Origin of the sequence: Natronomonas gomsonensis (genome assembly GCF_013391635.1) — an archaeon.
In the GTDB taxonomy this organism is placed as follows: Archaea; Halobacteriota; Halobacteria; order Halobacteriales; family Haloarculaceae; genus Natronomonas; species Natronomonas gomsonensis_A.
In genome coordinates, this window is the sequence record NZ_JACAWU010000002.1 from 219,941 (window position 1) to 274,288 (window position 54,348).

At 65.4% G+C, this 54,348-nt stretch carries 61 protein-coding genes and 1 tRNA gene (2 of these 62 only partly in view); 37 read left to right on the forward strand and 25 right to left on the reverse strand.

All coding sequences use genetic code 11. The features are described 5' to 3' along the window. The 3 genes from artA (HWX69_RS09370) to artA (HWX69_RS09380) form a co-directional block, all read left to right on the forward strand. Positions 1-646, forward strand: partial view of an archaeosortase A gene (artA, locus tag HWX69_RS09370; protein WP_218644773.1) — the 3' portion only. Its footprint begins 308 nt before the window's first position; only the last 646 of its 954 coding nucleotides appear in the window; its start codon lies off the left edge, out of view; it ends in the stop codon at positions 644-646. Next, positions 643-1,656, forward strand: a complete 1,014-nt coding sequence (locus HWX69_RS09375) for a hypothetical protein (RefSeq protein ID WP_178916857.1) — start codon at positions 643-645, stop codon at positions 1,654-1,656. Before artA (HWX69_RS09370) ends, HWX69_RS09375 begins: the two co-directional genes overlap by 4 nt. Before the next feature lie 71 nt (positions 1,657-1,727). Further along, positions 1,728-2,696, forward strand: coding sequence for an archaeosortase A (gene artA / locus HWX69_RS09380; protein ID WP_178916858.1), 969 nt, complete (start codon positions 1,728-1,730; stop codon positions 2,694-2,696). Positions 2,697-2,706: 10 nt separating this feature from the next. On the opposite strand, the gene dph5 is transcribed toward artA (HWX69_RS09380), so the two are convergent. Further along, positions 2,707-3,507 (reverse strand): diphthine synthase, encoded by an 801-nt coding sequence (gene dph5 / locus HWX69_RS09385; protein WP_178916859.1) that lies wholly within the window; start codon positions 3,505-3,507, stop codon positions 2,707-2,709. Positions 3,508-3,597: 90 nt separating this feature from the next. On the opposite strand from dph5, the gene HWX69_RS09390 reads away from it, so the two are divergent. From HWX69_RS09390 to HWX69_RS09400, 3 genes are all read left to right on the forward strand, one after another. Beyond that, positions 3,598-4,584, forward strand: coding sequence for a class I SAM-dependent methyltransferase (locus tag HWX69_RS09390; RefSeq protein ID WP_178916860.1), 987 nt, complete (start codon positions 3,598-3,600; stop codon positions 4,582-4,584). A gap of 90 nt (positions 4,585-4,674) precedes the next feature. Continuing rightward, positions 4,675-7,299, forward strand: coding sequence for a PGF-pre-PGF domain-containing protein (locus HWX69_RS09395; protein ID WP_178916861.1), 2,625 nt, complete (start codon positions 4,675-4,677; stop codon positions 7,297-7,299). Positions 7,300-7,362: 63 nt separating this feature from the next. Next, a tRNA-Thr gene (locus HWX69_RS09400) sits at positions 7,363-7,435 on the forward strand. A gap of 131 nt (positions 7,436-7,566) precedes the next feature. Here HWX69_RS09400 and HWX69_RS09405 read toward each other — a convergent pair. Beyond that, positions 7,567-8,238: a helix-turn-helix domain-containing protein gene (locus tag HWX69_RS09405; protein WP_178916862.1), complete on the reverse strand. Its 672-nt coding sequence runs from the start codon at positions 8,236-8,238 to the stop codon at positions 7,567-7,569. 118 nt (positions 8,239-8,356) lie between these two features. Between HWX69_RS09405 and HWX69_RS09410 the strand changes: the two genes are divergently transcribed. Then, complete coding sequence (locus HWX69_RS09410) at positions 8,357-8,860, forward strand: cupin domain-containing protein (protein ID WP_178916863.1); 504 nt, start codon at positions 8,357-8,359, stop codon at positions 8,858-8,860. A gap of 78 nt (positions 8,861-8,938) precedes the next feature. Next, positions 8,939-9,097, forward strand: coding sequence for a DUF7563 family protein (locus HWX69_RS18480; RefSeq protein ID WP_463605612.1), 159 nt, complete (start codon positions 8,939-8,941; stop codon positions 9,095-9,097). A 22-nt stretch (positions 9,098-9,119) separates the two neighbouring features. Here HWX69_RS18480 and HWX69_RS09415 read toward each other — a convergent pair whose 3' ends face one another. Continuing rightward, positions 9,120-9,377, reverse strand: a complete 258-nt coding sequence (locus HWX69_RS09415; RefSeq protein WP_178916864.1) for a helix-turn-helix domain-containing protein — start codon at positions 9,375-9,377, stop codon at positions 9,120-9,122. Positions 9,378-9,494: 117 nt separating this feature from the next. Here HWX69_RS09415 and HWX69_RS09420 point away from each other — a divergent pair, with 117 nt between their 5' ends. Continuing rightward, positions 9,495-9,752 carry a hypothetical protein gene (locus HWX69_RS09420; protein WP_178916865.1) on the forward strand — a complete coding sequence of 86 codons (258 nt, stop codon included), beginning with the start codon at positions 9,495-9,497 and terminating at the stop codon, positions 9,750-9,752. Here the strand turns inward: HWX69_RS09420 and HWX69_RS09425 are convergent. After that, entirely contained in the window at positions 9,728-10,912 is a 1,185-nt protein-coding gene (locus HWX69_RS09425; protein WP_178916866.1) for a heme ABC transporter ATP-binding protein, read from the reverse strand. The two genes, HWX69_RS09420 and HWX69_RS09425, sit on opposite strands and share 25 nt — an antisense overlap. After that, complete coding sequence (gene btuC / locus HWX69_RS09430) at positions 10,909-11,994, reverse strand: vitamin B12 ABC transporter permease BtuC (protein WP_178916867.1); 1,086 nt, start codon at positions 11,992-11,994, stop codon at positions 10,909-10,911. The genes HWX69_RS09425 and btuC overlap by 4 nt, the downstream gene beginning before the upstream one ends. A gap of 59 nt (positions 11,995-12,053) precedes the next feature. Between btuC and HWX69_RS09435 the strand changes: the two genes are divergently transcribed. Genes HWX69_RS09435 through HWX69_RS09455 form a run of 5 tightly spaced genes read left to right on the forward strand, consistent with a single transcriptional unit; the run spans position 12,054 to position 15,646 of the window. Beyond that, positions 12,054-13,130, forward strand: coding sequence for a PGF-CTERM-anchored ABC transporter substrate-binding protein (locus HWX69_RS09435; protein ID WP_178916868.1), 1,077 nt, complete (start codon positions 12,054-12,056; stop codon positions 13,128-13,130). A 37-nt stretch (positions 13,131-13,167) separates the two neighbouring features. Then, the gene (gene srp19 / locus HWX69_RS09440) at positions 13,168-13,446 is read left to right on the forward strand and encodes a signal recognition particle subunit SRP19 (protein ID WP_178916869.1); all 279 of its coding nucleotides are present in this window, start codon (positions 13,168-13,170) and stop codon (positions 13,444-13,446) included. Further along, a complete protein-coding gene (locus HWX69_RS09445; RefSeq protein WP_178916870.1) occupies positions 13,443-13,670 on the forward strand; it encodes an H/ACA ribonucleoprotein complex subunit GAR1 in 228 nt (75 codons plus the stop codon). The genes srp19 and HWX69_RS09445 overlap by 4 nt, the downstream gene beginning before the upstream one ends. 53 nt (positions 13,671-13,723) lie before the next feature. Further along, on the forward strand, positions 13,724-14,740 hold the full coding sequence (locus HWX69_RS09450; RefSeq protein ID WP_178916871.1) for a presenilin family intramembrane aspartyl protease PSH: 1,017 nt from the start codon (positions 13,724-13,726) through the stop codon (positions 14,738-14,740). Between the two features lie 51 nt (positions 14,741-14,791). Next, positions 14,792-15,646 (forward strand): winged helix-turn-helix domain-containing protein, encoded by an 855-nt coding sequence (locus tag HWX69_RS09455; protein WP_178916872.1) that lies wholly within the window; start codon positions 14,792-14,794, stop codon positions 15,644-15,646. Here the strand turns inward: HWX69_RS09455 and HWX69_RS09460 are convergent, their stop codons facing one another. Both HWX69_RS09460 and HWX69_RS09465 read right to left on the reverse strand, forming a co-directional pair. Further along, the gene (locus tag HWX69_RS09460; protein ID WP_178916873.1) at positions 15,647-16,645 is read right to left on the reverse strand and encodes an ornithine cyclodeaminase family protein; all 999 of its coding nucleotides are present in this window, start codon (positions 16,643-16,645) and stop codon (positions 15,647-15,649) included. A gap of 37 nt (positions 16,646-16,682) precedes the next feature. Then, a complete protein-coding gene (locus tag HWX69_RS09465) occupies positions 16,683-16,919 on the reverse strand; it encodes a hypothetical protein (RefSeq protein ID WP_178916874.1) in 237 nt (78 codons plus the stop codon). Between the two features lie 231 nt (positions 16,920-17,150). On the opposite strand from HWX69_RS09465, the gene HWX69_RS09470 reads away from it, so the two are divergent. Together HWX69_RS09470 and HWX69_RS09475 are read left to right on the forward strand one after the other, a co-directional pair. Continuing rightward, positions 17,151-18,458, forward strand: a complete 1,308-nt coding sequence (locus HWX69_RS09470) for an MFS transporter (protein WP_178916875.1) — start codon at positions 17,151-17,153, stop codon at positions 18,456-18,458. 50 nt (positions 18,459-18,508) lie between these two features. Beyond that, on the forward strand, positions 18,509-18,922 hold the full coding sequence (locus HWX69_RS09475) for a DUF3054 domain-containing protein (RefSeq protein ID WP_178916876.1): 414 nt from the start codon (positions 18,509-18,511) through the stop codon (positions 18,920-18,922). 16 nt (positions 18,923-18,938) lie between these two features. On the opposite strand, the gene HWX69_RS09480 is transcribed toward HWX69_RS09475, so the two are convergent. Next, positions 18,939-19,496 (reverse strand): class I SAM-dependent methyltransferase, encoded by a 558-nt coding sequence (locus tag HWX69_RS09480; RefSeq protein ID WP_178916877.1) that lies wholly within the window; start codon positions 19,494-19,496, stop codon positions 18,939-18,941. Positions 19,497-19,547: 51 nt separating this feature from the next. On the opposite strand from HWX69_RS09480, the gene HWX69_RS09485 reads away from it, so the two are divergent. Then, complete coding sequence (locus HWX69_RS09485) at positions 19,548-20,117, forward strand: GNAT family N-acetyltransferase (RefSeq protein WP_178916878.1); 570 nt, start codon at positions 19,548-19,550, stop codon at positions 20,115-20,117. A 3-nt stretch (positions 20,118-20,120) separates the two neighbouring features. Here the strand turns inward: HWX69_RS09485 and HWX69_RS09490 are convergent, their stop codons facing one another. After that, the gene (locus HWX69_RS09490) at positions 20,121-20,375 is read right to left on the reverse strand and encodes a hypothetical protein (protein ID WP_178916879.1); all 255 of its coding nucleotides are present in this window, start codon (positions 20,373-20,375) and stop codon (positions 20,121-20,123) included. A gap of 87 nt (positions 20,376-20,462) precedes the next feature. On the opposite strand from HWX69_RS09490, the gene fen reads away from it, so the two are divergent. The 6 genes from fen (at position 20,463) to gatE (ending at position 26,329) form a co-directional block, all read left to right on the forward strand. Then, a complete protein-coding gene (fen, locus tag HWX69_RS09495; RefSeq protein ID WP_178916880.1) occupies positions 20,463-21,449 on the forward strand; it encodes a flap endonuclease-1 in 987 nt (328 codons plus the stop codon). 25 nt (positions 21,450-21,474) lie between these two features. Beyond that, positions 21,475-21,711 carry a BolA/IbaG family iron-sulfur metabolism protein gene (locus tag HWX69_RS09500; protein ID WP_178916881.1) on the forward strand — a complete coding sequence of 79 codons (237 nt, stop codon included), beginning with the start codon at positions 21,475-21,477 and terminating at the stop codon, positions 21,709-21,711. 73 nt (positions 21,712-21,784) lie between these two features. Next, positions 21,785-23,197: a class II fumarate hydratase gene (locus tag HWX69_RS09505; protein WP_178916882.1), complete on the forward strand. Its 1,413-nt coding sequence runs from the start codon at positions 21,785-21,787 to the stop codon at positions 23,195-23,197. 93 nt (positions 23,198-23,290) lie between these two features. Further along, on the forward strand, positions 23,291-23,779 hold the full coding sequence (locus HWX69_RS09510; RefSeq protein WP_178916883.1) for a DUF4395 domain-containing protein: 489 nt from the start codon (positions 23,291-23,293) through the stop codon (positions 23,777-23,779). 138 nt (positions 23,780-23,917) lie between these two features. Beyond that, complete coding sequence (locus HWX69_RS09515) at positions 23,918-24,397, forward strand: helix-turn-helix domain-containing protein (RefSeq protein ID WP_178916884.1); 480 nt, start codon at positions 23,918-23,920, stop codon at positions 24,395-24,397. Between the two features lie 78 nt (positions 24,398-24,475). Continuing rightward, on the forward strand, positions 24,476-26,329 hold the full coding sequence (gatE, locus tag HWX69_RS09520) for a Glu-tRNA(Gln) amidotransferase subunit GatE (protein WP_178916885.1): 1,854 nt from the start codon (positions 24,476-24,478) through the stop codon (positions 26,327-26,329). An 8-nt stretch (positions 26,330-26,337) separates the two neighbouring features. On the opposite strand, the gene HWX69_RS09525 is transcribed toward gatE, so the two are convergent. From HWX69_RS09525 to HWX69_RS09535, 3 genes are read right to left on the reverse strand one after another with little or no spacing between them, the layout of a single operon-like run. Then, complete coding sequence (locus tag HWX69_RS09525) at positions 26,338-27,300, reverse strand: M48 family metallopeptidase (RefSeq protein ID WP_178916886.1); 963 nt, start codon at positions 27,298-27,300, stop codon at positions 26,338-26,340. Between the two features lie 42 nt (positions 27,301-27,342). Beyond that, positions 27,343-28,095, reverse strand: coding sequence for an RNA methyltransferase (locus HWX69_RS09530; RefSeq protein ID WP_178916887.1), 753 nt, complete (start codon positions 28,093-28,095; stop codon positions 27,343-27,345). Next, positions 28,096-28,611, reverse strand: coding sequence for a hypothetical protein (locus HWX69_RS09535; RefSeq protein ID WP_178916888.1), 516 nt, complete (start codon positions 28,609-28,611; stop codon positions 28,096-28,098). Between the two features lie 103 nt (positions 28,612-28,714). On the opposite strand from HWX69_RS09535, the gene HWX69_RS09540 reads away from it, so the two are divergent. The 4 genes from HWX69_RS09540 to HWX69_RS09555 all read left to right on the forward strand — a co-directional run bounded on the left by HWX69_RS09540 (position 28,715) and on the right by HWX69_RS09555 (position 32,045). Beyond that, on the forward strand, positions 28,715-29,842 hold the full coding sequence (locus HWX69_RS09540; protein WP_178916889.1) for a dihydropteroate synthase: 1,128 nt from the start codon (positions 28,715-28,717) through the stop codon (positions 29,840-29,842). Between the two features lie 145 nt (positions 29,843-29,987). Beyond that, positions 29,988-30,683 (forward strand): 6-hydroxymethylpterin diphosphokinase MptE-like protein, encoded by a 696-nt coding sequence (locus HWX69_RS09545; RefSeq protein WP_178916890.1) that lies wholly within the window; start codon positions 29,988-29,990, stop codon positions 30,681-30,683. Positions 30,684-30,741: 58 nt separating this feature from the next. Continuing rightward, complete coding sequence (locus tag HWX69_RS09550; protein ID WP_178916891.1) at positions 30,742-31,698, forward strand: MBL fold metallo-hydrolase; 957 nt, start codon at positions 30,742-30,744, stop codon at positions 31,696-31,698. A gap of 110 nt (positions 31,699-31,808) precedes the next feature. Further along, a complete protein-coding gene (locus tag HWX69_RS09555; RefSeq protein WP_178916892.1) occupies positions 31,809-32,045 on the forward strand; it encodes a DUF7542 family protein in 237 nt (78 codons plus the stop codon). A 29-nt stretch (positions 32,046-32,074) separates the two neighbouring features. On the opposite strand, the gene HWX69_RS09560 is transcribed toward HWX69_RS09555, so the two are convergent. The 3 genes from HWX69_RS09560 to HWX69_RS09570 form a co-directional block, all read right to left on the reverse strand. After that, positions 32,075-33,085 (reverse strand): LamG-like jellyroll fold domain-containing protein, encoded by a 1,011-nt coding sequence (locus tag HWX69_RS09560; RefSeq protein WP_178916893.1) that lies wholly within the window; start codon positions 33,083-33,085, stop codon positions 32,075-32,077. Positions 33,086-33,148: 63 nt separating this feature from the next. Next, positions 33,149-34,120, reverse strand: coding sequence for a quinone oxidoreductase family protein (locus HWX69_RS09565; protein ID WP_178916894.1), 972 nt, complete (start codon positions 34,118-34,120; stop codon positions 33,149-33,151). Positions 34,121-34,238: 118 nt separating this feature from the next. After that, positions 34,239-35,111, reverse strand: coding sequence for an NAD+ synthase (locus HWX69_RS09570; protein ID WP_178916895.1), 873 nt, complete (start codon positions 35,109-35,111; stop codon positions 34,239-34,241). 280 nt (positions 35,112-35,391) lie between these two features. Between HWX69_RS09570 and HWX69_RS09575 the strand changes: the two genes are divergently transcribed. Beyond that, complete coding sequence (locus tag HWX69_RS09575; RefSeq protein ID WP_178916896.1) at positions 35,392-36,804, forward strand: FAD-binding oxidoreductase; 1,413 nt, start codon at positions 35,392-35,394, stop codon at positions 36,802-36,804. Between the two features lie 28 nt (positions 36,805-36,832). Here HWX69_RS09575 and HWX69_RS09580 read toward each other — a convergent pair whose 3' ends face one another. Next, positions 36,833-37,918: a PGF-CTERM sorting domain-containing protein gene (locus HWX69_RS09580; protein ID WP_178916897.1), complete on the reverse strand. Its 1,086-nt coding sequence runs from the start codon at positions 37,916-37,918 to the stop codon at positions 36,833-36,835. 184 nt (positions 37,919-38,102) lie between these two features. Between HWX69_RS09580 and HWX69_RS09585 the strand changes: the two genes are divergently transcribed. From HWX69_RS09585 to HWX69_RS09595, 3 genes are read left to right on the forward strand one after another with little or no spacing between them, the layout of a single operon-like run. Beyond that, entirely contained in the window at positions 38,103-39,290 is a 1,188-nt protein-coding gene (locus HWX69_RS09585) for an acyl-CoA dehydrogenase family protein (protein WP_178916898.1), read from the forward strand. Positions 39,291-39,331: 41 nt separating this feature from the next. Continuing rightward, positions 39,332-40,090 carry an SIR2 family NAD-dependent protein deacylase gene (locus HWX69_RS09590; protein WP_178916899.1) on the forward strand — a complete coding sequence of 253 codons (759 nt, stop codon included), beginning with the start codon at positions 39,332-39,334 and terminating at the stop codon, positions 40,088-40,090. A 48-nt stretch (positions 40,091-40,138) separates the two neighbouring features. Further along, positions 40,139-40,540: a cupin domain-containing protein gene (locus HWX69_RS09595; RefSeq protein WP_178916900.1), complete on the forward strand. Its 402-nt coding sequence runs from the start codon at positions 40,139-40,141 to the stop codon at positions 40,538-40,540. Here the strand turns inward: HWX69_RS09595 and HWX69_RS09600 are convergent, their stop codons facing one another. Together HWX69_RS09600 and HWX69_RS09605 are read right to left on the reverse strand one after the other, a co-directional pair. Further along, the gene (locus tag HWX69_RS09600) at positions 40,541-40,900 is read right to left on the reverse strand and encodes a hypothetical protein (RefSeq protein ID WP_178916901.1); all 360 of its coding nucleotides are present in this window, start codon (positions 40,898-40,900) and stop codon (positions 40,541-40,543) included. It abuts the gene before it with no gap. A 2-nt stretch (positions 40,901-40,902) separates the two neighbouring features. Continuing rightward, positions 40,903-41,178, reverse strand: a complete 276-nt coding sequence (locus HWX69_RS09605) for a glutaredoxin family protein (RefSeq protein ID WP_178916902.1) — start codon at positions 41,176-41,178, stop codon at positions 40,903-40,905. A gap of 97 nt (positions 41,179-41,275) precedes the next feature. On the opposite strand from HWX69_RS09605, the gene HWX69_RS09610 reads away from it, so the two are divergent. Next, positions 41,276-41,749 (forward strand): redoxin domain-containing protein, encoded by a 474-nt coding sequence (locus tag HWX69_RS09610; protein ID WP_178916903.1) that lies wholly within the window; start codon positions 41,276-41,278, stop codon positions 41,747-41,749. 201 nt (positions 41,750-41,950) lie between these two features. Here the strand turns inward: HWX69_RS09610 and HWX69_RS09615 are convergent, their stop codons facing one another. Next, positions 41,951-43,174, reverse strand: a complete 1,224-nt coding sequence (locus HWX69_RS09615) for an acyl-CoA dehydrogenase family protein (protein WP_178916904.1) — start codon at positions 43,172-43,174, stop codon at positions 41,951-41,953. Positions 43,175-43,299: 125 nt separating this feature from the next. Between HWX69_RS09615 and HWX69_RS09620 the strand changes: the two genes are divergently transcribed. The 3 genes from HWX69_RS09620 to HWX69_RS09630 are packed head-to-tail and all read left to right on the forward strand — an operon-like array spanning position 43,300 to position 44,914. Further along, a complete protein-coding gene (locus HWX69_RS09620; protein WP_178916905.1) occupies positions 43,300-44,469 on the forward strand; it encodes a CaiB/BaiF CoA transferase family protein in 1,170 nt (389 codons plus the stop codon). Between the two features lie 51 nt (positions 44,470-44,520). After that, a complete protein-coding gene (locus HWX69_RS09625) occupies positions 44,521-44,709 on the forward strand; it encodes a hypothetical protein (RefSeq protein ID WP_178916906.1) in 189 nt (62 codons plus the stop codon). A 1-nt stretch (position 44,710) separates the two neighbouring features. After that, positions 44,711-44,914 carry a hypothetical protein gene (locus HWX69_RS09630; RefSeq protein WP_178916907.1) on the forward strand — a complete coding sequence of 68 codons (204 nt, stop codon included), beginning with the start codon at positions 44,711-44,713 and terminating at the stop codon, positions 44,912-44,914. 15 nt (positions 44,915-44,929) lie between these two features. On the opposite strand, the gene HWX69_RS09635 is transcribed toward HWX69_RS09630, so the two are convergent. From HWX69_RS09635 to HWX69_RS09660, 6 genes are all read right to left on the reverse strand, one after another. Beyond that, entirely contained in the window at positions 44,930-45,832 is a 903-nt protein-coding gene (locus tag HWX69_RS09635; RefSeq protein WP_178916908.1) for an EamA family transporter, read from the reverse strand. A gap of 73 nt (positions 45,833-45,905) precedes the next feature. Next, positions 45,906-47,600, reverse strand: coding sequence for a thiamine pyrophosphate-binding protein (locus HWX69_RS09640; protein ID WP_178916909.1), 1,695 nt, complete (start codon positions 47,598-47,600; stop codon positions 45,906-45,908). Positions 47,601-47,682: 82 nt separating this feature from the next. After that, complete coding sequence (locus tag HWX69_RS09645; protein ID WP_178916910.1) at positions 47,683-49,716, reverse strand: TRAP transporter permease; 2,034 nt, start codon at positions 49,714-49,716, stop codon at positions 47,683-47,685. Positions 49,717-49,719: 3 nt separating this feature from the next. Next, entirely contained in the window at positions 49,720-50,820 is a 1,101-nt protein-coding gene (locus tag HWX69_RS09650; RefSeq protein WP_178916911.1) for a TAXI family TRAP transporter solute-binding subunit, read from the reverse strand. Between the two features lie 161 nt (positions 50,821-50,981). Beyond that, positions 50,982-51,983, reverse strand: coding sequence for a TIGR04024 family LLM class F420-dependent oxidoreductase (locus tag HWX69_RS09655; protein ID WP_178916912.1), 1,002 nt, complete (start codon positions 51,981-51,983; stop codon positions 50,982-50,984). A gap of 7 nt (positions 51,984-51,990) precedes the next feature. Beyond that, positions 51,991-52,767 (reverse strand): SDR family NAD(P)-dependent oxidoreductase, encoded by a 777-nt coding sequence (locus tag HWX69_RS09660; RefSeq protein ID WP_178916913.1) that lies wholly within the window; start codon positions 52,765-52,767, stop codon positions 51,991-51,993. 175 nt (positions 52,768-52,942) lie between these two features. Here HWX69_RS09660 and HWX69_RS09665 point away from each other — a divergent pair, with 175 nt between their 5' ends. After that, on the forward strand, positions 52,943-53,905 hold the full coding sequence (locus HWX69_RS09665; protein ID WP_178916914.1) for an MBL fold metallo-hydrolase: 963 nt from the start codon (positions 52,943-52,945) through the stop codon (positions 53,903-53,905). Continuing rightward, positions 53,902-54,348 carry the 5' portion of an HAD-IA family hydrolase gene (locus HWX69_RS09670; protein WP_178916915.1) on the forward strand. Its footprint extends 243 nt past the window's final position, so only the first 447 of its 690 coding nucleotides appear in the window; the start codon lies at positions 53,902-53,904; its stop codon lies beyond the right edge, outside the window. The genes HWX69_RS09665 and HWX69_RS09670 overlap by 4 nt, the downstream gene beginning before the upstream one ends.

A 54,348-nucleotide genomic window follows, 5' to 3' on the forward strand; every position in this document is an offset into this window, starting at 1 on the left:
CAGAGCCGTCGCGTTCATGGGGCTGCTGTACTTGCCCTTCGAGACCTCGCCCGTCGCCCGGCAGTTCCTCATCGAGACGGTCGCCACGCAGACGGCGTGGCTCATCGAGGCACTCGGCTACGGCGGGGGAATGGAACTCGTCGAGGACCCCTTCGACGAATCGGGGTACGTGAACACGTTCTTCTTCCCGGCGACGGGTCGGTCCTCCCAAATCGTCTTCGCCTGCACCGGGTTGGCGAGCATGGCGATTTTCGGCGGCCTCTCGGCTGCCGTCGACGCGCCGCTCCGCCGGAAAGTGACCGCAGCCGTCGCGTCGGTGTCCATCATCTGGGTGCTCAACCTCGGCCGAAACGCCTTCATCGCCCTGGCGAACGGCCACCAGTGGTTCGATTACGCGTGGCTCGAAGGGCCGGTGATGTTCGTCTTCGGGCTGTCGGACCCCGGGCGGGTGTCGTTTTTCGTCGCCGACCGAATCCTCTCACAGGGGCTCGCGGTGTTCGCGCTCATCGGCGTCGCTTGGCTCGTCTCGCGGTGGCTGCCCGAACTGTTGGACATCGCCGAGGAACTGCTGTCGCTGCTGACGGGTAGTGAGGTGACCCTCCGCTCGCCACAGACGGCCACTGACGGAGGTGACCCCGAGCCGTGACCGAGGACTCACGGCTGGAGGGTCTCCGTGAGGTATCGAGGCGGCGCTTTCTCGCAGGTGCAGGCGCGACGCTCGGCGGAGTCGGTGCGGCGAAGGCGATTCACAACACGACGCTCGGGTACGGCCAACTCGGCATGGGGACGAACCTCCACGAGCAGGACCTCGCTCCGGTCGTCACCGAGCGCTTGACGCCGAGTTACGACGAGACGGTCGACGGCACGCGGCTTCGCCTCGTCGAGAACGGCGTCACGGCGTGGAACGACGACGCGACGCACCGACTCGAGTTCAGGGAGGACTCTATCGACGATGCCCGCGAGGTCGATTCGGAACTCGGTCTCGGTGGGCGCCTCGCCGCGCTGTTCGCCGACGGCGAAGCGCTGTTGGCTGGCGACTACACCTTCGAGTTCAGCCAACCGGAGGCGTTCTTCGAGCGCGTCACGCAATCCGACGCTCGCCCCGACGCCGTCGCGGCTGTTCGGGGCCGTCGTGACCGAACCGTCGACCCGGCCATCGTCGAGCGGTTCGCCGATGTCGCCCCAGCGAAAATCGAAGCCCTCGTCGACGGTCTCGTTGCGGGGTTCCGCGAGCACGCGGGGTACGACATCCCTCGGTATCTCGCCGGCTCCGTCGAAGACAACGTCGCCTTCGGCACCGTCGACCTCCGGAAGCACTTCGAGGGGGAGGTCACCTTCGAGGCGATTTTAGAAAACGACGGGACGGGGCTGTTCTGCTGGGAGTTGGTCCATCGCTCGATAGACGCGCTTCAAGCGGTCGGCCCGTGGCAACAGAGCGTTCCGGTCGCGGCCTGTTACATCAGCGACCGGCGGCACAAACACGCCTTCACGGGCGTTACGAGCGTCATCCGCGAAGACGGCGGCCTCGTGTTCCCGATGACGTTCCTCGATTACACCCACTCGACGCTGTACGACGACCTCCACATCACGGGCGTGACGGGTGAGGGATTGGCGGCGTACACCGACGGCCACCGCGCCGACGAAGTGTTCTGGTGACGGTTCCGCGTGGACTGGACACGGGCCAACAAGGATTTTACCGCACCGACCCTTCCTGTCGGTACGCATAGATGCTCCCCTTCGACGTACTGGCGGTGACGGACCCGCTGGCGTGGGTTCTCATCGCGCTGTTCGGCGGCGGCGTCCTCGCCGAGCGATGGCGTCCGGACCTCGCACGCTACGTCGTCGGCGCTGCGTGGGGGCTGTTCGCCGTCTTCTGGCTGCTGCTCGCGCCGTTTTTCTTCTTCGAGCAGAACAGTTTCGTCGAGGCGTTGCTCGCTCTCGTCGGGGTGCCGGCGTGTCTGTACGCTGGCTACCTGCTCGTCGACGGGCGAGACTCGCTGTTCGTCCTCTCGCGGGCCGTGGCGGTGATGGGGGTCATCTACCTCCCGGCGGAGACGATACCGCTGGTCCGACAGCTGTTGGTCGAACACGTCGCCAGCCAGACGGCGTCGCTGATGTCGTTACTCGGCTACGACCCGACGCTGCAACCCATCGGGCCGGAGCGGCCGGCCTACGAGGGGTTCCACGCCGCGTTCTTCTTCGAGACGGCCGACCCGAACCACGCCGGCATCGTCTACAACATCATCATGGCGTGTACGGCGCTGGGGAGTATGGCTATCTTCGCCGGCTGTATCGCCGCGGTCCGGGCGCCGTTGCGACGCAAGCTCCGGGCGCTGGCCGTCTCTATCTCCATCATCTACGTCCTCAACATCATCCGGACGACGTTCATCGGGCTCGCCTTCGGCCACCAGTGGTTCGACGGGCCCTATACGCCCTATCTACTGACGCTGTTCGGCGAATCCGACCCCTACATGGTGTCCCACATCGTCGCAGAGGGCGTCATCAGCCAGCTGCTGTCGGTCGTCGCGCTGGTGGCGATCGCGTGGTTCGTCATCCGCGAACTCCCCGAGTTGCTCGTCATCATCGACGACGTGGCGTACATGGCGACCGGCGAGGACCGCGACACGGCGTCGGAACTCGGACTGCTACCTGATGCCAAGGATGCGGTGACCGAACGGCCGACCAGCGACGACTGACTCGCCTTCTCTACACCGGGTCGGGAAGCGACTCCTCGGGTGCGCCTGCCAACGTCGACAGCGCGTCGTGTTCGATGACGTGGAGGTCGCCCGGAATCACGAGCAGGTGCAGTGGGTCGCCAAAGCTTCGGTCGGCGAGGGAATCGAGTCGGTCGGCGGCGACCACCGGGTCAGGGCTTCCCGCGCGGGCGACGACACAGCCGACACAATCGAGTTCCTCGGAGAGCAGCTCGGCGGCGTAGTCGGCTGTCATGTACTCCTCGTGGTCGGGGTCGATTCCCGACGGTCCGGTACCGACCTTGATGTCGAGGTAGACGAGGGTGTGGAGTCCGCGCTCGCGGTTGTCGGCGATGGTGTCGTGGACGCTGCCCGGAACGCCGTCGGCGCCGTGGGCATAGGGGAAGGGGAGCGTCGTCGCCTTTCCGAAGCGGTAGTTCTGGAGGCCGGTCAGGGAGGCAGCGGCCGCCTCGGCGGTCGTCCCGTGGACGACGTGGGTCTCGATGCCGCGCTCGGCGGCCCGGAGTCGCAGGTCGACGTGGGTGGTGGAAATCATCGTGTCGCCGGCGGTGAGGAAGACGCACTCACCGTCCTCGGCAGCGTCGAGTATCGGGCCGGGGTCGGATTCGACGCCGGGGCGGTCCCGGACCTCGATGTCGGTGTCGTGGTAGGATTCGAGGGATTGGACGCTCGCTCCGGCGAGTTTGCTGGTGTAAAATTCCGCGAAGACGCGGTCGGCCGACCGAATCGCCTCCCGCCCCTCGACGGTTATCGAGCGTTCGTCGTAGAGGCCGAGACCAACGAAGGTGAGCATACCTCCGTTCGGGGGCCCGCGGTCAAAAGCGCCGCGCTCGCCGGCCGCGGAAGCGTCAGGCTTACCGCCCACGCCCGCCGACCGCCCGTAATGACCGTTCCCTGCGTCCGCGTCCCCCGCGAGCGCGGCGAGGAGACCAGACAGCGACTCGCCGAAGCGGACGCTATCGCCGACGGCTACGAAATCGAGGTTGTCGACGGCGACATTTACATCCCCGTCGAGGAGTCACTCGACCCGACCGCGGTCGACGGCGACTTAGTCTACCGGGACGCACCCGTTCGAGAGGGGCAGATGCTTCCGAAAGACCTGCTCGGCTTCGACCCCTCCTACGAGCGACTCGGCAAGATAGCCATCATCGACGAGGACGACGACGAACGCGCCAACGAAATTGCCGACGCGCTCATGGATTCGGACCTCCCCATCGAGACGGTCGTCAACCGCGCCTCGCCAATCGAAGGTGAACTCCGGGTTCGAAACTGGGACGTACTCGCCGGTGAGACGACCGAAACCGTCCACCGCGAGTACGGCTGTGCGTTCGAACTCGACATCGCCCACGTGTTCTTCTCGCCGCGACTGGCGACCGAGCGCCACCGAGTCACCGAACAGGTCGAGTCGGGCGAGCGTTTCTTCGATATGTTCGCCGGCGTCGGGCCGTTCGTCATCCCTGCCGCGAAGCGAGGCGCCGACGCAGTCGGTGTCGACCTCAACGAAGCCGCCATCGAGTACCTCCGTCGAAACGCCGAGCGGAACGGCGTCGAAGACCGCGTGACTGCCATCGAAGGCGACGTTCGGGCGGTCGAGGGGTACGATGACTGGGCTGACCGAATCGTGATGAATCTCCCCCACAGCGCCGACGAGTTCCTCGACACCGCCGTCGAACTCGCCGGCGACGACTGTGTGGTTCATTACTACGACATCCAACACGACACCGACCCGTTCGGTCCCGGCGAGGCCGCAATCCGGGCGGCCGCCGAACCGGCCTACGAGGTCACCGTCGAAACCAGACACGACGTGCGGTCGTATGCTCCCCACGAGCGCAACGTCTGTCTCGACGTTCGCCTTCGTCGCTCCCGGTGAGAGGCCCTCACGCAATCATTTGGATGCGTTTGTCAGAACTCCTTTAGAGTGATGTGAGAACCGTCGTAGTAACCAGGGGTTCCCCAGAATATGCGTACCGAATCGACAACCACGGAGCGTGTTCGTTCGCTGCTGTTGGTCGCCGTGATGATTTGTGCTCTCGTCGGCGGCTCTGTCGCGGTGGCCGGGTCGGCGACGGCAGACCTCGACACCTCGTCGAGTTTCACGACCGACGACACGAGCAGCGACAGTACCGACAGCACCGAGAACAGGTCCGAAACGGACAGCGGGACGAACACGACCGAGTCGGAGGAGACGGCCGAGAACGAAACCCGGACACACACCGGAGAGGCGACGGCCGGGCCGGATAGCGTCGGCGTGACTGCTGGGGCGGATGGACAACCGGCAATCGCGACCGCCGATGCCGGGCCGGCCACGCTGCGGTTCACGGAGGACGAGGCCAACGGCTTCCCGGCCGATGGGACGGCAACGCTGACGCTCCCCGAAGACGGCGGCGTGACGTTCGACACCGAGGCGAGTTCGGTCTCGGTGACCGCGACCAACGGGACGGTCTCTGAGACGATGCTGTCGGAACGGGAACTCTCGATTGCGGTCGACACCGAAGACGGAACCGACACCGAAATCGCCGTCGACGGACTTCGGTTCGTCGCCACGTCGGATGCGACAACCACCGAGGCGACGTGGTCGTTCGGAAACGCGACCGGAACAACGACGGTCGAACCGGAGCGAATGACGGCCGCCGGATTCGGCTCGATCGTCGCACGCGGCGTCGACGGCGGTCCCGACGGTGGCGCCGGATTCTCGCTGCAACCCGACCCACAGAACGCCCGGACCAACGGCTTTCACGAACGGGGCGAGTTCGTCGGCGTCTTCATCCCCGAGGAGTACGCCGACCGAATCGCCTTCGACCGCTCTTCGATCGACGACCTCGAAATTCGGACCAGCAACCGGTGTCACCGGGACAATCTCGCCGAATCGACGGGCACCAGAAACGCCTACGTTCAAGGCAACGTGCTGTTCTTCAGAGTCTACTGCCAACTCGACCACGACGACTATCTCACTGTCCAGAACGTCCGGTTCAACGTGACGGGTGCGACTGCGGACGAGACTCCCGACTTCGATGCGGCACTCGACGTGAAGTACGACCCCGTGAACAACACCGACTCGACGCGTGTGGCGGCCGACGGCGACACCCAAGTGTCCGTCCGCTCGCCGACCGTCGAGGGGGTGAACACCTCGGTCGAACGAAGTTCGAACGCCACCGCCGGCGACCAGTCGGTGTCGGTTACGGTCGCCGACGAACACGGCGGGCTGGTCGCCGATGGGAGCCAACTCACCGTCTCGCTGACCGGCGGCGACGGCGTCTCGTTCGACGACTCTCAGAGCGTCGAAGTCGTCTCCGAGAGCGACTCCTTCACTGCGACGGTCGCCGACGTAACGCCGGACTCGCTCGTCCTCGACGTCGACGGCGACAGTTCCGCGGGCGATTCGCTGACGATTCAGGGCGCCAACGAGAGCGGCCTCGCTTTCGATGTCGGCGAGAACGCCTCCGACGCCAACCTGACGGTGACGACCAACGCCGGGGGCGACGACGTGACCCAGTCGGCGGGGAGCGTCTCAGTCGGTGGTTCGGACTCCGGGGCTGACGAAGGAGACGAGGGAGAGGACGAAGACAGCAGTGGTGACGACGGTGGTGGTGAGGATGGAATCGGCGATGGTGACGATGGCGACTCCGACGGTGATGGCGAAGACGGTGAGAACGATGATGGCGAAGACGGTGAGAACGATGATGGCGAAGACGGTGAGAACGATGATGGCGAAGACGGCGAAGAAGACAGCAGCAACGATAGCGACGATAACACTGGCGACGGAACCGACGACGGAACTGAAAACGCAGATGACGACTCCGGTCCCTCCGGCGGCTCCGGGGACTCGCCCCCGAGTTCCGGCGGTGGCGGCGGCGGAGGCGGAGGTGGCGCCCCCGCGGATGACTCGACCGACGACTCCGCTGCCGACGACAACGCCGCAGCGACGGCGACCCAACCCCTCGAGGACGCCGCACCCGACCAGCCCGGCACGACCGTCGAGTTCGACATCGGCATGCTCGATTCCATCACCTTCGCCGAGGGGGCGTCGGGCAACGTCACGGTGACGGTCCACGAGGCGCTCCCCGAGGGCGTCCCCGCCACGCCCGGGACGATGATACGGGCGATGACAATCGAGGTGCCCGAGGAACTCGAAAACGAGTCGGCCACCATCACCATGTCAGCCGATGCCGACTCGCTCGATGCCGACGCCGAGCGGGTCGTGCTTGGTCACTACGACGACGGGGATGGCGAGTGGGACACCCTCGAAACGACGGTAAGCGAGTCCGAGAGTGGCGAGTTGACCTTCGAGGCGACCACGCCCGGATTCTCGCTGTTCGCGGTCCAGACGACCCAGTCGACGCCCACTCCGACGGCGGCACCGACGCCGTCCGGGAGTGACGGGACGGCAACGCCGGCTGATTCCGAAACGGAAACGACAACACCCACCGCCGCCCCCGGCGACGACGCTGGTGGTGACGGCCCCCTCAACGAAGCCGCCGGTTTGACCGAATCGATGGGAACGAGCGTTCTCCTCGGCGTCGCGATTGCCGCGCTGCTGCTCGTCGTCTCGGGTATCCGGCTGTACCGTCGCAACGATAGCCTGTAGTCGCGTCCCTCGAAGTAGTTCGCAACCCTTATTGCGATTATCCTCCCACGGTGGAATAGGCGCGCCGGAGTAGCTCAGCTGGCAGAGCGATTCCTTCGTAAGGAATAGGTCGAGGGTTCAAATCCCTCCTCCGGCTTCTTCTGCCGAACGACGTGAGGCGAAAGCCGAGCGTGGGATTCGAATCGAGAACAGCTCCGCTCCGACCCCGGTTCACAATCATCTCATCCGGCTTTTTGACGGAACGAAGTGGAGTCGGAGCGCGAGGAGCTAGGCTGGGTCCGTCGACCGGAGCAGCGCCGACAGCATCTTCGATTCGGCCTTCCGGAGGTGTTCGTCGACGGTGGAGGGCGCACACTCCAGTTCGTCGGCCAACTCGCCCTGATTGACCTGTCGGGGGATGTCGTAGTACCCCATCTCGACGGCGGTTTCGAACACTTCCCGCTGGCGGTCGGTCAGCATCGACAGCATGTCACGTGTACCGGGGGAGTACTGGCCGACCTGTTGAATCGAGACGCTGATGTGGTCGGGGACGGCTTTCAGCGCCTCTCTGAGCATATCGTGGGTGCCGACGATGGTGACGAGGACGCCGCCGCGGTCGGTGAACTCGATGGGCGTGTCGATGATGAGCGCGAACTCGTAACACAGCGCCATCAGCGTCCCTGCCGGTTCGCCCGGGTGGACGTGGACGTAGAGGTGGAAGGTGTTCTCGGCTTCGACGTCGAGGACGTCGTAGCTGATGACGGAGTCGTGGGCTTCGACCGCCTCGACGACGGCGTCGCGGTCGCCGTTGAGTCGGTACAGCAACACGCCGGTGCCGTCGCCGAAGGAGTCGATGTGGAGCAGCGCTTCGCGTCCGACCCCGTCGATACGGGACAGCTCCGCGTCGACCGGGTGAATCCCGTTGTGTTCCGACGTGAGGACGAGGTCGAAGTATCGCATGGACTGTTCGTGTCCCGTGTATCACACCCATTGGGGTAATCGTTTGGGTCACCACGGGTATTTTCGCACCGTCTACAACCGGGAAACTGTTTATACGGACGGGACAACTGAAAGACGCATGCGCAAGGTTGCCATCGACGATGTCGACATCGAGTTGAGTCCGCTGGGCGTCCACAGCGTCAGACGGCCGGTCTCGGATGCGCTGGGCACCGACCACTTCGCGATGAACTACTTCGAACTCGAGCCCGGCGAGTCCTTCTCCGGTGGACTCCACACCCACCACGACCAAGAGGAGGTGTTCTACGTCCAGTCCGGGGAGGCGACGTTCGAGGTCGCGGACGAACCAAGCACCGACGCCACCGAATCGGTCACGGTCGGTGCCGGCGAAGTGATTCGGTTCCCGCCGGGGCAGTTCCAAGAGGGCTCTAACGACGCCGACAACGACCACCCGGTGGTCGGATTCGCATTCGGAGCGCCGTCGTCGAAACACGACTGGGACTCCATCGAATCGGTGATGCCTTGCAGCGAGTGCGGCGAGGAGACTGGCCACGGTCTCTCGCTCACCGAGGAGAACACCTTCGAGTTCACGTGTACGGAGTGTGGGAACGAACTGACGATTTGAACGTGTCGGCCCCGCGAGGACGTATTTTTCACCGGTCAGGGGAAAGATACTTGTGATTGGGTACTACCCGTCTAACGTATGCCACACTGCCGGAACTGCGAAGGGTTCGTAACGGAGAGTTACGTCCGCGTGTTCGCACCACAAGAGATGTCGTCGGTACGTGTCTGTCCGAACTGCGAGGACAAGTTGCGGGATGGGGCAGAGGTGCGGGAGGCCCGTTCGACACGGCAGAACTGATTTTTTACGAACGAGAACCGTCTCAGTCGTCGCTCGGGACGATGGCGACGGTGCCCTCCTTGAGGTAGCGCTCACCCCGTTCGGTCACCGCGTAAATCACTTCGCCACTGACCGGTTCGAGCAAACCGTGGTCGACGAGTGTGTCGACGCGCCGTTCGACGTAGCCGAGGTGCATCCCGAGCCGATTGGCGATAAGCGGCACGTAGTCCGGCGGGTTCTCCGAGAGGAATCGAAGGATTCGCTCGTCGGCCGGATGGGTCCAATCGGGGCTCGTCGACATACTGTTTGCCTCCGTCCACACTATTAGTAGAAGGACCCACAAAACTGTGTCGATTGTTCACAAGGAACATGGCACTTCGAGCGAAAGTGGTAGGCCGTCCCCATCGTAAGGAACGCCATGGATTCCGCCTTCGAGGACCCGTGGTCGCCCGACCGGCGGCGTGACGCCGCACGAATCGGCGCGGGACTGCTCGCGTTGGCCGTGACGGTGGTGTGGTTTCGGGAACCGCTCGCCGCCGTCTGGCCGCTCGTCTACCCGCCGACGGACACGATGGCCGCCACGCTGGCGTTGGTCGTCGTCTTCTCGCTTTTCCTCCCAATGATGGTGGCTGCAGGTCTCGTCGATTTGCTTTACGACCGCTTCGTGGGTGAGTGAGCCGGCGACGTCGCCTCGGCTGCGGCCGTCAACTCGGCCTCGGTGACGACGTCCGCCCGTCCGTTCGGCGTCTCGACGCCGTCGAGCGCGAGGAGTCGAGCGCTGGCCGTGGCCACCGTCGCGTTCGCGTCGTCGAGCGGGGCGGCGATGACGGTCGCGTCGGCGCGCTCGGCCAGCGAACTCGCTGCTCGAATCCGGTCGTCCGGGACCGAACCGAACGGAGGCGCCGTGACCAGGTCGCTCGCGACGCTCCGAGCGGTCGACGCCGCGGCGTCGCCCTCGGGGAGGACGCCTGCCGTCACTTCGATGCCGGCGTCGACCAATCGACCGATGGTCCGTGCGGCCCGCTGGCCGCCGCCGAGAACGTGGACGTGCTTCTCGCCCGGCGGTGCGTCCGAAAGCGGGGTCACCGTCGGCGTTCCCGTGATGGGATTCGTTCCGACGGCGCTTCGCACGTCGAATGCCGTCTCCAGACGCTCGGCGTCGAGAACCTCTTCGGGCCGGCCGCTGGCGAGAATCTCTCCGTCGGAGAGCAACGCGACGCTGTCGCAGAACCGCGCCGCGAGGTCGAGGTCGTGGATGGCTGCGACGACCGTCTTTCCCTCCGACGCGAGGTCGCGGGCCAGCGACAGCGTCCGAACCTGATGGTTGATGTCGAGGCTCGCGGTCGGTTCGTCGAGCAGTAGCACCGGCGTCTCCTGTGCGAGCGCGCGGGCGAAGACGACTCGCTGGCGTTCGCCGCCGCTCAGCGCGCTGGCCGAGCGGTCAGCGAACTGCGCCGTGTCGGTCCGGTCGAGGGCCGACTCGACGGCGGCTCGGTCGGCCTCACTCGCCGTCGAAAATCGCGACCGGTGTGGCGTCCGTCCCATCGCGACCACCTCGGACACCTCGAAGTCGAACGCCACGGTGGTCTCCTGTGGCACCGTCGCGACGAGCCGACCGACTTTTTTGGCCGACAGTTCCGAGACGTCCCGTCCGTCGACGGTGACCGTCCCACGAGACGGCTCCAGCAAGCCGTTGCACGTCCGGAGGAGCGTCGTCTTCCCTGCTCCGTTCGGACCGACGAGCGCGAGGAACTGCCCGTCGTCGACCGACAGGGAGACGCCATCGAGGACGGTCGTCTCGCCCAACTCGACGCCGATGGAGTCGAGCGTTATCATAACGCGTGCACCTCCCGTTTCGTCAACAGATACAGAAAGAAGGGTGCGCCAAGCGCCGCCGTGATGATGCCGACGGGCATCTCCGCCGGTCCCATCCGGGCGACGGTGTCGGTGGCGACCAGAAAGACCGCTCCCGCGAGCGCGCTCGTCGGAAGCAGTATCCGGTGGTCGGGGCCGACGACGAGCCGCATCGCGTGTGGGACGATGAGGCCGACGAACCCGATGACGCCCGACACCGCCACCGCGGCGGCGGTGACGATGCTCGAAGCCGCAAGCAGCACGCGCTTCGTGCGTTCGACCTCGATACCGAGGGTTCGAGCGTCGTCCTCGCCGAGCAACAGGACGTTCAAATCCCGAGCGTACGCCAACAGCAGGACGAAGAAGACGGCGACGACCGGCAGGGCGACCCGGACCCGCCACCAGCTGCTGTACTGAAGGTGACCCATCAGCCAGTGGACGGCTCCTTCGAGGCCGTCGCCGGCGTGCAACAGCATATACGAGATGACCGCCCCGAGGAACGTCTGGATGGCGACGCCGGCCAAAAGCAGCGTCGCGACGGGCGTCCGGCCGCCCTCGCTGGCGATGAGGTAGACGCCGAAGGCGGTGACCACGGCGCCGACGAACGCGAAGGCGGGGAGTCCCCACCCGGCGACGATTTGGGGGACGATGCCCCCAACCGCCGACGTGAGCGCCGCGCCGAAGACGATGTAGGCGACCGCACCGACGGCCGCACCGGTCGAGACGCCGATTATCGAGGGGTCAGCCATCGGATTTCGGAAGAACCCCTGCATCACGGTGCCGGCCAATGCGAGTGCGAACCCCACGACGCCCCCGAGGACGATGCGCGGGAGCCGTATCTCCCGAACGATAGTCGTGGTCGTCGCCGGCACCGCGAACTCGAAGGGGTGAACCCAGGCCACTCCCGAAGTGTCGACGGTCGGCACCGCGACCGCGTTCAAAACGACGTAGGCAACCGACAGCGGCGTGATGTCGGCGTAGCCGAGCGTCGCGCTCACGAGCACGACGGCGACGAACAGCAGGGCTAACCCCGCCGACCACGCCAGCGCCCGTCGGAAGACCATAGACACAACTGCGGTTGGATTAGCCAAATACTTATTGCCCTCGTCTCTCTGTTCGGTCGATGACCCGACGCTACACTGCCGTCTTCGTCACGGCGCTTCTCGTCATCGCGCTCTCTGCGGCCGCCGCCCCCGCTGCGGGCGCGACCGCACAGGAAGACGCCGACTGTTCGTTTCCGTTCACTGCCACCGACGCCACAGGGACGAACGTGACCGTCGAGGAACGGCCCGACAGCATCGTCGCGCTTCAGCCGAGTGCCGCCCAGACGCTGTGGGAACTCGACGCCCAGGCCCGCGTCGTCGGCGCCCCGGTCGGCTCCTACACCGACTACCTCGAGGGCATCGACGGGAAGACGAACGTCCTCAACGACGACGGGTTCTCCGTCAACCAGGAGGCCGTCGTCGAACTCGACGCCGACATCGTGTTGGCACCGAACATCGTCCCTGACGAGACCGTCCAGAGCCTCCGAGAGGCCAACCAGACCGTCTACAAGTTCGGCTTCGGCAACTCCCTGCAGTTCGTCGCCGACAAGACCGAACTGACCGGCCAACTCGTCGGCTCCTGTGATGCCGCCGAGGCGACCAACGAGGAGTACTGGAACCGCATCGACTCGGTCCGGAACGGCACCGACGCCTACGAGTCGCCGCGCGTACTGCACTTCACCGACAACTTCACCGCCGGGTCGGGGACGTTCATCGACGAACTCGTCACGACCGCCGGCGGCGTCAACGTCGCCGCCGAAAACGGCGTCGAGGGATACGGCCAAATCAACGACGAGGCCCTCGTGGAGTGGAACCCCGAGGTAATCATCGTCGCCGACGACGAGGGTCGGGTCCCCAACACGGCTGCCTACGAGTCGACGTTCGCCGTCCAGAACGACCAGGTCGTCGCCATCAACGGCAACTACCTCAGTCAACCGGCGCCCCGAATCGCCATCGCACTGGAGTCAATCGCCGAGGCGTTCGCCGAGGCCGAACTGGAATCCGACGCGACGCCGGCCGATCCGGAGCAGACACCGGATGACCCGGAGCCGTCGACGACCGAACCGGACTCGACTGACGGCGACGGCGACGGCTTCGGTGCGCTCGTCGCACTCGTCGCACTCCTCGGCGCCGCGCTCCTCGCGCGTCGGCCGTAACCGCCCTCTTTTTACGCCGCCGTCGCCCACGTCGACTATGGTCGAGAACGTCATCTGGCCCGCCTATCTCGACGCGGAGCTATCGCGCAGCGAGGGCCGGCGCGTCCCCGCGGACCTCGCCGTCCCCGAACCCACCGTCGACGAGATAGCCAGCGCGGTCCAGCAGGTCGGCTACGACGCCGTCATCGAACGCGAGAAGACGTATCCACGGGAGTACGAGCCCCGGGGTCGCGTCCTCGTGAAGGACGCCGACGACGCCACGAAATCCGACCTCCTCGGAGCCGTCGCGGCGTACGTCTCCGCCCTCCGGGAATGAAGCGCGTCGGCGAGGTCGTCAGGACCGCCCAGGGGTTGGCCGTCGTCCGCTGTCCCGACGACGACCACCCGGACATGGGGGCCGCAGTCGTCGACCAGGACCTCGATTCGGTCGGCCGCGTCGTCGACGTGTTCGGGCCCGTCGACCGCCCCTACGTCGCCGTTTCCCCCGAGGAGGGCGTGGACCTCCCGCTGTTGCTCGGGACGAAACTGTACGCCCGGTAAGGGCGTCGTTCGGAGACCGCAACGCCCAAACGACCGCCACCGGACCGTAGAGTATGAAGCGGGCCTACGTCGCCGTCGCCGCCACTGTCGGTATCTTCCTCCTCGTCCAGTTGGGCGCCCTCGCCCTCGTCGAACCGTTCATGGACGCCGGCTACCAGACCGTCGAGGACCCCTCCGACCCGACCAACAGCGTGCTGTACATCGGCGCCATCCTCGTCGCGACGGCGGTGATGCTCGTCGCCCTGAAGTTCGGCGTCGACCAACTCCTGCAGGGACTCATCGTCTTCGCGTCGGTGTTCCTGTCGTTCTACGTCTTCTCGGTCGTGATTCCCGCCGTGGTCACGGTCGGGAGCCTCAACGTGCTGGCTGTCGGCGCCGCACTTTTGTTGGGCGTCGGCCTGCTCGCGTACCCCGAGTGGTACGTCATCGACGCCGCCGGTATCGTCATGGGAGCCGGCGCGGCGGGACTGTTCGGCATCAGCTTCGGACTGCTACCCGCTCTCGTCTTGCTCGTCGTGCTGGCAGTGTACGACGCCATCTCGGTGTACGGCACCGAACACATGCTCACGCTGGCCTCCGGCGTGATGGACCTCCGACTGCCGGTCGTGTTGGTGATTCCGCTGACGCTGTCGTACTCGTTCCTCGAAGAGGAGGGGCCGGAGACGATTTCGGACGACGACGCCGGGGAGACGTCCGAGGCTGAAAGTGACGACACCGAGGGAGCCACCGAGGAAGAGGAGGAGCCACCCGAACCGTTCGAGCGCGACGCCTTCTTCATCGGCCTGGGCGATGCGGTCATCCCCTCGATTCTCGTCGCCTCGGCGGCCTTCTTCCGTCCCGGCGACGCGCCGCTGTTGGACGTGCCCGGGCTCGCGGTCACCGTCCCCGCACTCGGCGCCGTCCTCGGGACCACCGTTGGACTGCTCGTCCTCATGTGGATGGTGATGAAGGGTCGGGCCCACGCCGGACTCCCGCTGCTCAACGGCGGCGCAATCGCGGGCTACCTCCTCGGCGCACTCGTCGCCGGCATCGCTCTCGTCGACGCCGTCGGCCTCGCACCATACCTCTGACAGAAACGCGTTTCTGCTGAGGCTTAAGGGCGCCCGCCGAGGAGTGGGCGTATGTCGAGCCAACGGCTCTCGCCGGCCGAGGCGTTCGAGATACTCGGCGACGACGTGCGGCTGTCGATTCTGCAGGCGCTCAAAGACGACCGGAACCCGGTGTCGTTCTCCGAACTCCGAGAGCGGGCCGACGTCGACGACAGCGGCCGATTCAACTACCACCTCGACCGGCTTCGCGGCCACTTCATCCGCCGGACCGACGACGGCTACGAACTCCGGTATCACGGCAAACGGGTCGTCGAGACCGTCCTCTCGGGGACGTTCACCGACACCGCGACGGTCGGGCCGTTCTGCGTCGAGGGGTCCTGTTACGCCTGTGAGGGGGCGCTGGAAGGCGTCTACGACGACGAGCGCGTGACGATTCGCTGTACCGACTGCGAGGAGCGAATCCTCTCTATCGACTACCCGCCGAGTGCGCTGCAGAACCGCGACACCGAGGAACTGATGGAGGCCTACCGCCGCTGGGCGACCACGGGGATGACGCTCGCGGCTAACGGCGTGTGTCCGAGCTGTGGCGGCAAGACGGAGCGGTATCTCTACGAACCGGACAATCACCTCCCGTTCGAGGTGCTCGTCGGGTTCGAGTGTCTCGTCTGTACGAACCGCTCTGCGACCTCTTTCGCCGCGCTCGCGCTCCGAAAATCAGTCGTCGAGTCGTTCTACGCCGACCACGGCGTCGACGTCGAGACCCGCCCCTACTGGGACATCGAACCCTGCGTCACGGGGGAGTACACGACCGTCGAGTCCCGCGACCCACTCGACGTGGAGGTCACGTTCCCGGCGGGCGAGGAGGAACTCCGCGTCCGGCTCGACGACGACCTGAGCATCGTCCGGACGGTCCGCGAGCGGGTCTAACTACTCTCCCGTCAGCGCCTCGCTTCCGGGGGCGAACTCGATGGTCTCGCCGAGACCGCGCTCTTTCGCCCGCTCGTACAGTCCCCACGCCGCCGCGACGGTTTCGATGCCGGTTCCACCGCTGTCGAACAGCGTCACCTCCTCGTCGCTCGTCCGGCCCACCGCCGACCCGGCGACGACTTCACCCAACTCGGCGTAGATGTGGTCGTCGTCGACGACGCCGGCGTCCCGTGCCGCGAGGAACGCGCCTGCGTCCTGGAACGCTCGCGCCCGGAGGTCCGGAACGTACGTCGACCGGGCGACCGTCTCGGCGCTGACTTCCTGTTTTCCGCGGTCGTACTGACCCATCGCGGTGACGTGGGCACCGTCGGCGAGGTCGTCGTCGTCGAAGACGGGGTCGGAGGCCTTCGTCGCCGTGATAACCACGTCGGCTCCCGAGACGGCCGCACTCGCAGAACCGACCGCCGTAACGTCGGCAGCGAGTCGGTCGTCGAAGTCGGCGGCGAATGATTCCCGATTCTCCGGCGTCGGTGAGAACACGCGAATCTCCTCGAAATCCCGAACCGTCGCCGTGGCCTTCAGTTGCCCCCGCGCCTGTGCGCCTGACCCGACGACTGCGCAGGTGCTCGCGTCCTCTCGTGCCAGTTCGTCCACCGCGAGGGCGCCGGTCGCGCCGGTCTTGAAGGGGTTCATCGACGCCCCATCGAGCAACGCGAGCATCCGACCGGATTCGGCATCGAACAGCGGGAGCGCGAAGTGTACGTCGCCGTCGCCGAAGCCGGCGGCGTAGGTGTAGCCACCCATCCCCCCGACCTCGGGAAGGATGGCGAGGTAGCCGGTACACATTCCCGGTGGGTCGCCGTTGACGAGTTTCGTCCGCGGTTCGGCAGTGCCGGTCAGCCCGTGGCTCTCGTAGCCGGCGTGAACCCACTCGACGTACTCCGCGGGCGTCGCGAGCCCTGCGAGTTCGTCGCTTCGAAGGAACAGAACGTCCGTCATACCGACGCTTCGGGCGGCGCCCGCTTAGGGACTGCGACTAGTCGGCAGTGACGTTCGACGCCGCAGTCTCGGTCCCCGACTGCCCGCGTTCGTCCCCGGCGCTGCCCGGGACGGGCGCGTTGACGAACAGTGCGTGGTAGATGAGGGCGACCGCGGCCACCGAGGCCAGCGGAATCGAGACGGACAACGACAACCCGGCGAAGAGGAACACGGCGGTCAGGCCGGCGAACGACGCGGGAATGAGCCCGAGAACGATGTCGTAGTAATCCGTCATAATACGCCGTAAACTACTACCGATTGTTACTTAAACATTTTTCAAAATCATCTGATATTCAACGCAGTAACCACGAATTGGCTCTTGAAAAGTAGTGAAGCAAATTTCTATAACTTATAGAATGGTTATCAAAGAAAACATGTGGCCGGTTCGTGGGCCACCTTCGGGCGCGCTACGGCGGGTAGCCGCGAGTCCGTTCGCTTATATCGGGGCCACGACAACCGCCGGGCAATGAGTGAAGACGCGTCGTCCGAGGGGCCCGACCGCCCGTCCGAAATCGACTACGACGGGCGAGCGCGGGAGATACTCGGGTTCTCGCGGTGGTGGCAGATCGTCGCCGCGGCCGGCATGATGGCCGCCGTCAGCCCCTATCAGTACGTCTGGTCGTCCATCGAGGGGCCGCTCGCCGAGAGCCTCGACATCGCCCTGCCGGCGCTCGGTGCCGTCTTCTCGTTTTACGTCGTCTTCCAGTCGCTGTCGCAGTTCCCCGCTGGCTGGTGGCGGGACCGCCGCGGCCCGCGACTGTTGATGTTCCTCGCGGCGCTGCTCGCCGGCGGCGGCTACGTCGGGTTGGCCTACGCCACGAGCATCTGGCAGTTGTACGTCCTGTACTCGCTGGGTGCAGTCGGCGTCGGCATCGTCTACACCGTCGCCGTCAACACCGCCGTCAAGTGGTTCCCCGACCGAACCGGGCTCACGACGGGTATCGGGACGATGGCCTTCGCCGGCGGCAGCGCCCTCGTGGTCCCCTACGTCCGGGCGAACGCGACCGTCGCCAGTTACGCCGACGTGTTGCGGAACGTCGGTATCGTCATCCTCCTCGTCTTGCTTCTCGGTGCGGTCCTCCTCCGTGACCCGCCGAGCGACTGGCTCGGCCTCGACGACGGCGACGGCGACCGCTCGAACATCGCGGCGTCGCTGCGCGGTCGCTCCTACACGACCAGAGAGATGCTGAAGACGTGGCAGTTCTGGCTGCTGTATGCGATGTTCATCGCGACCGCCGGTGCCGACCTGCTCGTCATCGCGAACGTCGTCCGCTTCGCCGAACACCTCGGATTCGCCGCGGTCATCGCCACTGCCGCGGCCACGCTGTTGCCCATCGCCGCCGGGGTCTCCCGGATGATTCTGGGTGAGGCCTCCGACCGCTTCGAGCGCAAGCACGTTATGGTCGTCTCGTTCGTCCTCGCTGGCCTGTTCCGGCTCGGCCTCATCGCCGCCGGCAGCGCCGACGCCGGCATCGCCTTCGTCGCGATGGTGATGGGAGCGATGTTCTTCTCCTCGCCGCTGTACGTCTACTTCCCGGCGATGATAGCCGACTACTACGGCTCGGAGTACTCCTCCAGCAACTACGCGGTCATCTACAGTGCGAAAATCGGCGGCGGCGTCTTCGCCGGCACCGTCGCTGGCTTCCTCGTCGCTGCCTTCGGCTGGATTGCCACCTTCACGCTCGGCGGCGCCCTCGCCATCGCCGCGGGGGTGGCCGCACTCGTTCTCCGGCCGCCCGCCGGGTCGGGACTGAACGCCGACCCGACGGAGTGACCGCGGGACAATCCGCAAGGACTTGAAGGGGTGGCCTCGAAGCCTCGCTCATGGCAGACCAGTCGTTCCTCGAACAGCGACTCGACGCGAGTACGTGGCCGATTGCGGTCGGCGATATCGTCGTCCTGATGGCGTTCCTATTCGTCGGGACGCTTCAACACACGCCGATGGAGCGGTTGCAGGCCGAACCGATAATCTACCTCTACGCCGCCGGGCCGTTCATCCTCGGGTGGCTCGTCTGTGCGCCGCTGGTCGGAGCGTACTCGCCGGGCGGTGGGTCGGCGCCGAACTCCTCGATTCCGCTCGCCATCCGGTCGTGGGTGCCTGCGGCCATCGTCGGCATCGTCGTCCGCGTCCTCGTCGTTCCGGACCGTGGTTTCGACCCCATCTTCGCGGGCATCATGCTCGTCGGCGGCGCGTTCGTGCTGTCGGTGTGGCGGTTCCTCTACTTCAAAATCAGCTGAGACGGTCGGTCTCTTCTCACTCTTTGACGCCCGCGATGGTCATTCCGAAGCCGTACTCAAGTGGCCGGGGGTGGAGGCCGGCGTCGTCGATTGCGGCTTGCAGTTCCGCCGCCGTGTAGAACCGCGAATCGAAGCCGACGAGTCGTTCACTCACGTCGAGCAGTCGACCGCGTCGCGTCGAGCGGTCGAACTCCGAGACGACGAGGACGCCACCCGGAGCGAGCACGCGGGCGGCTTCACGCAGGGCCCCCTCGTGGTCGGGGAAGTGATGGAACGCGTCGACGATGAGGACGGCGTCGACCGAGCCGTCGGCGAGTGGCAGCGATTCCGCGACACCCTGGACGGTTTCGAGGCCACGGCCACGAGCCCGCCGGAGCATCCCCTCGGCAGGGTCGACGACGGTGGCTCCCACCTCCCGGGCCACTCGTCCCGAACCGCCGCCGACCTCGACGATTCGTTCGAGTTCGCGGTCGGCACAGACCAGTCCCTTCCGGAGTGCGAGCCTGTCGGCCGGCGGCATGAACAGGTCGTACAGCGGTGCGAAGGTGTCGAAGGCGCGAACGTCCCAACTCATTGTCGGGGAATCGAGCGCCGGGCATAACTCCGTTGCCCCCATCGGTCGGGTATGGCCTCCGAGTTCCCGACCCCCGAACTCCTCGGCTGGCCGGCCGACGGCCCCACGCTCCGACTCGATTACCGGCGGTTCAGCTACGCCGGGAAGTTCGTCATGTCGAACACGGGGAAGGCAGTCGTTCGGGCCGGTGAAGGGACCGACGGCGAGTTCGACGACAGCGTAGTCGCAGCAGTCGCGTTCAATGCCGACCGGACGGACCCGGAGACGCTGTGGATCCGATACGTCACCGTTCGGGAAGACCGCCGCGGTGAGGGACTCGGCCCGCGACTATGTCGGTTCGTCGTCGAGCAAGCGGCTGACCGGGGCTACGAGCGCGTCCGCATCGCGGTCAACAATCCCTTTGCCTACGAGGCGCTGTACCGGGCGGGGTTTTCCTTCACCGGCGAGGAGACCGGCATCGCCGAGTTGGTGCTGGAACGACCCGCCGACGCGCCGGCGGAGCGCTCGACAGCGCGATACCAGGAGGGAATCGACCGGTACCGACAGCGCGACCTCTCCGAAGACGAACGGGCGTTTCTGGAGCGAAAACGGGGCGAAGAACCGCCCGCGCCGCCTGAGTGAGCGCTACCGATACCGGCTGCCCGGCATCCCGACGCCGCTGAGTCGATACAAGAGGAGTGCGGCGAGCGCTCCCACGAGGACGAAGACGGGGACGACGGATATCCACGCGGTCGGCGGGACGACTTCGACGATGGTCCCTTCGAGGTACGGGTCGGTGACGGACCAGCCGACGGCGATGCGGAAGACGACGAGGCCGAGTACGGAGACTGCGGCGAAGACCAGCAGTGCCGCTCCGTCGACCGTTCGCTCTCGGTCCATTGCGCCAGCGTACGGCACCGGCCGACGAAAACCCCACGACTCCGGCGTGGCGGGGGATTCAAGCGCCCGACGCCCCAACGACCGCCAATGGGAAACGCGGACATCCGGCAGTTGGCGGTCATCGAGCCGAAACCCTTCACGGAGTTGGCCGGGTCGGTCGTCGCCATCGACGCCCACAACTGGCTGTACCGGTACCTCACGACGACGGTGAAGTTCACCCGAACCGGGGCCTACACCACGGACGACGGCGAGGAGGTCGCGAACCTCATCGGTGTCGTTCAGGGGCTGCCGAAATTCTTCGAGAACGACATCACGCCCGTGTTCGTCTTCGACGGCGGCGTCACCGAACTCAAAGACGACGAGGTCCAGTCGCGTCGCGAACAGCGGGAAACCTACGAGGAACAACTCGCGGAGGCCCGCGAACGCGAGGACGCCGAGGCGGCCGAAATCGCGACGCTGGAGTCTCGAACTCAACGACTCACCGACACGATACAGGAGACGACCCGCGAACTGCTCGCGCTACTCGACGTGCCGGTCGTCGAGGCGCCCGCTGAGGGGGAGGCACAGGCGGCCCACATGGCCCGCTACGGTGACGCCGACTACGTCGGCTCGGAGGACTACGACGCGCTACTGTTGGGCGCTCCCTACACGCTGCGGGGATTGACGAGCAAGGGCGACCCCGAGTGTATGGACTTCGAGGCGACGCTCGAAGAACACGAGTTGACGTGGGAGGGGTTGGTCGACGCCGCCATCCTGATGGGGACGGACTTCAACGAGGGCATCTCCGGAATCGGCCCGAAGACGGCCGTGAAACTGATTCGGGAACACGGCGACCTCGACGGCGCACTGGCGGCCCGCGGGGAGTCCATCGCCCACGCCGACCGCATCCGGGAGATGTTTCTGGACCCCACGGTGACCGACGAGTACGACTACGACACCGACATCGACCCGGACATCGAGGCCGCAAAGCGGTTCGTCACCGAAACGTGGGGTGTCCCGGCCGAAGAGGTCGAACGCGGCTTCGAGCGCATCGAGGAGTCGGTCGTCCAGACGGGATTGGACCGATGGACGTAGGTGAGTCGGCGACACACACGGTACCATGACGCCGGAAGACGTCGAGGAAACAATCGAGGCGGCAATCGAGGAGTGTGAGGCGACCGTCGAGCGTGCCCGCGGCGACCACGACGACGACCACCTCCGGGCGACGGTCGTCTCGCCGGCCTTCGAGGGACTGTCGCTGCTCGAGCAGCACGACCTCGTCTACGACGCCCTCGGCGAGGCGATGACGACCGACGTCCACGCCTTGGAGTTGACGACGCGGACGCCTGAGGAGTAACGACGGGCCGACGCTGCTCGACGCTCGCGGCGGATTCGGTGATTTTTACGTGCCCCGACGCGACGCCTCTCGTATGTCCGACGACCAGGAGTTCCGAACCGAACGCGACAGCCTCGGCGAGATGCAGGTGCCCGCGGACGCCTACTGGGGCGCCCAGACCCAGCGTGCCGTCGAGAACTTCCCCATCTCGGGGCTGACCTTCCAGCGGCGGTTCGTCCGCGCGCTCGGCATCGTCAAGAAGGCCGCCGCGAAGGCCAACGAGGAACTCGACCTCCTCGATTCCGAGAAGGCCGACGCTATCGTCGAGGCCGCCGACGAGGTCATCGCCGGCAACCACGACGAGCAGTTCCCCGTCGACGTGTTCCAGACCGGGTCGGGAACCTCCTCGAACATGAACGCGAACGAGGTCATCTCCAACCGCGCTACCGAGATTTTCGGTGGCGAAATCGGCACCCGGGAGATTCATCCCAACGACCACGTCAACTACGGTCAATCGAGCAACGACGTGATTCCGACGGCGATGCACGTCGCCGCACTGGAGGCCGTCGAGCGCGACGTGATTCCGGCGCTGGAGACGCTGGCGGACGAACTCGCCGAGAAGGAAGGCGAATTCGACGACGTGGTCAAGACCGGCCGAACACACCTGCAGGACGCCACGCCCGTCCGTCTCGGACAGGAGTTCGGCGGCTACCGGACCCAAATCGAGAAAGGCATCGAGCGCGTCGCGGCGACGCGGGACCACCTCGGCGAACTCGCCCTCGGCGGCACCGCCGTCGGGACGGGCCTCAACACCCACCCCGAGTTCCCCGGCCTCGCCGCGGAGTACATCTCCTCGGAGACGGGCCTGGAGTTCCGGGAGGCCGACAACCACTTCGAGGCACAGGCGGCCCACGACGCGATGAACGAGGCCCACGGCGCCCTGCGGACGGTCGCCGGGTCGATGAACAAGATCGCCAACGACCTCCGACTGCTCGCCTCCGGCCCCCGCAACGGCCTCGGCGAAATCGAACAGCCGGAGAACCAGCCCGGCTCCTCGATCATGCCCGGCAAAATCAACCCGGTCGTCGCCGAGTCGGTCAATCAGGTCCACAAGCAGGTCGTCGGCAACGACGCCGCCGTCTCCGCCGGCGCGGCCCGCGGCGAAATCGACCTCAACCTCTACAAGCCGGTGCTCGCGTACAACTTCCTGCAGAGTGCGAACCTCGTCGCCAACAGCGCCGCCGTCTTCGGCGAGCGTTTCGTCGGCAAACTCGAAGCCAACGCCGACCACTGCCGGAAGAAGGTAGAGGGGTCGATGGCGCTCGCGACGGCGCTGAACCCCGCCATCGGCTACGACAAGGCCTCGAAGGTCGCAAAGCAGGCCCTCGCAGAGGGCAAGACCGTCCGCGAGGTCGCCGTCGACGAGGGCTACCTCACCGAGTCGGAGGCCGACGACGTCCTCGACCCGCGTGCGATGACCGAGCGGGTCATCCTCGGCGACGACTGATACGAATCGTCACAAGAGTGCTCGGTTCGGTTTGCTGACCGCCACGCACATCCCCGGGGTGTTGATGCCGGCTCACGGCGTCGTTTCGGTATCATGGCAACGCACACGGCTTCGGGGGCGGCGTCGTCGGCCGGTGGCTTCGACCTCGTCGACCCGCGGGCCCCTCGGTTCGGACAGACGCTCACTGCGGTCGGTCTGGCGGCCGGCATCGCACTCGGAGAGCCGCTTTTCGTCTTCGGCATCACTGCGGTGTTGGTCGTGTCGGTAGTGTCTCGGTGGCGAGTCGACCTCTATGGATTCCTCTGGCAGTCGCTGGCGCTGTCGGTCGTCGCTGCACCAGAGCGCCGCGAGCCCGCGGCACCCCACCGCTTCTCGAAGCTCATGGGTGCGGCGTTCACCGCCGTCGCCAGCGGCTTCCTCTCGCTTGGAGTGATTGCCGAAAGCGCCACCGCGATGTATGTCGGCTTTGCCGTCGCCGGTATCGTCGCCCTCCTCGCGGGTACCGTGGCCGGACTCGACTACTGTATCGGCTGCCGCCTGTATCAGCAGGTGTCGTTCTTCCGGCGTCTCGGACTCGTCTGACCACGATGGCCGGTCGGAATGCATGTGAAATAGCCTGAAAACCGTCACTAGGCGTATTTAATATAAATCCATCGGCGGGTTTTCTGCCGGAGAAAACAGGGTCAATGGGTTATGTACACACGGGGTCTCGACGGTGATATGAGTCCGATGGAGTCCGCCTCCGAATCGAACCCGCAAATCAGTATCGACCGACTGCAAGCGGAACTCACCGGCGAAGACGAGTCCGCCGCCTCCGGCAGTGCCGTGGCCGAACTCGTTTCCGATGTCGAATCTTCGGTCGCCGACAGTGGGTTCTCCTTCGGTGAATCCTACGTCAAAACGTCGCTGGACGAACTCCTGTTGGCGCTCGTCGGACTCCGGACCTCGGACACCCACGGAAAGCAACTGCTCGACGACCTCGCAAGCGAGTTCGACACCGTTCTCAGCCCGGGCACCGTCTATCCTCGACTTCACGGTCTCTGTGACGGCGACGTACTCGAACAGCGCGAACTGGTGAAGACGAAGGAGTACACCCTCGCGGACGAAGACGCTGCCCGCGGGCAGGTCGCCGAGGCGGCCCGACAGCACCTCGCTTTGGGGATGGTGTTTCACGCCGCGCTGGAAGCCGGGGAGTTCTGAGCGCCCGAACACCAACTCCCGCTCCGTCGGTCCCGCGGATGGTGTCTTTTTTGACGCTCCCCACCGGAGCGGTTCGTAATGAGCTACGACTACGAGGAGTTGGGTCTCGTCGCGGGGCTGGAGATTCACCAGCAACTCGACACCGAGACCAAACTCTTCTGTAACTGTCCGACGGAGCGCCGCGAACCGGAGGAGTCCGTCCGGTCGTTCACGCGATACCTCCACCCGACGAAATCCGAACTCGGCGAACTCGACGAGGCGGCCCTCGAGGAGTCCCGCGTCGACCGCGAGTTCGAGTATCTCGCCTTCGATTCCACCTGTCTCGTCGAAGAGGACGACGAGCCACCGCATCGCCTCGACGAGGAAGCCCTCGACACCGCGATGGAAATCGCCTCGCTGCTGGACTGTGAGGTCGTCGACCAGGCCCACGTCATGCGGAAAATCGTTGTCGACGGCTCGAACACCTCGGGCTTTCAGCGCTCCTCGCTCGTCGCCACCGACGGCGAAATCACCACCTCGGAGGGGTCGGTCGGCATCGCGGATATGCTGCTCGAAGAGGAATCCGCTGCCCGAATCGAGGAGCGAGAGAGCGGTGTCACCTACGGGCTGGACCGCCTCGGCATCCCGCTCGTCGAAATCGGAACCAAACCGGACATCCGCTCGCCGGAGCAGGCCCTGGAGGCCGCCGAGCGAATCGGCATGTTGCTGCGCTCGACGGGGAAGGTGAAACGCGGCCTCGGGACCATCCGACAGGACGTGAACGTCTCCATCGCGGAGGGCGCCCGCGTCGAGATGAAAGGCGTCCAGAGCCTCGACGACATCGACGACCTCGTCGAGGGCGAGGTCGGCCGACAGGTCGCGCTGCTCGACATCGCCGAGGAACTGCAGGCGAGAGACGCTGCGGTCGCCGAACCACAGGACGTGACCGAGGTCTTCGCGGACACCGACAGCGGCGTCATCGCCGGTGCGGAGGCCGTCCACGCCGTCCGACTTGAAGGGTTCGACGGCCTCGTCGGCCGCGAGATTCAGCCCGACCGCCGTCTCGGAACGGAGTTCTCCGACCACGCCAAACGACACGGGGCGGGCGGCATCTTCCACACCGACGAACTGCCGGCCTACGGCGTCACCGAAGCCGAGGTCGAGGCGCTTCGTGAGGCCGTCGCTGCGGAGACCGACGACGCCGTCGCGCTGGTGGCGGCCGATACCGAGGTTGCCGAGGGGGCCATCGACGCTGTCGCCGACCGCGCCGAGGTCGCCATCCACGAGGTGCCCGAGGAGACCCGCGGTGCCAACGAGGACGGCACCTCCCGGTATCTCCGGCCACTTCCCGGCGCGGCGCGGATGTACCCCGAGACCGACGTGCCGCCGGTCGAACCCGACCCCTCTACCGTCGAGACACCCGAACTGCTCACCGAGAAGGTCGAGCGCTATCAATCCGAACTGGGGCTCGGCGAAGGACTGGCCGACCAGGTCGCCTACGGCCGACACATGTCGACGTTCGAGGAGGCCGTCGACCGCGGCATCGACCCGACGACGGCCGCCGGCACGCTCGAGTCGACGCTGACGGAACTCAGACGCGACGACGTGCCCGTCGGAAACCTCACCGCAGAGCAGTTGCTCTCGGTGCTGGAACTCGTCGAGGACGGCGAATTGGTCAACGAGGGCATCGGCCCGGTCCTGACGGAGTTGGCCGAAGACGGGTCGCTGTCGGCCGAGGAAGCCATCGAGGAGGCCGGACTCTCCGGCGTCGACCGCGAGGAGGTCCGCGAAGTCGTCGAGGAGGTCGTCGAACGCAACGCCGACCAGGTCGAAGCCGAGGGGATGGGCGCGTTCTCGGGGCTCATGGGCGAGTGCATGGGCGCCCTCCGCGGGAAAGCCGACGGCGAAGTCGTCTCGGAGTTGCTGCGAGAGGAAATCGGCAAGCGGAGCTGAGACGACGGCTACGCGTTGCCGTGATTCGACTCCTGTGCCGCGGCCATCTCCCTGAGTCGCATCACCCGCTCGTCCGTCGGCGGGTGGGTCGCGAGCGGCCGAACCAGTCGGTTCCCGGGTGAAACGATTGCAAGCGAGCCAGCGCTCGCGACGGTACGGAAGTCCTCGGTCGGTCGTTCCTCGATATCGTCGTCGATGGCACGGAGTGCACTCGCCAGGGCCGCGGGGTCGCCGGTCGCCGTCGCGGCGGCGCTGTCGGCGACGAACTCGCGAGCCCGTGACAGCGAGGCGGTCAACAGCTCCGCCAGCGCCCACACCGGTGCAACCAGGACGAGTCCGACCGCCAACAGCGCGTCGGTCCGTTTGACGTGGCTGGTCTGACCGTACCGCACTGCGGTCCGACCCCGGAGGAGGTCGGTGACTCGCCGGAAGGCGACGAGGGGCAGCGACGCGGCGGTCATCACCGCGGCGTCGCGGTTCTTCAGATGGGCGAGTTCGTGGGCGAGAACGGCGCGGAGTTCCGCGTCGCCGAGGCGTTCGAGCAGGCCGGTCGAGACGACGAGGTGGGCGTCGGCGGCGCCGTAGCCGGTCACCAGCGATATCGGGGTGTCCGTCGCGACGAGGTGTTGTCGTGGGCGCTCGACATCAAGTTGTGCCGCGATGGCCGTCGTCTCAGCGTCGAGTCGCCGCTGCTGGTCGTCGCTTCCGGTTCCGACCGTCTCTGCGTAGGCGACCAACTCGGCGGGCGCGGACCGCTCGCGGGCGACCAGCCACGCGGCAGAGGCGAGCGTGACGACGGCCGCAACCGCGAGGAGTGCTTCGAGGGGGAGCCCAGCGAGGCCCTCGCCCGTGATGAATACGATACCGAAACCGACGACGAGGGTCACGTACGCCGTCGTCGCGGCCACGACACAGAGGATAGTTAGAGCCAGTCCGAACAGGGTAAGCGCCATGCGATAGCGGAGGGCCATCGTCCGACGCTTTCGCGCCGAGGCGCAAACATCTTACCCTCGTTACTCTTCGTCGTCCTCGTCGCCGCGGGGAATCTCACCGGTCGCCCGTAGCGCCCCGCGCCGGAGGACGCCGCGCATCGTTCTGGCCTCACGCCCGGTTGGTTGGCCGCGGGCGATGAGCCGCCGGAACAGCCGTTCGGTCTTCCCGATTTTCTCCTCGGGATGACCCACGTCGTGGAGGTACTCCGAGAACGTCTCGTATAAACCTTCGATTTCGTGTTCCTCGGCGCGGACGTGGGCGTTTTCGGGATGCTGCGTCTCCTCGACAGTCAAATCCCGGAGTTCGTACAGGACGATAGTTGCAGCCTGAGCGAGGTTGAGAACGGGGTATTCGCCGCTAGCCGGAATCGAACAGACTCGGTCCAGTCGGGCGATTTCCTCGTTGAGCAGGCCGACGCGCTCGCGGCCGAAGACGATGCAGACGTCGGCGTCGAGGTCCGCCAACTCGTCGGTGAGGTCGGCGGGTTCGACGAACGGGTAGCGGACGTGTTTGCGTGCGTCCTCGTTGGTCGTCGCGGTGCAGGCGACGGTGTAGAAGTTCTCGACGAGGTACTCGAAGGACACCTCACGGGCGTTCGGCAACACGTCCTCGCGGGCGTGGCCGGCGAAGCCGTAGGCCTCGCCCTCGGGGTCGAGTTCCGGCGGGTCGACGAGATACAGCTCCGAGAGGCCGAAGTTCTTCATGCCGCGGGCGATGGTGCCGACGTTGCCCGGTGTCTCGGCACCGACGACGGCGACTGCGATGTCGACCATCTACGTGATGTCGGAGTAGTCCATCCCGATGGCGTCGAGGTCCTCGTCGTCGAGTTCCTCGATCGCCTCCTCGAGTTCCGGCACGTCCTCGCCCATGTCGGGCGTCGGAATCTCGTCGGGTTCGGTGTCGACGTACTCCAGTCCCTCGTAGTCGTCGGGTGCGCGGTTGCCTGCGGCGAACCACTCGTGGAACAGGTCCGCGAAGTTCGAATCGCCCTTCGCACGCTGGCCCGGCCCTTCCCGGAACCAGTAGAGGAAGTGCGGTTCGTGTTCCGGACAGAGCAGTACCTCCGAGAGGGGTTCGCCGTAGACGATGCGGGCGACGTTGCAGTCGGCCTTCTTCTCGTTGAGTAGCCAACACACGTCACACGGTTCGCCGGCGACGACGCGAAGGCGGATGAGACGCCGACGCGTCTCCTCGCTCATCTCCTCGAGCGGTCGGATGTCGTCGTTCTCGTCGAACACCTCCTCCTCGTCGAAGCGCCACCCCCGAAGCGCGATGGAGACCTTTCCCATGGGCGGGATTTCGTGACGGGAGCGTATAAGCGCGTCCGTCCGCGACGGCGTCGTCGGCTGCCGATACCCGACGGCTTTACCGGGCGGCACCCGAATTCGAGGTATGCGAACGGTAGACGCCGCAGGGCTCTCCATCGGCGACGACCACCCGCCGCGAATCATGGGCGTGTTGAACGTCTCCGCGGAGTCGCCGTACGACCCGAGCGTGTTCGACGACGCCGGCGAGGCCGCCGCCTACGTCGACCGCGAACTCATCGACGAGGGCGCCGACATCGTCGACGTAGGGCTGGAGTCGGCGAACAAGCGCTTCGAGGTGCTGTCGGCCGAGGAGGAACTCGACCGCCTCGACACCGCCGTCGAGACGCTGGAGTCGACCTCCGGTGACGCCGTCTGGTCGATAGAGACGCGGTATCACGAGGTCGCCGAAGCGGCTCTCGATGCGGGCTTCGAGATGGTCAACGACATCTGTGGCTTCGCCGACCCCGAGATGCCGCGGGTGTGCGCGGAGTACGACGTGGCCGTCTCGAAGATGGCCTCGCCGCCGGACCTCGAACGTCCCGGTGCGGTCGAGGCCCCCGACGACATCTACGAGGCGCTGTCGATGAACGGTTTTACCGAGAAGACGCTCGTCGACCCCGCTTTCGGCGGCTGGTCGGAAGACAAGACCCTCGAGGACGACCGCGAGACGTTCGACCGCCTGCGGGAGTTCCGCGGCTACGGCCGACCGATTTTGGTCTCCATCAACCGGAAGAACTTCCTCCGAGAAATCGCGGGACGAGACACCGAAGAGGCGCTGCCGGTGTCGCTCGCCGCCACGTCGATGGCGGTCGAACGCGGCGCCCACGTCGTCCGAACCCACGACGTCGCCGAGACCCGCGACGCCGCCCTCGTCGGCTACGAGTTCCGACGTGACCGGCTTCGGGACCCCGAAATCGATGTCGAGGAGCTGGACGTGACAACGGACGGGGAGTTCGCCCGTCACCTCGACCGCGTGACTGACTCCGAGGACGAACCCGCAGTCACGACCCACGCCTTCGAACTCCGCCTGCCCGAGGAAGTCGAACGCTACGTCGCCAGACGCGCTACGGCCGAGGGAGTCCGAGCCTACCGCGGTGACGGGCTTTTGCTCGTCGGAACCGCGGCCGAACTCCGCTCGCTCCAGTCGGTCGTTCGCTCGGGACCGAAATCTGCCCAAAACGCTTTAAGAGTGATATCGGCGTCTCTGGAGTAGTCTGACGTATGTCGGACGCTTGGCATTCAGTACAAGAAAGCTTATGCCAGACCGACCGGAATGACCGACTGGAAGCCCGGAGCGCACATCTGGGTAGGGGTACCTTGGTGCGCTCTGGGCCCAGTCTTTACGTCCCGTAGTGGCGATGCTATATCAGGAGTGGAATCCCGCATACGAGGCGATACTGTCCGATTTCGGGTTCGACCGGGCGGCGGACGAACACGCCAGAGACCTGCTGGCCGAATTACTGGCGGACGAACGGCCGCTCGGCCTCGACTACATCGACCTGTCGGGGACGGTCGCGGTTTGTGGCGCGGCGCCAACGCTGGCCGGTGACCTCTCGGTTGCCCGTCGGGCCGACAGCGTCGTCGCCGCCTCGACGGCCGTCGACGTGCTTCGTGATGCCGGAATCGCCGTCGACTGCATGGTGACCGACCTCGACAAGAACCCGGAGACTGCCCGGGAGTTGACCACGGCGGGGACGCCGGTTGCGGCCCACGCCCACGGCGACAACGTCGAGGAACTCCGGGAGTTGGTGCCGACCTTCGACGCTGCTGCGGTACTGCCGACGACGCAAGCCGAGCCACGCGGTCCCGTCGTCAACCCCGGCGGATTCACCGACGGCGACCGGGCGGCGTTCCTCGCGGACGCCTGTGGCGCCGATTCTCTCGTCTTCGCGGGATGGGATTTCGACGACTCGACTGTCGAGCCGACGAAGGCCCGGAAACTGCTGTGGGCCGAACGGCTGCTCCGGTGGCTTGAACTGCGCCGAGGTGAGCGCTTCGGCGTTCTCGACGGCCGCCGTGACGGCATCGACCTCCCGTGGCTCGAAGGCCTGTGAGCCGGCAGTATCGGGGGCAGTCGGACCTTTTATTTCCGCCTCCGGCGAAGCGCGTCCGATGACGGCCGACCCGCCGGTCCACCGTATCGAGTTCGACATCCCGTGGCCGCCCGACACCGCCTACGCCTACCTCCTCGATGCCGACGAACCGACACTCGTCGACGCTGGCGCACCCGGGGAGACAGCCACCGATACGCTCCGAGAGGGGCTCGCCGAGGCAGGTTACGAACTGCCCGATATCGACCACCTCCTGATAACGCATCCGCACACCGACCACGGTGGGCAGGTCGCTACTATCGTCGAGGCGGCAGATCCCATCGTGTACACGCTTTCGGGCGTCCGCGAACGCCTCACACGCGACTCCGACGACCTCGCGGCCGCCGTCCGTCGGAACGCGGTCGAGGTCGGCATTCCCGACCCCGAAAAAGAGGTCGACCGAGCGGTCGATTCGCTCCGGCGGAATCGGAACTGTCTGCCGCCCGAGTACATCGACATCGAACTCGCCCCGGGCGAGCCCATGGAGGTGGGCGGTCTCACGTTCGAAGCGATACACGTGCCGGGCCACCAGGAGAATCAGGCGGCGTTCCGACACGGCGACCGACTCTTCGCCGGTGATACCGCCGTCGAGCCGTTCCGCCCAGCGGCGCTTCACGTCGGTCTCGACGACGGGTGTCGGGAGGCGATAGACGCCTTCCACCGGGGATTGGACGCCCTCGAAGCCATCGCGCCGGACATCGACTGCGTCTATCCAGGTCACGGCCCCGTCTTCGATGACCTCCCAACCGTCGTCGAGCGGGACCGCGAGTCCCTGGAGACCCTCGCCGAGGACTGCCGGCGGACGCTGGTGGACCTCGGGGAGGCGACGGCCTACGAGGTGACCGACGCACGCATCGAGAACCTCGAAAAGCGCCCCTACACGCTCTTCGAATCGGTGGGCGCGCTCGCTCGGCTGGAACGGCAGGGAGTCATCGAATCGACGACCGACGACGGCGTGCGACGCTACCGTCTCGAATAATAACGGGTACGGTTAGGTGACTGCGTGTACAAGCGTGTGGCCACTCGGAACGCGTGGCTGCCCCCGGAGGAAGCGCTAGCGCTAAATGCCTGACACCGCTAGCATAATCAATGACGGAAAAGCACGTCACAGTCTCCTGTCGGGCGTGTGACCGAACAGAGACGTTCGAGAAACTTAGAACAGCACGGGAGTTCATCGAGACACACCGAACGGAGACGGGCCACGAAGCGACGTGGGAACTCCCCTCGCTTGCGTCCGGCGTCGAGCGCGCCGGCGCCGATGCCGGTGTCTGTGGCCGCCCGGAGTGTACGACGACGGAGTCGCCACTCTATCAGGACGAGGAATAGGGAGACACCCGCCCGGTGGCGACGGCCAATCACTTCAAGACGCGGGTCAGCATCTCGACCTGATGGTCGTCGAAGGCGGTGTAGTACAGTCGGAACTCGTACATGCGGCCGTCGAAGTACTGGATGTCATCGGGGTCGTTCTTCCCTAACTGCATTTCTCCCATGTTCACTTCGGACGTGTACGTTCCGTTCGCGGCTTCGGTCCCATTAAGATAGAGTCGGTACGTTTCGCCATCGTAGGTTCCCACGGCCACGTACGTTTTGCCGGGTTCGATGACGTCGTTCGCAGTTCGAATCTTATGTCCGTCTTCCCAGTTGACCGCGAACTGGAGGGCATCGTCGTTCGTCGTCTCGATGTGCCACTCTTCGGCTCCGCTGTTGTGTTCCACGAGTTGTTGAACGTTCCCGTCGCTGTCGACTTCGAACGTGACTGCAACGGTGAACTCCTCAACGTCGCCGACGCCCGCGGTTTTCAGGTCATCGACCGTTACATAGTCGTCGGTTCCGTTGAACTCCAGTGCGGACCCTTGCGCGGTCTCGACCCTCTTTGGGGAATTCTGAAACGTCCCATCGTTACCGTTCTGCGAGTGGTCTGCTACAGTCGTTCCGCTCCCAGTGAAGGGATAATACGCGACGAAGTCGCCGGCTTCGCCGGCTTCGAACTGTTCACGGACGAGGACGGTCGCGTCCTCGTTTTCCGTGACGAGCATCACCTCGTCGCCCGGTGCTGTGGGGAGGAATATTTCGCGACCGGTCGCGTTGCCGTCGACAGTCGCAATCGACTCGCCGTTGAGCCGTACGTCGACGGCGTTGCTTCCGGTGACCTCGGGAACCAACGCAGTTCCGGCGTTGGTCGAATCTAGACTCACGGCGGTGTCCTGTGTCGGCGCGATACCGGGGTCGGCGACGCCCAGCAGCATCGCCACGGTGACCGCCGCGAGCGCGACGGTAATCGCGATCATGAGCGCCACACCGACGACTGGAGACATGCCGCTGTCGTCGGCGTACAACCGCTGGAGGGGGCGGCGCTCGGAATCCACGCTCTACGTTCGGCCAAAAAATATAAAAGGGTTAGTGGCAACTCACCGTGCCGAATCGAGGGGTTACGGCTGCAGGACGACCTTGCCGCTGGATTTGCGGTCCTCGATGAACTGGTGGGCGTCGGCGGCGTCTTCGAGGTCGAAGGTGTGGCCGACCTGCACTTCGAGCGTGCCGTCGCCGAGCAGCTGTGTCAGTTCGGGGACGGCGCCCATCACCTTCATCGGCTGTTGTTCGATGGCACGTCCGAGGTGGTAACCGATGACGGTCTTGTTGCCGAACAGGAGGTCGGCGGTGTTGGGTCGGCCGGGTTCGCCCGCGGCGGCGCCGTAGGACACCATACGTCCGAAATCGGTCAACGCGGCGAGGCTCTCGTCGGAGGTCTCGCCGCCGATGCCGTCCAACACGAGGTCGACACCCTCGCCGTCGGTGAGGTCGTTCACGCGGTCGACGAAGTCCTCCTCGGTGTACTGAATCGCGTGGTCCATCCCGAGGTCCTCCGCCATCGAGAGTTTCTCCGGCGTTGAGGCGGTACCGAACACCTCCGCGCCGGCCTCGTCGGCCAACTGCACCGCGGCGCTGCCGACGCCGCCTGCGGCGGCGTGAATCAGAACCGATTCGCCCTCTTCGAGTCCGCCCCACTCGTGGAGGCAGTTGTGGGCGGTGAGCCACTGGACGGGGAAGCCGGCGGCCTCCTCGAAACTCATCTCACCGGGGATGTCGAGGAGTCCGCGAGCGTCGGCGACCGCGTACTCGGCGTAGCCGCCGCCGTTGACCAGCGAGACGACCTCGTCGCCGACCTCGCGACCAACGCCGTCGCCGACCGCGTCGATAACGCCCGCCACCTCCATGCCGGGGGTGTACGGCGGTTCGGGGCCGCCCTGGTAGTGTCCGCGCCGCTGCATGATGTCGGCGAAGTTGATGCCGGCGGCTTTCACGTCGATTCGGACCTGTCCCTCGCGGGGTTCGGGTGCGTCCGTCTCTGTCAGTGCCAGCGTGTCGGCATCGCCGAACTCGGTAATCTCGATTGCTCGCATCGTACTGTCAACGTGCGCGCCCTGGCCTTATCAATGTTAACCGAAAACTATGATTGGTAGAATAGTGTTAAGATGATTGGCGGCCGGAAGCGGGTCTGCGCTGCAGCGACGACGGGATTCAGAGCCGCCCTTCGAGTTCACAGAACAGACCCTCGGCGTCGATTCGGTCCGTTTCTGGTTTCGGCGCAGGCTGGCGTTTGTGTTCGGTGTCCAGATACAGTTCGGCGTACTCGCGAACGATTTCGGGGCCGATGCCCAACTCGTCGGCGGTCCCCTCGACGCCGAGGTTCTCGTCGACGAGGCTGTACAGTAACACGTCGAGGAGTCCGTACGGCGCGCCGAGTTCCTCCTCGTCGGTCTGTCCGGCCCACAGACCCGCAGTCGGCGTCTTCTGGACGATTTTTTGCGGAACGCCGACGTGTCGGGCGAGCGCCTTCACCTCCGTCTTGTAGAGGCCCGCAAGCGGTCGGAGGTCTGCAGCGCCGTCGCCGTGTTTCGTGAAGTACCCCAACAGGAGTTCCGTCCGGTTGGAAGTCCCACAGACGAGTCGACTGGTCATGTTGGCGGCGTAGTACGCGACGCTCATCCGAAGGCGGGCGATGGCGTTGCCCAGCGCGACCCGGTCGACTTCCTCGTCGATGGTCGGTGCCACGCTGTCCTCGAACATATCCAGCAACGGCTGCAGTTGCACCATCGTCGGGTCGACGCCGAGGTCCCGAGCGACCGAGTGGGCGTCCAGGGTATCCACCGCGTCGGTGAGGTGACAGGGCAACACCAACGCGGTGACACGCTCCGGACCGAGCGCTTCGACACACAGGTGGGCGGTCAGCGTCGAGTCGATACCGCCGCTCAAACAGACGACGACGCCGTCGGCACCGGCATCGGCGACCGTTCCGCGAAGGAATTCGAGTAGATTCGCCCGAAGCGCTTCCAGTTCGGACGCCTCGGTCCTGAACGTCACGTCCGGTATCCCGTCGACGGCGGCTATCATCGCCCGCCACCTCCGGAAACTCCTACCGGACGATATTTTCGTTCACAATCTCCCAAGGATTTTAGCCAAGTATTTGTCCCGATATTCAGACAAACTCGTGACGTGCGTTTACTACTCACGCTATATTGGCTCGATACGACCAACTAAAACCTTTCCACGAGGGTGTTCGTACACCTGATACTGTATTAGGGTGGGAAAATAAACGGGCCTCGGCCTCGCGGATAAATCACCTCCGTCGGACGCAAATAGGTTTAAGCGGGTACGGCCATCCCGTCAGGGTATGACGTACGACTGTTCGTTCCTCTCGGAACTTTCCCTGGAGGGGGCGGTGTCGTTCGAGGACTCGGCACGGGAGAACCACGCCGCCGACTGGGTAGCACAGGAGGCCGGCCTCGGCGTCACCCCCGATGCCGTGGTCTGGCCCGAATCGACCGCCGACGTTTCGGCCGTCCTCGAGGCTGCTCACGAGCGAGAGGTGCCAGTGACGCCCTACGCGGCCGGCACGTCGCTGGAGGGCAACGCCGTCCCGCTGTTCAAAGGCATCAGCATGGACATGACGAAGATGAACGACGTTCTCGACGTCCGCCCCGACGACTTCCAGATCGACGTGGAACCGGGCGTGATGGGCAACGTCGTCGACGAGACGGTCGCCGAACACGGCCTTTTCTTCCCGCCGATGCCCTCCTCGGCGAACCTCTCGACTATCGGCGGCATGATAATCAACGACGCCTCCGGCCAGAAGACCGTCAAGTACGGCGAAGTCGCCGACTGGGTACTGGAACTCGAAGTCGTCCTTGCGGACGGAACGGTCATCGAGACCGGCAGTAAGGCCGTCAAGACCTCCTCCGGATACAACCTCAAGAACCTCATCATCGGCAGCGAGGGCACTCTCGGCGTCGTCACTCGCGCGACGCTGGAGTTGGAGGGCATCCCCGAGCAAATCAAGGGCGGCCGCGCGGTGTTCGAGGAGATGGACGACGCCGCCAAAGCCGTCTTCGACGCCGTCAGGTCGGGCGTCGACGTGGCGAAAATCGAACTCATCGACCCGCTTGCCGGCGAGATGGCCAACGCGTACTTCGACACCGGCCTCCCGGACGCGCCGATGATTTTCGTCGAGTTCCACGCCAACCACGGCATCGAGGAGGAAATCGAGTTCTGTCGGGCCATCTTCGAGTCTCACGACGTCGAACGATTCGAGATGGCCGAAGAGGAACGGATGGACGAACTCTGGCGGGCCCGTGACGAACTCGCCTTCGCCGTCCAGCAGTACGACCCCGACCTCTCGCCGCGACACCCCGGCGACGTGACCGTCCCCATCAGCAAGTACCCCGACATCATCCGCTACGCGAAGGAACTCGGCGAGGAGTACGACATTCTTCTTCCCTGCTTCGGTCACGCCGGCGACGGCAACGTCCACTACGCGGCGCTCGTCGACCCCGATGACGAGGAGATGGTCGAAGACGCCGAGGCAATCTACGACGCCATCGTCGAGAAGGCCATCGAGTGGGGTGGCACCGCCACCGGCGAACACGGCATTGGCATGGGGAAACGGAAGTTCCTCGAGTTAGAGCACGGTAAGGGGGGCGTCGAGGCGATGCGGGCAGTCAAACGCGCCCTCGACCCCAAAGACATCCTCAACCCCGGGAAGATGTTCCCCGAAACCGAAGACGAGGGTGTCCGAGTGAACCTCTGAACGCTCCGAGAAACCGTTCAGTCCGACTTTACTGTCGACGCTGGAGATAGAGCGCACTCGCCAGCAGCGACAGCAGCGCGGCCAGCGAGCCGAACCCGGTGCCGTCTCCCGCAGTCGGCGTCATGCCGGTGTTCGCGTTACCACCGCCGCCTCCGCCCCCGTTGGCGTCGGTTGCAGTGGATGCGGTCGTCTCCTCGGGCGGTTCGGTGGGTGTCGGCATGTCGTTCGCGTCGGTCGGTGGGGGCGTCTCCTCGGGCGGTTCGGTGGGCGTCGGCGTGTCGTCGGGTGCCGCCGTCGGCGTTGGCGTTGACTCTGTCGTTTCGGTGGGCTCGGGGGTCGGCGTCGGGTCGGTCCCCCCGCTTCCGGGCGCCGGGCCGAGTTGCTCTTCGGCCTCGGCGCGGCTGTCGCACTCACAGACGTAGAGGTAGTTCGACTTGGCGTTGATTCCGGCTTTGTTCGCGTCCTCGGAGGGCTCCGTCCCGCGGCCGTTGTCGGCGGCGGTGCCGTTGATGAACCCCTGTACCTGATACCAGCCGGGTTCGCTCGTCACGGTGAGACAGGTGCCGTCCTGTGATCCGGCGCCCTGAGCGGCGACGATTTGGCTCCTAGGGGTCGCATAGGGTGGGTCACCAGCGAAGTCGCTCCAATCGTAGAAGTCGATGGTGATACCGTCGTCCCGGAAGTTCGTGTTCTTCTGTTTCTGGACGAGGTCCTCGTCGATTTGCGTCCCCGAGAGGTTGCTGCCGCGGTCGATGCCGAAGACGGCCGTGTTCGGGATGTCGCAGGCGGAGTAGTCTATCCAGTCGGCGTCGATAATGACGAAATCCATGTAGACGCCTTCCTCGTCGGTTTCCGCACGGACCGCCTCCGCACCGGTCGCGAAGTACTCGATGCTGCCGTTCTCCTGGTTTTGGTCGCCGGGGTAGTGGTCGGTCGTGTACGGGAAGTTCACCGTGAAGTTCGCCTCCTCGGTGTAGTCGTCGGCCTCTGCCTTCGTGTGGCCGTCGGCGGCGACGGGCGTCGTGAGGGTGGCGAGGACGGCGACGCCCGCAATCCCCGCCGTCACCACCAAGAGTGCCCGTACCCCCGGACTGTCGTGTCGAGTGGCTGGCATGGCGTGACAATCCTCACAGACAATTACGACTACTGTGTGTCCCATACGAGGCGATTTATAACCTCGCACGTGATTCACTCGAGGCGTTGTACGGCTGCGGACTCACAGGGCGAGTCACCTCTTGAATACCCTCCCATAGCACGGTAAACCGCTTTGACGATGACACTACGACGGTGTGACAGCGATGAGCGCACACCTAGACGACGAACACCAGCTGATTCGGAACTCCACGCGTGAGTTCCTCGAGGCCGAAATCGAACCGGACCTGCCGGAGGCCGACCGGAAGCCGATGACCAAGGACGAAGCCATCGAGTACCAGCAGATGCTGGGCGAACTCGGCATCGGCCCCGGCGACACCGAAAGCGACGGCTTCGCCGACCCGATGACCTACACGGTCACTTCCGAGGAGATATCTCGGGTGTGGCCGTCGCTGAACGTCACGCTGAACATGTCGTTCCCGACGATTTTCGCACCCTATGCGGGCGAGGAGACGGCCGATGCCCTCGAAGACAAACTCGACGACGGGTCCTGTATCGGCTGTATGGCGGTTACGGAACCCGACGGCGGCAGCGACACCGCAAACCCCGGAACGACCGCCGAGAAGGACGGCGACGAGTACGTCATCAACGGCGAGAAGACGTGGGTCTCGAACGCGCCCATCGCCGACATGGCCTTGGTCGTCGCACAGGACAAAGACGCCGGCCAGCGGGACTTCTTCATCGTCGATACGGTCACCAACGACGTCGAGACGCGCGAACTCGACAAACTCGGCTGGAAGGGCTCTCCGACCGGCCAGATATTCTTCGACGACGTGGTCGTCCCCGAAGACAACAAACTGATGAACGCCGTGATGAACATGCTCGCCTCCGGGGAATCGGACCTCGCGGAGAACGAGATGTTCCAGACCGGCGACCCGCTCAACGCCATGTTCGCCTACATGCGGACGGGGATGGCGGCGATGTCCGTCGGCATCATGCAGGCTGCCTACGAGGCGGCGCTGGATTACTCCAAAGAGCGGGAGGTCTTCGGCGGCCCCATCGCCGGCCACCAACTCGTCCAGGAGCACCTCTACAACATCCGAGCCGGCCTCGAAACCGGCCGACTGCTCACTTACGAGGCTGCCCGGAAGGTCGCCGAGGGCGACCCCGAAGCCCGGATGTACTCCTCGCTGGCGAAGGGGTGGGTGTGTGAGCAATCCGTCGACGTAGCCGACGAGGCGCTGCAGGTCTACGGCGGCAACGGCCTCTCGAAGGACTATCCCCTCGAGCGATACTACCGCGACGCCCGCACGATGACCATCCCTGACGGAACGACCGACATCCAGCAGTTGGTCGTCGGCAAGGAGCTGACGGGCATCCGCGCCTACAAGTAACCGCCGAGCGGTTTTTTGCCGTCCGGGTCCGAATCGGGGGTATGAACGAGCGGGAACTCGAGTTCGCAGCAGCGGCGATTCGGGACGCCGACTCCGTCGCCGCGTTGACCGGCGCCGGCGTCTCGACGGCCTCCGGTATTCCCGACTTCCGCTCCGAGGACGGCCTCTGGTCGGAGTACGACCCCAACGACTTCCACGTCCGGCGGTTCCGTGCCGACCCCGAGGGGTTCTGGCGCGACCGCCTCACGCTCGCCGAGGACCTCTTCGGCGACGCGGTCGACCCGAACCCGGCCCACGAGGCCCTCGCGGAGTTGGAGTCTGCGGGTCACCTCGACGGCCTCATCACGCAGAACGTCGATGGACTCCATCAGGACGCCGGCAGCGACGACCCCATCGAGATCCACGGCAACGGCCGGCGAGTCGTCTGTACCGGCTGTAAGCGACGCTTCGAGGCCGACCCCGTCTTCGAGCGAGTCCGGGACGGCGAGGCGCCGCCGACATGCGACGACTGCGAGGACCTGTTGAAGCCCGACGTGGTGCTGTTCGGCGAGCAACTCCCCGAGCACGCCCTGTTTCGCGCACAGTCGCTCACCGAGAGCGCCGACGCCTTCCTCGCGGTCGGGTCCTCACTTACGGTCGAACCCGCGGCGTCGCTCCCACGGGTGGCCGCTGAAAACGGCGCGACGCTCGTCATCGTCAATCTCGACCGCACGGAACTGTCCGGGCAGGCCGAATACGACTTCCGGACCGACGTGACCAAGGCCCTGCCGCGACTCGTCGAGGAAGTGCTCGCGGAGTGACACCGGCAGCGTACCTTTTTGGCCTCGGCCCACCAGCGGACAGTCGGTATGGACTACAAGGTCGTTGACCTCGACGACGTACCGATAACCGACCTCTCGGAAATCGACGGGATTCCGCCGACGCTGGACATCAAGCCAATCGGCGACCAGCTCGGCCTCACCCAGATGCGAGCGACCGTCTGGTACTTCGAACCCGGCGAGGAGATTCAGTACCACGCCCACCGCGAACAGGAGGAGCTGTACTTCGTCATGGAGGGCGAGTTCTCGCTGAAACTCGGCAAATCCGGGGAGGAGGAGTACGTCGACGCCGGCCCGGGAACGTTCTGGGTCGCCGAGCCGAAAATCGGCCACGGTCACCGCTACGTCGGCGATGACCAAGGTGTCGTCCTCTCCATCGGCGCCCCGCCCGTGGAGGACCCCGGACTCGACCCACACTCGCTGGACGAGTAATCAGTCGTCCGACGACGGCTCACCTCGGTTTCGGACCGCACCGAGTGCGCGATACGACCGGTGTTCGGCGAGGGCAGTCGCGAAAATGAGCGCGGCTATCGCGACCGCTCCGACTGACGCGGAATCACTGACGTCGACCACGTCGAGCGTCCGGTGAAACCAGAAAATGTCCGCCCACTGACTGCCGTGAAACGCCCACGCCACGGAGTGGGAATACACTTGTCCGATGTCGGGAATCATCCCCCATCCGCCGCCGACGAGAATCCACACCCGTGGATAGGTGACGTTCGGAACGACCAGCGTCACGAGGAGTGTCGTGAACGTCGCACCGACGGCGAAGTGGGTAACCCCAAGCGACACGCTCAGAACTCGGTGTCGACTTCCGCCGGCGACTCGGCGTCGCCGTAGGTCGTCTCGAGGAACTCGAAGATGCGCGCCGACTGGCTCATCGAGACGCCGTAGTCGTCGTCGACGATCACCGGCACCTGCCGTTGCCCCGTTATCGCCTTCACCTCGTCGCGTTTGGAGTGGGGCCCTTCGACCCAGACGCTGTCGAACGGTACGTCCAACTCCTCGAATTTGTCGACGACGAACTCACAGTACGGACAGCCCTCCAGTCGGTACAGCGTGATGGTCATACACACACCTCGTCGCGGGAGGGCAAAAACCCGACGGCGACGCGCGTCGGCGGGACACTGGCGGCGTGTTTAAGGGTCCGGCGCCGGTTGACGTGGTATGCCACCATCTGCCGGCGACGACGCCCCCGACTTCGAGGCACTGCTGTGTGACGGCGAGACGTTCCGTCCTCGAACACTCGACAAGGCACTCGATGACGACGGTGCCATCCTCATCTTCGACGGCTTCGTCTTCTCGGCCATCGCACAGAACTGGTGGCGTCGCTACGACGACGCCGACTGGGGCGAGTTTCCCGTTCCCGTCTACGGCGTCGTCCGCGACGGCCCCTACTCGATAAACGAGTTCCTCAGACAGCTCGACAGTCCGTTCTCCATCTTCTCGGACCTCAACGGCGACGCCGCCGAAGCCTTCGACCTGCTCGTCGAACGGCAGGGGATGGCCGGGACGAAAACGCCACGCCGGGCCGTTTTCGTCATCGACGGCGACGGGGAAGTGCAGTACGCCTGGGACACCGAAGAGTGGATTCACCCGGTTCCGCGAGAGGAGGTCGAAGAGGCCGTCGAGGAGTTGTAACGCGAGCGAGGCCCTCGGGCCGAGCGAGCGCTATTTCATCGACGCTTTTCGAGGAGAGGTGTGCGAGCGGAGCGAGCCCACCCGACGAAGAAAAAGGTCGGAAGTAGTGGATTCACCCGGTTTCGCGGGAGGAAGTCGAGGAGGCCGTCGGGGAGTTGTAACGCGAGCGAGGGCCTTCGGGCCGAGCGAGTGGCGATGGTATCAGTTGACGCCCAACTCTTTGGCGATGGTGTTCAACTGAATCTCGTCTGTGCCCTCGACGATACGCAGGACGCGAGCGGTCTGGAGTTCGCTCATGAATGGGTTGTCCTCCGAGAGACCGTTGCCGCCGTGGACCTGCACCACGTCGTCGGCGATGTCGAACATGACGTTCGAGGCGAGGTACTTGACGATGGACGACTCCTGAATCGCCTGTTCGCCGTTGTCCATCAGCCACGCGAGTCGGAGCGCGGCGGCGTCGGCGGCGAAGGCGTCGGCCTTCCCGCGGGCGAGTTTGTGCGAGACGCCCTGGAACTTCCCGATTGGACGGCCGAAGGCCTCCCGTTCGTTGGCGTACTCGGTGCCCTTCTCGAGGAGGAACTCGGAGTGGCCCAGCGCCCGGCCGCCGATTTCGAGCCGGCCCAGCGAGAGGAACTCCATGGCGTCGTAGAAGGCGCCGTCCTCGGTGCCGAGGACGCGGTCTTCGGGGACGCGCGTGTCGTCGAAGGAGAGTTCAGCCTGCATGCCCGTCATGCCGACGGCGTTGTTCATCGACGTGACCTCGTACTCGTCGGCCTCGACGATGAAGCAGGTGATACCGCCGTAGCGGCCCATCTCCTCGATTGGCGAGGTGCGGGCGAACACCTGCACGAAGTCGGCGTAGGGGGCGTTCGTAATCCACTGTTTGGAGCCGTTGATGACCCACTCGTCGCCGTCCTTCTCGGCGGTCGTCGACATGTTCGGCGAGTCGGAGCCGACGCCGGGTTCCGTCTGGGCGAAGGCAGTGGATTTCTCGCCGCGAACGCAGGGCAGGAGGTACTCATCGATTTGGTCGCCCTCCGCCTGTGCGAGCAGCGGTTTCGGTCCCTCGGGTCCGGCGAGGACGTACTCGGAGAGCCCCGGCCCCGTCGAGGCGACGTGTTTGATGGCGCGATACCACGTGACGTTGGAGACGCCCTCACCGCCCACGTCTTCGGGGAGGTTCATCGCGTAGAAGCCGGCGTCGGCGCTCTTCTTGCGGACCTCCTGTATCGCCTCCTGAACGTCGGGAACGAGACGGCCGTCGTCCTCGTGGCGCTTCCGCGGGTTCGACCACGTCTCGCCCAACTCGCTCTCGATGGGTTCGACCTCCTGTTCGATGAACTCCTCCAGACTGGAGAGGATGAGACTCGTCTCCTCGTCCGTCTCGAAACTGACGCCCGTCGGTTGGGCTTCCTGTGTTGCCATACCACCACATACGACGGCCGCCTCTTGAACCCTGCGCGCCGTCTGGCAGGGGCATTTAAACAAACCACGCACGGACGGTTCCCGGCTGACGGCAGGCTTATGTGACGAGGCGCCCACCCAAATCCATGCGACTCGATGGCGTTCGCGTGCTCGACCTCACGCGACTGCTTCCCGGCCCGTACGCGACGCAACTGCTCGCCGACTCCGGCGCCGACGTGGTGAAAATAGAGGACACCGGCTCGGGCGACTACGCACGACACATGCCGCCGACGACGGAGGCGGGTGTCGGTGCGGTCTTCGACGCCGTCAACCGTGGCAAGCGAAGCGTCGCACTCGACCTCAAAAGCGAGGGCGGCCGCGAGGTGTTCTACGCGCTCGTCGAAGACGCCGACGTGGTCATCGAGAGTTTCCGCCCGGGCGTCACCGACCGACTCGGCGTCGACTACGAGACGCTCACGGAGTACCGCGAGGACCTCGTGTACTGCTCGCTGACGGGGTACGGACAGGAAGGGCCTCACGCCGACCGCGCCGGCCACGACCTCAACTACATCGGCCTGGCGGGACTGCTGGATATGACTCGCGACGGCGAGGAGGAGAAACCCCGGATGCCGGGGTATCAAATCGCCGATATGGCTGGGGGACTGCTGGCCGCCTACTCGGTGTGTTCGGCGCTGCTCTCGCGGGAACTCGGCAACACCGGCGGGGAGTACCTCGACGTGGCGCTCACCGACGCCGTCGTCTCCTTCTCGCAGGCACTCGCTCCCCAAGCCCTCGCCGGGGACGACCCACGGCCGGGCGAGACGCCGCTGACCGGCGAGTACCCGTGGTACGACGTCTACGAGGCCGCCGACGGCAACTACGTGACCTTGGGCGCGCTCGAACCGCAGTTCTGGAGCGCGTTCTGTGAGGCCGTCGACCGCCCCGAGTTAATCGGCAAGCACATGACCAACGACCCCGCCGAACGGCAGGCGGTTCGGGAGGAACTCGAAGCCATCTTCGCCGAGCGAACGCGAGACGAGTGGGCCGAGACGATGGCCGACGTGGATGCCGCCGTCGACGGCGTGTACTCGCCGGCCGAGGCCTTCGAACACCCCCAAATCGAAGCCCGTGGGTACGTCGAACGGCCCGACGAGGGCTCTCCACGGGTCGGATTTCCGCTGTGTGGGTCCGATATCGAGCACTCCGCGACGGTCGACGTGCCGGGTCACGGCGAACACACCGACGAACTCCTCGAATCGGCGGGACTCTCCGATGGGGACATCGACCGCCTCCGCGAGGACGGCGCCGTCCGCTGACGGGCCGAAGTCGGCATAATCACTATACTCACCGCGTTCGTTCCTCCGGGCGTGACACACTGTCCGCACTGCAAGGAGGAGATGGAGGTACCGAACGCGGCCACGATTCGCGTCGACGAGTTCTTCAGCGAGGAGGCTGGCGACATCGACGTCAGCGCCCAAGAGCACGTCCAGTTGGAGTGTCCCAACTGCGAGGCCGTCCTCGGCTATCTGGCCGTCGGCGCGGCGGCGGGGGGCTGAGATGAAGTGTCTCGACTGTGGCGCCGACAACGATACGCCCGCCGGCAAGCAGATACTGCTCGAAGAGATATTCGATGGCAATGTCGACGTCGACGCTGGCGCCCAACAGCACACCCAACTGGAGTGTCGCGAGTGCGGTGCAGTGTTGGGGTATCTCGGTTCCGCGGCGGCTATCGGTTCCAGCAACGTCCGCGGCTACTACTGAACATCGGTCGACACCTCAACTGACGCCGGCACCGGCCAACTCGGCGAGTGCCCGTCGTTTCAACAGCACGAAGCCGAAGAACACGACTGCGAATCCCACGACTGAGAGCGGGCTGATGGTCTCGCCGAGGAGGATGACGCCGGCGACGGTGGCGACGACGGGGACGAGGTAGGCGACGAGGCTCGTCTCGAAGGCCCCGCGCTCTTCGAGCAAGGTGAAGTAGATGACGAAGGCGATGGCCGTCGAGAACACGCCGAGGTAGACGACCGCCCCGAGCGCCGTTGGGGCGGTAATCGCTCCCGTCGGGACTTCGCCGACGGCGAGACTGCCGAGATGCAACGTCACGCCGCCGAGCAACATCGACCATCCGGTGAGTGCGACCCGCTCCATCGTCGGGCCGGCCCGCTGGACCAACACGCCGCCCAAGGCGACGCTCACCACCTGTCCAACGATGATGAGCCGACCGACGGTGTCGCCAGCCAGCAGGTTCTGGGGGTCCGGTTGGACGATGAGACCGATTCCGAGAAACCCGAGGGCGACGCCGATGGACCCGGCCATCGAGAGCCGTTCACCCAGCAGGCCGAGGGCCCACAGCGCGGTGGCGATGGGGACGAGCGCCTGTAGGATGGCGGCGACGCCGCTCGGGACGGTCTGTTGGCCGATGAACAGCAGTCCATTACCGGCGACCAGAAAGAGACCGCCGCCGACGATGGCCTCGGCGTTGTTGCTTCCGACGGGGCGCCAACTGTCGGTCGTCAGAACTGCGTAGCCGAGCAGTAGAACCGCCGCAACGTCGTAGCGGAAGGCGGCGAACAGCAGAGGTGGGATGTAATCGAGGCCGACGGTGATAGCGGGAAACGACAGCCCCCACATCGTCGCAAGCGTCGCGAACAAGGCCGTTGCGTAGAGCCGTGACACGATGTCGAGTAGCGGTCGTCGCGTGAAATCGCTGGCGTTTCGAGATGACGAAGAGGAGACCGAAGCGAGTCGGTCAGTCGTGAACTAACACGTCGATGACGTCCGGTCCATCGCTGTTCAGCGCCTCCTCGTACACCTCGGGGAACTCCTCGGGCGTCTCGACGAGGTGGCCGCGAGCACCGTGGCTCTCGGCGTTCTTCGGGATGTCGACGTGGGGGTCGAAGTCCATGCCGACGAACTCGTAGTCCTCTTCCTCACCGCCCATCATCTTCATCGTGTTGTCCTTGAGGATGCGGTAGTTGCGGTTGTCGGGGACGACGACGGTCATATCCAGGTCGTGACGGGCCGCCGTGTACATCGAGTGGGGGTAGTACAGATACGACCCGTCGCCGATGTAGCCGACGACGTTTCGGGGGTCGTCCTGCAGGGATTCGGCGAAGGCCGCGCCGACGGCGGCGGGCAGGCCGTAGCCGAGACCGCCGCCCTTGTTCGAGAGGTACTGTTCCGGTTCCATCGGGAATCGGGTGAGGAGGGCGAACTTCGAGGTGACGCCCTCGTCGACGATGTAGGTATCCGGGTCGACGGCTTTCATGTTGTCGACGAGTTCGGCCTTCGACGACCGGGTGTCGCCCTCGGGCGTCTCGTCCTCGCCGAGGTCCTTCATCGTCGCTTCGAGGCTGGCTTTCATCGTCTCGACGTAGTCGATGCGGGACTGTCGCTCTTCCTCGTCGAGATGGTCTTCGACGCGGTCGGCGATGGCGTCCATCACGCGGCCCGGGTCGCCGACGACGGCGGAATCGGCGGGGTGGTTCTTGCCGACCTCCCAGGGGTCGCTGGAGACATGAATCGTCGTCGTGTCCTCGGAGACGAGCGGGTTCTCGTGGTGCAACAGCGTCGTGTTGGTCGAGGTACCGACGAGCGCCAGCGTGTCGGTGTCCATCAGCATCGAGGCGATGCCCTCGTCGGGACCGATAAAGGAAATCCACTGCGGGTGGTCGGTCGGGTAGTTCACCTCGCTGGCGAGGATTTCGCCGTGGACGCGTGCCCCGGTCGCTTCGGCGAGTCGGACGGCGGCGTCGACGGCGTCTTTCCCCGCGCGGGCGACGTGGTCGCCCAACACGAGGACAGGCTGGTCGGCCTCGAGGAGTTGGTCGGCGGCGGCCTCGATTTGGGCCGGGTCGCCCCCACCGGCGTCGGGAATCGGGCCGAGTCGCTCGGGGTCGGCGTCCGTCTCGGTCATCATCACGTCGGCCGGCAGCGCGAGGAAGACGGGACCGGTCGGGGGCGTCAACGCGACGCGGAACGCCCGGCGGACGAGCATCGGCAACGCGTCGATGTGGGTCACCTCCGCGGAGTACTTACAGAACTGCTCGACCATCCGTTCGAGGTCGCCGGTGAGGATGGGTTCCTCGTGGCGGAAGTCGAGTTCGTGGTTACCCGCCGTGACGACCATCGGGACGCCGCCGTACATCGCACCGAAGACGTTGCCGAGGCCGTGGGCGAGTCCGGGGGTGACGTGAAGGTTGGCGACGCCGACCGGACAGATGTCCGGGTCGTCGTCGGCGTGGTAGCGTCGGGTCGAGGCGTAGCCGGCGGCCATTCCCGTCGCTACGTCCTCCTGGAGTCCGAGGGCGTACTCGACGTCGCTTTCGGACAGCGCGTTCATGATGGGCAACTCGGTCGTTCCGGGGTTGCCGAAGACGTGTTCGACGCCGTACTGTTCGAGTGCGTCGACGAACAGGTCGGCCCCCGTGTAGGAGTCGGTCATGGTGCTACCTGCCGCGGCCGTCGGTAAATAGTTGATTCCGTCGGAAGTCGGCCGCTTTTAGTGGGTTCGTGGATGGTTCCTGTCATTGTCGAGAGGGAGTGACGACGGCCGGCAGTCGGCCGGTGTTCGCGAGTGCGAGCGTTAGGACGAGCAGTCCGGCCGTGCCGAGTTGCACCATCCGGGGACCGAACATCGCCCCGCCGGCGATGGCGAGGTAGACGATGCGGTGTGGCCACCCGAGGTCACTGGCGCCGTCGTAGCCGACCGTCGCGACGACGACGGCGACGGTGCCGGCCAACACGACGAGCAAATCGACGGGCGTCGACGACGACCACACGATGATGCCGTCGTTGGCGACGAACGCGAAGGGGATGACGAACCCGGGGGCGCCGATGCGGAGTGCCTGCTTACACGACTGCAGGAAGTCCGAGTCGGCGATGCGGGCGCCGACGGCGACGGCGACGGCCACCGGCGGCGTAATCGCCGACAGCATCGCGAAGTAGAACACGAACATGTGTGCGGTCAGCGGTTGGATGGTGAAGGTCTCGCTCGTGGTCAGTGCCGGTGCGACGAGTGCTGCCACCACGATGTAGGCGGCGGGTGTCGGCATCCCCAGTCCGAAGAGGATGCTCGTCGCCATCGCCAACAGCAGGAGGACGACGAGGATCCCGCCGGCTAACGCGAGCATCCGGAAACTGATACGAGCGCCGAGGCCGGTCTGTTCGACCATCGTGATGACGATGCCGAGCGAGGCGAGGATGCCGACCAGCGGTGCCATGTCGACGGCACCCTGCCGGAGACCGTCGAAGGTCGTGACGGTGAAATCGACCGCAACCTCCGCCGGTGCATCGTCCTCGCGGTAGGCGTCGATGAGTCGCTTGAGAAGCGCCGAGGGGACGAGCGCGACGATGGTGTAGAACCCGGCGCTCAGCGGCGAGAAGCGCAACACGACGAGCGAGTACAACAGGACGCCAAGCGGGATGACGTAGTGGATGCCGTCCAGCAGGATGCTCTTGTCGAAGGTTCCCTCGGCGTCGGTCGTCCAGTCGAACTTGTGAATGATGAGGTGAATCGCGGCGCCGACACTGAAGTAGAACAGAAGCGCCGGAAAGAGGCCGGCTTTGACGACTTCGAGGTAGGGGATACCCAGGATGTCGGCCATGAGGAAGGCGGCGACGCCCATAATCGGCGGCAGCATCTGGCCGCCGCTGGAGGCCACCGACTCGATGGCACACGCGAAGTCCTCGCGGACGCCCTGGTCCTTTATCATCGGAATCGTGAAGCTCCCGGTCGTCGCGGTGTTGGCCGCGGCGCTGCCTGTGATTGAACCCATTATCATGCTGCCGACGACGGCGACTTGGACGACGCCGGTTTCGAGGACGTTCCGCACCTCACGGCTGAGGTTCAACACGAGGTCCATCAGCCCGTAGGCTTTCGCCATGCCGGCGAACATCAGGAAGATTGCGACGGCAGTCGTCCCGACTTCGAGGATGAAGCCGTAGACGCCCGTGAGGCCGATGGCACCGTTGCGGGCGACCTGCTGCCAGTCCATGCCGGTGTGATACAGCACGCCCGGCAGGTAGGGACCGACGAAGGCGTAGGCGATGCCGGCGACGACGACGCCGGCGATGACGTTGCCGTAGGCCCGTCGCGTCGCGTCGGTGACGAGCACCATCGCGGCGACGCCGACGTAGTAGTCGGTCGTCGTCCACCCGAAGATGGGTGCGTCGTCGAGCAGACGCGTGAAATTGAACTCGACGTATCCCGCCAAGGCGAGCGCCACGACGGCACCGGCGAGAAGCGTGACCACGTCGAGTGCCTTCCACGGTCCGTGTTCGAACAGCGACGACTCCGTGTCGTCGGGTTCGGCTTCGAGGCCGTCTCCACTTCGTTCGGCGACGTGCTTCTCCAGCAGTTGGACGAGGTAAAACAGCGCGACGCCGACCCCGAGGAAGATGTTCGCGAAGCGAACGCGCACCCAAAACAGGGTGTAGGCGTAGTAGATGGTGTACAGCGTCAGGAAGACGGCGAAGGCGTAGATGATGCTCCGCAGCCCCAACTCGACCGGCGGTCGGTCGAGTCGCTCGCGGACGCCGAGTGGAGCCTCACGCTCCATGGCCTACTCCTCGTACCGTTCGAACTCGTCTTTCCAGACGCCGATTTCCTCGTAGAAGTCGGCGGCGGCGGGGTGGAACGGGATTCCCTCGTACATGTCGCTGACCCAGTACTCCGGTTCGGCGTGATAGCCCAGCAGGGCGTTGAACTCCGAGAGGTTCTCTCGGTTCTCGTACAGCGTCTCCAGCAGCGCGTAGACCGCGTCGTAATCGAGGTCGTGTCGGCTGATGAAGTTGTACGCGAACGTAATCGAGGGGATGGTGTCGGAGGCGTAATCGTAGCCCTCGAAGGAGGTCATATCAACGTCCTGAATCAGCAGACTGTCGTCGTCACGCATCGACTGGACGGCGTCCTCGGGCCAATCGAGCAGTCGGAGGTCGACGCTGCCCTTCATCTCTTGGACCCAGCCGGGTTCGATGTCGCCGTTGAGGATGGTGATCGCGGCGGCGTCGATGCGACCCTCGCTGAAGGCACCGCCCAACTCGCCGTAGCCGACGCTGACGCGCTCGTAGCCGTCGACAGCGTACTCGAGGCCGTGTTCCAGCGCCGGGGCCGTCCCGGAACCGCGCGGCGTCGGAACGACGCGGCTGTCGGATTCGATGTCGGTCACCGAGGTCCAGTCGGCGTTGGCCGTGGCGAAAATCCACGGGAGGTTGTACAGGTGGAACACCTGTACGGGGTCGTAGCCCAGGTCGTCGAACGGCGCTTCTCCCTGTCGGAGTCGCGCGGCGGTCCAGTTCTGAATGTAGCCGATGTCGGTCTCCTCGCGGTCGAGTCGGGCGACGTTGGCGTCGGTCCCCTCGCTGGGTCGGGCGTCGATGCTGACGGAGCCGTCGCTGTGTTCCTCGACGGCCGCCGAGAGGCCCTGGCTCGCTGCGTACGCGGTCGTACTCGACCCCGACGTCGTCATCACGAGGTTGCCGTCCGAGCCGGGGGCGGAACCGCCGTTGCCGCCGTTCCCGTTGCCGTTACCGTTTCCGTTGCCATTACCACCGTTGCCACCGTTGCCGCCGGTACATCCTGCAAGCGCGAACGCTCCAGCACCGAGGCCGGTCGTTGCGAGAAACCGTCGACGTGTCGATTGTCGTGGCTTTTGGTCTGCCATACAGTCGCAAAACGACCCCGGGGTTAAGAACCCCGCGTGAATCTTCAACTATCAAAAAGTTCCTAACAGTTTGGGGGTTCGCCAATTCTACTGGAGAACAATGGTAGGATTTGGAGCGATATGGGAAACACCGGTAAAATAAAAGCCGAACGGGAGGGCCGTCAACGCGGCTGTAGTGCTCGCATCGTCGACTCGATCTGTTCGAGATTCGCTGCCCGTGGGAAGGACACCGAGACGGCTTCGACGCCCTCCACGTCGGTGAATCGCTCGAAGTGTTCGCGGGCACCCTCGGGCGTGCCCCAGACGACCAACTGCTCCAGGAGGTCGTCGGGCAGCGCCGCCATCGCGGCCTCGCGGTCGCCGTCCTGGTAGTTGTCGTAGATAGCGTGGGCGACCTCCTCGTGGCCCTGTCGGGCGAGGTTGTCGCGGTAGTACGTTCCCATACCGCCGAGGTAGAAGACGGCGTGCTGTTTGGCGAGCCGTTTCGCCTCCGCTTCGTCCTCCAGGGCACAACAGGTCAACGACAGCGTGACGCGCTGTTCGGAGCGGTCGCGGTCGCCCATCTCCGATCCGCGTTCGAAGTCCTCCAGCCGGTCCCGGAGCCCCTCGCGGGTCAACATCAGCGCGTGCCAGCCGTCGGCGAACCGGCCGGCGAGTTCGACCGCTTTCGGACCCATTCCAGCCGTCTCGACGGGCGGAACCGGGTCGGGAGCCTCACAGCGCAGTCGGAACCCTTCGAGGTCGAAGTACTCCCCGTCGTACTCGACTTCCTCGCCGGAGAGAACCTGCTTGACGATGTCGACGGTCTCCCGCGTCCGACGGAGGGGATTGCCGAACTCCGCGCCGTGCCAGTTCTCGATGACGATGGGACCGGAGGGGCCGAGGCCGAGGCGGAATCGGCCCTCCGAGACCTCCTGTAGCGTCGCCGCGCTCTGGCCGATGAGCGCGGGTGAGCGGGAGTACACCGGCATAATCGAGGTGCCGATGTCGACGGTTTCGGTTTCGCGGGCGATACAGGTGAGCGTCGTCACGGCATCGCGCCCCCATGTTTCGGGGAGCCACGCGGTGTCGTAGCCCAACTCCTCGCCGAGTTGGGCCTGTTCGACGAGCGCGTCGACGCTCGGCTGTGCGGCGACCGGGAGGAACACGTCGCGTTCGGTCATGGGGAACTCACAGTTGGGAGTCCTCTAACGGCGGGACGCCCTGTGCCGTAATCGTTTCGCCGACGATGTAGGAGGAGGCGTCGCTGGCGAGGAACTGGACGATATCGGCTATCTCCTCCGGGAGGCCCATCTCCTTGGCGATGTCGCTGCGGTCGACATCGGCGGGGTCGATGCCCATCTGAGAGGCGACGCCCGCAGTGCCGACGAGTCCCGGAGCGATGCAGTTGACGCGGATGTCGTGGTCGGCGTAGTTCGCCGACAACGACGTGGTGAGGTTGACGACGGCGGCCTTGGCGGCGCCGTAGTGGCTCATGTACTGAGAGCCCATCGTCCCCGCGACGCTGGCGAAGTTGATAATGGTGCCCCCAGACTCCTGTTTCTGCATCTGCTGGCCGGCGACCTGGGCGCCGTGGAAGGTGCCGTGGAGGTTGATGTCGACGATGGTCTTCCAGCCGTTCTCGGAGATGTCGTCGAAGCCGGCCATGAAGGAGGCGCCGGCGTTGTTCACCATGCAGTCGACGCTACCGAACTCCTCGACGGTGGCCTCGATGAGCGCCTCGACGCTGTCGCGGTCGCGAACGTCGCACTCGACGGCGATGGCCTCGCCGGGCCGGTCGCTGTCGTTGATTTCGGCGGCGACCTCGTCGATTTTCTCCTGTGTCCGGGAGGTGACGACGACGTTCGCGCCGTCGTCGGCGAACCGCTTTGCGGTGACGGCGCCGATACCCTGACTCGACCCCGTGATGACTGCCGTCTTGCCCTCGACGCTGAACTGCTCTAACATCGATACTCACGCGCCGCGTTGACGCCGGTGTTGGCTGCTGTCATGTGACGCCTGATCCGTTTCGAGGGGACGTTAATAAAGGTAAGTCCGGTCGGTAGTATTTTGAACATTGGAAGACGTAATCGACAGCTATTAAAACAAACTCTTATACCGAACGGTCGCATTCTACCGCTGAATGGAAACACGGAGCAAACAGGGGAGCGTCCGCCGACTGGAGTTCGACGTGGACTGGCCGCCGGGCCACGTCGCCTGCTACCTCATCGAGGGGTCGGAGCCGATTCTCGTCGACGCCGCGCTCCCGGACCACGAAGCGGCGTTTCGCTCACAGCTCGCCGAGTTGGGGTACGAACCGGGCGACATCGAACACGTCCTCGTCACCCACCCCCACGTCGACCACATCGGTCTCGTCCCGACGGTACTCGAGGAGGGCGACCCGACCGTCTACGCGCCCGCGAGCGTGGAAGAACGATTCAATCGGGACCCAGACGGCCTCGAAGCCCGCGTCCGCGAGAACTGCACCGAGGCCGGATTCCCTGACGAGCAACTGGAGATGGCCGTCGACATGGCCGTCGAGTCCTTGGAGCGGAACCGAGAGCTTCTCCCACCGGAGGCAGTCGACGTGTGGATAGAACCCGGCGACAGAACCGAAATCGGCGACATCGAAGTCGGTGCCATACACGTCCCCGGCCACCAAGCCGACCACCTGAGCTATCCGACCGAACTCGACGGCGAGTCGGTGCTTCTCGGCGGCGACATGGGTATCCAGCCGTTCCGCCCGGTCGTCATGCACGACGGCCTCGACGACGGCCACGTCGAGGCGTTCGACGCTTTCTACACCGCTCTCGACCGCCTCGCCGACCTCGACGTCGACCGCGTCTACCCGGGCCACGGCGCCGTCCACACCGACCTCGCCGGCGCCGTCGAACGGGACCGCGGCAGCCTCGACAATCGCCTCGACCGCGTCAGCGACCTCGTCGCCGACGGCTACAGTACCGTTCCGGGCGTCGCGATGGCCATCGCGGGCGACCGCGACGTGAAGTACCTCATCCCCGAGACGATGAGCGCGCTCGCCCACCTCGATGCGACCGGCGAACTCGACAGTGAACTGCGTGACGGCGTTCGACACTACGAACCGTGAGCGACGGCCACCGCTACGACACCGTCTTCTGGGATATCGGTGGCGTCATCGTCGAACTCGCCTCGGTCCGGGAGGGGTACGCCGCCTTCGTCGCCGAACTGGCCGACGAGCACGGTCTCGACGCTGACGATGCCCTCGACGACTGGAAGTCCGTCCTCGGCGAGCACTTCCGCGGCCGGGAGGGGACAGAGTACCGAACCGCAAGCGAGGGCTACCGGAAGGCGACGGCCGCGCTGTTCGACGGCGACCCACCGGAGGGGTGGCGAGCAACCTTCGACCGCTGTACTGCGGCGACGCTTCGCGCCGAGGACGGCGCAATCGAGACCATCGAGACGCTGGCCGACGCCGGAATCGAGCAGGCTATCGTCTCCGATATCGACACTCACGAAGCCCAGAACATGCTCGACTCGTTCGGCATCCGGGAGTGTTTCGCCCACGTCACA

Coding starts and splice junctions, on each gene's coding strand:
- HWX69_RS09510 (WP_178916883.1), top strand. CDS start 23,291: ATGGCAACGCACACGGCTTCGGGGGCGGCGTCGTCGGCCGGTGGCTTC.
- HWX69_RS09565 (WP_178916894.1), bottom strand. CDS start 34,120: ATGCGAGCAATCGAGATTACCGAGTTCGGCGATGCCGACACGCTGGCA.
- HWX69_RS09435 (WP_178916868.1), top strand. CDS start 12,054: ATGACCCGACGCTACACTGCCGTCTTCGTCACGGCGCTTCTCGTCATC.
- HWX69_RS09615 (WP_178916904.1), bottom strand. CDS start 43,174: ATGGCAACACAGGAAGCCCAACCGACGGGCGTCAGTTTCGAGACGGAC.
- HWX69_RS09645 (WP_178916910.1), bottom strand. CDS start 49,716: ATGGAGCGTGAGGCTCCACTCGGCGTCCGCGAGCGACTCGACCGACCG.
- HWX69_RS09575 (WP_178916896.1), top strand. CDS start 35,392: ATGACGTACGACTGTTCGTTCCTCTCGGAACTTTCCCTGGAGGGGGCG.
- HWX69_RS09390 (WP_178916860.1), top strand. CDS start 3,598: ATGACCGTTCCCTGCGTCCGCGTCCCCCGCGAGCGCGGCGAGGAGACC.
- fen (WP_178916880.1), top strand. CDS start 20,463: ATGGGAAACGCGGACATCCGGCAGTTGGCGGTCATCGAGCCGAAACCC.
- HWX69_RS09455 (WP_178916872.1), top strand. CDS start 14,792: ATGTCGAGCCAACGGCTCTCGCCGGCCGAGGCGTTCGAGATACTCGGC.
- HWX69_RS09620 (WP_178916905.1), top strand. CDS start 43,300: ATGCGACTCGATGGCGTTCGCGTGCTCGACCTCACGCGACTGCTTCCC.
- HWX69_RS09650 (WP_178916911.1), bottom strand. CDS start 50,820: ATGGCAGACCAAAAGCCACGACAATCGACACGTCGACGGTTTCTCGCA.
- HWX69_RS09665 (WP_178916914.1), top strand. CDS start 52,943: ATGGAAACACGGAGCAAACAGGGGAGCGTCCGCCGACTGGAGTTCGAC.
- HWX69_RS09540 (WP_178916889.1), top strand. CDS start 28,715: ATGCGAACGGTAGACGCCGCAGGGCTCTCCATCGGCGACGACCACCCG.
- HWX69_RS09580 (WP_178916897.1), bottom strand. CDS start 37,918: ATGCCAGCCACTCGACACGACAGTCCGGGGGTACGGGCACTCTTGGTG.
- HWX69_RS09420 (WP_178916865.1), top strand. CDS start 9,495: ATGGATTCCGCCTTCGAGGACCCGTGGTCGCCCGACCGGCGGCGTGAC.
- HWX69_RS09585 (WP_178916898.1), top strand. CDS start 38,103: ATGAGCGCACACCTAGACGACGAACACCAGCTGATTCGGAACTCCACG.
- HWX69_RS09530 (WP_178916887.1), bottom strand. CDS start 28,095: ATGGTCGACATCGCAGTCGCCGTCGTCGGTGCCGAGACACCGGGCAAC.
- HWX69_RS09410 (WP_178916863.1), top strand. CDS start 8,357: ATGCGCAAGGTTGCCATCGACGATGTCGACATCGAGTTGAGTCCGCTG.
- HWX69_RS09480 (WP_178916877.1), bottom strand. CDS start 19,496: ATGAGTTGGGACGTTCGCGCCTTCGACACCTTCGCACCGCTGTACGAC.
- dph5 (WP_178916859.1), bottom strand. CDS start 3,507: ATGCTCACCTTCGTTGGTCTCGGCCTCTACGACGAACGCTCGATAACC.
- HWX69_RS09405 (WP_178916862.1), bottom strand. CDS start 8,238: ATGCGATACTTCGACCTCGTCCTCACGTCGGAACACAACGGGATTCAC.
- HWX69_RS09500 (WP_178916881.1), top strand. CDS start 21,475: ATGACGCCGGAAGACGTCGAGGAAACAATCGAGGCGGCAATCGAGGAG.
- HWX69_RS09505 (WP_178916882.1), top strand. CDS start 21,785: ATGTCCGACGACCAGGAGTTCCGAACCGAACGCGACAGCCTCGGCGAG.
- HWX69_RS09655 (WP_178916912.1), bottom strand. CDS start 51,983: ATGACCGAACGCGACGTGTTCCTCCCGGTCGCCGCACAGCCGAGCGTC.
- HWX69_RS18480 (WP_463605612.1), top strand. CDS start 8,939: ATGCCACACTGCCGGAACTGCGAAGGGTTCGTAACGGAGAGTTACGTC.
- HWX69_RS09425 (WP_178916866.1), bottom strand. CDS start 10,912: ATGATAACGCTCGACTCCATCGGCGTCGAGTTGGGCGAGACGACCGTC.
- HWX69_RS09610 (WP_178916903.1), top strand. CDS start 41,276: ATGCCACCATCTGCCGGCGACGACGCCCCCGACTTCGAGGCACTGCTG.
- HWX69_RS09485 (WP_178916878.1), top strand. CDS start 19,548: ATGGCCTCCGAGTTCCCGACCCCCGAACTCCTCGGCTGGCCGGCCGAC.
- HWX69_RS09470 (WP_178916875.1), top strand. CDS start 17,151: ATGAGTGAAGACGCGTCGTCCGAGGGGCCCGACCGCCCGTCCGAAATC.
- HWX69_RS09465 (WP_178916874.1), bottom strand. CDS start 16,919: ATGACGGATTACTACGACATCGTTCTCGGGCTCATTCCCGCGTCGTTC.
- HWX69_RS09640 (WP_178916909.1), bottom strand. CDS start 47,600: ATGACCGACTCCTACACGGGGGCCGACCTGTTCGTCGACGCACTCGAA.
- HWX69_RS09395 (WP_178916861.1), top strand. CDS start 4,675: ATGCGTACCGAATCGACAACCACGGAGCGTGTTCGTTCGCTGCTGTTG.
- HWX69_RS09605 (WP_178916902.1), bottom strand. CDS start 41,178: ATGACCATCACGCTGTACCGACTGGAGGGCTGTCCGTACTGTGAGTTC.
- HWX69_RS09550 (WP_178916891.1), top strand. CDS start 30,742: ATGACGGCCGACCCGCCGGTCCACCGTATCGAGTTCGACATCCCGTGG.
- HWX69_RS09595 (WP_178916900.1), top strand. CDS start 40,139: ATGGACTACAAGGTCGTTGACCTCGACGACGTACCGATAACCGACCTC.
- HWX69_RS09630 (WP_178916907.1), top strand. CDS start 44,711: ATGAAGTGTCTCGACTGTGGCGCCGACAACGATACGCCCGCCGGCAAG.
- HWX69_RS09590 (WP_178916899.1), top strand. CDS start 39,332: ATGAACGAGCGGGAACTCGAGTTCGCAGCAGCGGCGATTCGGGACGCC.
- HWX69_RS09515 (WP_178916884.1), top strand. CDS start 23,918: ATGAGTCCGATGGAGTCCGCCTCCGAATCGAACCCGCAAATCAGTATC.
- srp19 (WP_178916869.1), top strand. CDS start 13,168: ATGGTCGAGAACGTCATCTGGCCCGCCTATCTCGACGCGGAGCTATCG.
- gatE (WP_178916885.1), top strand. CDS start 24,476: ATGAGCTACGACTACGAGGAGTTGGGTCTCGTCGCGGGGCTGGAGATT.
- HWX69_RS09545 (WP_178916890.1), top strand. CDS start 29,988: ATGCTATATCAGGAGTGGAATCCCGCATACGAGGCGATACTGTCCGAT.
- HWX69_RS09555 (WP_178916892.1), top strand. CDS start 31,809: ATGACGGAAAAGCACGTCACAGTCTCCTGTCGGGCGTGTGACCGAACA.
- HWX69_RS09490 (WP_178916879.1), bottom strand. CDS start 20,375: ATGGACCGAGAGCGAACGGTCGACGGAGCGGCACTGCTGGTCTTCGCC.
- btuC (WP_178916867.1), bottom strand. CDS start 11,994: ATGGTCTTCCGACGGGCGCTGGCGTGGTCGGCGGGGTTAGCCCTGCTG.
- HWX69_RS09535 (WP_178916888.1), bottom strand. CDS start 28,611: ATGGGAAAGGTCTCCATCGCGCTTCGGGGGTGGCGCTTCGACGAGGAG.
- HWX69_RS09460 (WP_178916873.1), bottom strand. CDS start 16,645: ATGACGGACGTTCTGTTCCTTCGAAGCGACGAACTCGCAGGGCTCGCG.
- HWX69_RS09525 (WP_178916886.1), bottom strand. CDS start 27,300: ATGGCCCTCCGCTATCGCATGGCGCTTACCCTGTTCGGACTGGCTCTA.
- HWX69_RS09475 (WP_178916876.1), top strand. CDS start 18,509: ATGGCAGACCAGTCGTTCCTCGAACAGCGACTCGACGCGAGTACGTGG.
- artA (WP_178916858.1), top strand. CDS start 1,728: ATGCTCCCCTTCGACGTACTGGCGGTGACGGACCCGCTGGCGTGGGTT.
- HWX69_RS09570 (WP_178916895.1), bottom strand. CDS start 35,111: ATGATAGCCGCCGTCGACGGGATACCGGACGTGACGTTCAGGACCGAG.
- HWX69_RS09660 (WP_178916913.1), bottom strand. CDS start 52,767: ATGTTAGAGCAGTTCAGCGTCGAGGGCAAGACGGCAGTCATCACGGGG.
- HWX69_RS09445 (WP_178916870.1), top strand. CDS start 13,443: ATGAAGCGCGTCGGCGAGGTCGTCAGGACCGCCCAGGGGTTGGCCGTC.
- HWX69_RS09415 (WP_178916864.1), bottom strand. CDS start 9,377: ATGTCGACGAGCCCCGATTGGACCCATCCGGCCGACGAGCGAATCCTT.
- HWX69_RS09450 (WP_178916871.1), top strand. CDS start 13,724: ATGAAGCGGGCCTACGTCGCCGTCGCCGCCACTGTCGGTATCTTCCTC.